Below are 57671 nucleotides of genomic sequence, written 5' to 3'. Positions count from 1 at the left end.
CGAGGACGGCCCCACGCACCAGCCCATCGAGCACGTCAGCTCCCTGCGGCTCATTCCGGACCTCATCGACCTGCGTCCCGCCGACGCCAATGAGACCCGGACCTGCCTGGACATCGCGCTCAAGCAGGAGAAGATGCCCTCCACCCTGTTCCTGACCCGCCAGGGCCTGCCCATCCTCGACCCGGCCGAATACCCGGCGCTGACCGACGGCCCGCGCAAGGGCGGCTATGTGCTCAAGGACTGCGAAGGCACCCCGGATCTGATTCTCATCGCCTCCGGCTCGGAGGTGTCCCTCTGCCTCGAAACGGCCAAGCTCCTCAAGCGCAAGGTCCGCGTGGTATCCATGCCGTCGACCAAACTGTTTGACGACCAGCCTGAATCGTATAAAAATGAAGTTTTGCCGCCGGAAGTCACCGCGCGCGCCGCGGCCGAAGCAGGCCGGACCACCCTGTGGCACAAATATGTCGGCCTGAACGGCGTCGTTCTGGGCGTCGACCACTTCGGCGCCAGCGCCCCCGGCAAGATCCTGTCCGACAAGTACGGGTTCACCCCGGAGAACTTCGCCCAGATGATCCGGGAGAAATACTAGGAGACGAACATGGAAGCCCCACAGAAAAACCTCGCACTGGACTTGGTCCGTGTCACTGAAGCCGCCGCCCTGGCCTGCGCCCGCTGGCTCGGCAAAGGCGACAAGAACGCCGCCGACCAAGCGGCCGTCGACGCCATGCGCCTGTGCTTCAACACTCTTGAAATCCAAGGCGAAATCAAAATCGGCGAAGGCGAGAAGGACGAAGCGCCCATGCTCTACGCCGGTGAAAAGCTCGGCCTGGGCACCGGTCCCAAGGTGGACATTGCCGTGGACCCGCTGGAGGGCACCAACCTGCTTGCCAACGGCCGCCCCAACGCCATCTCCGTCGTAGGCGTCTGCCCGGCGGGCGCCATGTTCGATCCGGGCCCGAGCTTCTACATGCAGAAGCTGGTCGTCCCGGCCCACGCCAAGGACGTGGTGGACATCGAAGCCCCCACCGGCCACAACCTCAAGCTCATCGCCCGCGCCCTGGACAAGGACGTTGACGACCTGGTCGTCTTCGTGCTGGACAAGCCGCGCCACAAGAAGCTCATCTCCGAAATCCGCGAGGCGGGCGCGCGCATCCAACTGCATACCGACGGCGACATCACCGGCTCTCTCATGGCCATCGACCCGCGCAGCGAAGTCGACGTCATGATGGGCACCGGCGGAACTCCCGAAGGCGTGCTCTCGGCCATCGCCATCCGCATCATGGGCGGCGAGATGTTCGCCAAGCTCGACCCGCAGAAGCAGAATGAAAAGAACGCCCTGTCGGAATTCGGCATGGACATCCGCCGGGTGCTCACCGTGTCCGACCTGGTCAAGTCCGAGGACCTCTTCTTCGCCGCCACCGGCATTTCCGGCGGCACCTTCCTCAAGGGCGTCACCTACCACGGCCACGGAGCCGAGACCTCGTCCCTGGTCATGCGCGGCAAGACCGGCACCATCCGCTACGTGGAAGCCATCCACAACTGGGATGCGCTGATGCGCTTCTCCGCCGTGGAATACGACTAGACCGCATTCGACAAGACATCAAAAGGCCGGGCCCTCTACGGGGACCCGGCCTTTTTTTCGCAAAAGCCGAAGAACGCCGACGGATCGGAGATCCGCACGAAGGAGTCCGGTACGAGGACTGGCTATTCCGATTTTACGGCCGTGGGGTTCCTGCTCTCGCACGGCACCCTGACCTGGCACAGGCCGCAACTGTTCACGCGGAAACCGAGCTGATGCTCTTCCACGTGCGCGGCCGTGATGGTGCGGATGTAGGCCTTGCACTTGACCTTGTCATGGCCCTTTTCGGAGATGGCTCCGGCCGGACACCGCTTGATGCACGCCCGGCATTTCCCCTTGGCGTGAAAAAGACACCATTCGTTGTGGTGGGTGTAGGTCCGGGGCGTGGGGGCCAGCTGCGCCTGCACGACGACCGACCCGACGCGGATCGCCTTGCCCCTGGCCGTGATGAGGCCGTCGGACAGGCCGAAGGTTCCCAACCCGCACACATGGGCCGTGTGCCGCTCCGACCAGGTGGAGGCAAACCCGTACTTGGAGGATTCCGCCCTTGTCCACATGGGCAGCAGCGCGGGCGCGCAGGCGAGCACCCCTTCCCCTTCGAAGGACCGGACCACGAACCGGCGCAACGCCTCGTTGACCATCTCGCCATAATGGCGGGCGCGGCTCCATTCGATGCTCGGCAACTCCTTGTTGAGGCCGTGCGCCTGACGGGTGTTCCGCGTCTGCGGCAGGACCCAGGACACCACGCTGAGATCGGAGCCGTCGGCTCCGGCCTCGGGGAAAGCCAGGGCGAAGGCTTCCTCCGGGGTCCAGTAGAACTCCGCCCCGATGTCCCGCTTGAGAAAATCGAAAAGGGGATCGTCACCGGCGGCGCATCCGACCAGCGGGGTGTCGAAAGCGGGCAGCGACAGGCCCGGCCCGAGGGAGTTGTTCCCGGGAACGGCCATCCAATCGTCAATGATGGAAGAAAGTTGGCTGAGATTCATGACTTCCATTAAAAACCATAACGGGAACAAGTCAATCATTCGCCGATTCGATTGAGCCACTGACGCCTGTTGTGGTATGCTTCGCGCAGACAGGAGAACCGCATGGACAGGAATAAACGGCACAACACCCGCATCGACGCCGGGTTCGAGGCGTACGTCACCGTCGGCGACGTGGTCACCCCCGTGTCCACCCGGAACCTGAGCCTCAAGGGCGCGCTTCTCGAAGGTTGCGGAGACTGCCTCGCGGGGACGGCCTGCGAACTGCATCTGCCGCTCTCGCCGGGCATCCGCATAGTGGTGTCGGGAGAAATCGTCCGCGCCATGGGGGAATTCGCGGCCATGTCGTTCAAGGAAATGGACGAATTGAGCTTCACCTTCCTACACAGGCTGGTGACGCTTAACGCCGAGCGCCCCGAGGAAGTGGACGAGGAGCTCTTGCGCGTATTCGAGAAGCTCTAGGCCGCCGAGCCTTTTCTCAGGATCGCGGCCCGCTCCCGCACGCCGCTGTGTCCGAGGGCCAGAACGCCGAAGATGATGAGCGACCCTCCGCCCACGGTCCACAGGTCGGGAATCTCTCCAAGGAACATCATTCCCCACATGGCCGCAAACACGATCTCCAGAGTGGACACTCCGCTGATCCGCGCCGCGGACTCGATGGCGTACCCCTTGGTCATGAAGAACTGGCCGATATTCATGAACACCCCCACCCCGATAAGCACGCCCCATTCGAAAACGGTCGGCATTATCCAGCCGTCGGCGAAAAGCGGCGCGAGCAGGCTGATGGCGATGGGCGGATAGAGCATGACCACGGCGGGCGGCTCGGTCTTGGCCAGCACCCGCACGGACAGGATGGCCCAGGAAGTAAGGAACACGCTGACCAGGGCGGCCACCAACCCCAGAGGATCAAGCTCCGGCGCGCCGCCGAACAGGAATCCCGGCCGACAGACCAGGGTGACGCCCGCCAGGGACATGACGATGGAGAACATGGCGCTCTTGGACAGCCGCTCGCCCATCAGCGCCCAGGCGAGCAGCGCCACGGTCACGGGATGGGAGAAAATCAGCACCAGGGCGTCGGCCAGGGGCAGATGCACGATGGCGTAGAAATCGGCGAACATGGCCCCGAATCCCAAGAGGCCGCGCGCGGCCAGCAGGACTTTGCGTTTGCCGAACATACCCGCCCCGGACTTGCGCAGCATGATAAGGCAGAGCACCACGCCGACCAGGCCGCGCACGAAGAGCACCTCCATGGTGGGCAAACGACTCCCGGCCATCTTCACGAACAATGAGCCGATGGAGAAAAAGAAGGTGCCGAGGAGCATGAGCCTCATGCCCGGAGTGAGGAAATTCATGAGCGCAGACTATGCCTTTCCAACCCCAAGTCAAGCGAAGACAAGGAGGCGTGGAAACGGGACTAGAGGCCGAAGAAACGACGGGCGTTCTCGCCCGCGATGCGCCACACGTCCTCCACGGGACGGCCCTTGATCTGGGCCACGCGGCGGGCGGTGAAAACGGACAGGGCCGGATGGTTGCGCTTGCCGCGCCACGGCTCGGGGGCGAGATACGGGCAGTCCGTCTCCACGAGCAGCCGCTCGAAGGGAATACGGGCCACGGCGGCCTGGACGTCATCGGAAAGCTTGCGGAAAGTGACGGTGCCGGGGATGGAAATGTGCCAGCCGTTGGCCACGATCCGTTCGGCCAGCTCCATGCCCGCGCCGAAGCAGTGCCACAGCAACGGGTAGTCCCGGAACCCTTCGGCCTCCAGGATGTCCACGGTGTCGCCGTTGGCGTCGCGCGAGTGGATGACCACAGGCTGCGACAGTTCGTGGGCCATGTGAAGCTGCCTGACGAAGGCCTCTTTCTGCACCTCGGGCGTCACGCGGTCCCAATAGTAGTCCAGACCTATCTCGCCCACGCCCTTGAGGCGCGGGTCCGCCGCGAAATGGCCGCGCATCCGCTCCTCGATCTCGTCGGTGAGCTGGTCCGCGTCGTTGGGATGCACGCCCATCAGGAAACTGATTTCCGGGTGGGCGTCGAAAAGGCCGCGCCCGCGTTCATAGGCGTCCGGGCCGAGAAAAACGTTGATGATCCGGCTCACGCCCGAATCAAGGGCGCGGCGGATGAGTTCTTCACGGTCTTCGTCAAAATCCTCTAGGTCCAGGTGGGCGTGAGAGTCCACCCCTACCCGGGGCAACTCCAACGATTCGGGTTCCGGACGATTGGTCTTTCCCATCAGTATCGACTCACAATTGTTCCCAAAGCTCGAGAACGGCCGTCCTCTGGGCTTCAAGCGAATAGGCGTTGGCGGTTTTCTGGCCTGCGGCCAGGGCGGCCATAAGGGCCGGGTCCTTTTCCTGGAACATGCGCACGGCGTCGTCCAGACAGAGCGCGGCGTCGAGCACGTCGCCGTCGGCGCACCACAATCCGTTGCCGCCCCAGGGGACCTCGCGCAGGGGAATCCACGGGGTATGGCGCGGCGCGGCCTGGACCTGGCGCATGTAGTCCCATCCGCCGAAGCCGGTGAAACCGACCGGCAGGCAGCCGCAGGCCATGGCTTCCAGCGGCGGCAGGGGGCACCCCTCGGGGAACCCCGTGGCCAAAAATATATGGGACGCGCGGAGGGTTTCGGCCACGCCCTGCGCGTCCATGCCGTCGATGGGCGCCCAGTCGACCCGGCTCCCGCCGCAGCGGTGCTGGTGAATGGCCTTGATCTGCTCCACCAACGCCTTGTTCTTGCGCGGCATGTAGGCCACCCGCACCCGGCCGCCCGGCTTGGCGTCTGGCATACGGAAGAGGGTCCGGTCTATGCCGGGCCGCAGAACCGGGGCGTCCTTGCAGGTGGTTTCCTTGACGAACCGCGAGACCGGATCGGACACGGCCAAAAACTCCACAGGCAGGCTGTGCCAGTCCACCCCCTCGGGCATGGAGGAAAAGAGATAGGCCCAATTCTGGACGTAGCTGAAGCATTGGGCGCTCGCGTACAGGCCGGGAGCCAAGGCGTTGATCCACCCCTCGGGGACCATCCAGACGTCCGACTCGGTCAGCTTCAAAGCTTCCCATTCCAACACCGGCGCGGCATTCGCCAGCCCGTCGGGACGCCAGCCGCCCTTCTCCCGGGCCACGAGATAAGCCTCGTGACCGGCCTCGTGCAGAATGTCGGCCAGCCGTCTGAGCACGGTGACGCCCCCGGTGGGTTTGGTTACCGGCGGCAAAAAAATGAATGTACGCATGGTCGCTTTCTGTGAACCACAAACCGACATGTTTGGCAAGGAGAGGCTGCGGGGCGGGCTGTGTGGGAGGCCCGCCCCGCAGAGGAGGGAAGGAGTTCTCTTCCGTGCTGGCTGAATGCTATCTACCCTACGCCAGCGTAACAAGCTTTTCAGCGCCATCACGAGTTGGCGACAATCGAGTCACGCCCGCGCGGGCTGCCCCACAGCGCGTTGTTGTGTGGCAGCCGTATTTTCTGGAATCGTAGCGCGTGGAGGTCTGCCGCGAAGCGCGAAAATACCCCTGCGCTACTTTTCCTCCATCCTCATCCTCCCCTTCCCCCCCAAAAAAAACATGGGGCCGCCTTCCCTCGACCGCATCCCTGAAAAACGCAAAGGAAGGGAGGACTTCCGCAACATGGCGGAGTCCCCTCTCCTTTGCGTTTCCTCCCTTCAAGTGCTAGGAGGACTCACGCCCGTCGCCGCTCGGCGGACGAAAATGGAAACATTTCCCGGAGAACCAATATGGAAAGCGACGAGACCAAGGAATTTCTGGACTCCCTTCCTGAACTGGAAGAGGGCAAGACATACTGTTTCAAGTGTTACCCGGGCATCGAGTGCTTCAACGCGTGCTGCTCGGACCTGGACATGGTTCTGACCCCCTATGACATCCTGCGTATGCGGGCCGCGCTGGGCATGTCCTCCCTCGACTTCCTGCGCGTCCACGCCGTGGGCCTCCATGCGCCGGACACCAACTTCCCCGTGTTCAAATTCAAGATGCTCGACAACGCCAGACGCTCCTGCGCCTTCGTCACCCCCGAGGGATGCCGCATCTACGAGGACCGGCCCGGCGCCTGCCGCATGTATCCGCTCGGAAGGGCCACCCGTCCCGACGGCAAGGGCGGCGTGTTGGAGCAGTTCTTCATCGTGCGCGAGGAGCATTGCAAAGGCTTTTTCGAAAAGGACGAATGGACCGGCGAGTCCTGGAAACAGGACCAGGGGTTCAAGGATTATACCGCGTTCAACGACAGGTACATGAACATCCTGTCCCGCACCCGCCAGCTCGGCCATCCCATTTCCGACAAGCTCAGCCAGATGGCCGTTCTCGCCTTCTACAGGATCGATGATTTCCAGGGCTTCATCCAGAAGATGCAGCTCTTCGAGCGAGTGGAGGTGGACGAGAAGCGGCAGAAGGCCATTCTCGAAAACGAGAACGTGGCCCTGTCCTTCGCCATGGACTGGTTCGAGCTCGTGCTCTTCCAGGATATGACCAAGCTCAAACCCAAAAACGTGCCCCTGCGCCGCAAGGGCGTTCGGCCCGGAGGAGAATAGCATGGCTCTGCCCGAAAATCCCAAGCTCATGAGCATCCGGACCTTCCTCAAGCGGAAGGCGGAGTTCGCGCCCGGCCACCGGCTGGTCTTCACCAACGGGTGCTTCGACGTGCTCCATCCCGGTCATGTGGACCTGCTTCGGCGGGCTCGCGCGCTGGGCGACTCTCTCATCCTCGGACTCAACTCCGACGAGTCCGTCAAGATGCTCGGCAAGGGCGACGACCGCCCGCTGAACACGGCCGAGGAGCGCGCGTTCGTGCTCGCCGGGCTGGAGTGCGTGGACTTCATCGTCATCTTTCACGAATCCACTCCGCTGGAGCTCATCAAGGCGTGCCGCCCGCAGGTGCTGGTCAAGGGCGGCGATTGGCCCGTCGACCAGATCGTCGGCGCGGACGCGGTCGCCAAGGCGGGCGGGCAGGTCCACAGCCTGCCGCTGCTTGAAGGATACTCCACCACCGCCTTCCTGGAGAAGGTGCGCGGATAGCGGCTCCGGCGTTCTTCGGGACGCCCGGGCTTGGTCTTTCGCGGGACGGTTCGCGCCGTTCCGCAGCGCGTTCATACGCATAAACGGGGGGCTCCGCTTGGGGTCCCCCGCTTCCGTTTCGGGCGGGCGGCCGATCGTCGTTTTTTGTCGAGGAGGCCGCATAAGAAAGCCCCCTGCCGCAGGCCATCGGGCGAAGCAGGGGGCTTCTTGTTTCTTAGGCAGACGAGTCGGGAGGCGGGATGCCTCTTATCGCGCCGCCCTAGGCGGCCACGTGGGAGCCGAATATTTCCCAGGTCTTCAGAAAGGTGGCGTCGAAGGTGCGCTTCTCCACGTGGGAGCGGGCCTTGCGCCGCATGTACTGGATGCGCTCGGGGCTGTCGACCATGTGGAGGATGGCCCGGAGCAGGGAATCGGGGTCCCCGGCCGGGACGATAAGCCCTGTTTCGTTAGGCAGGACGTTCTCCGCCGGACCGCCCTTGTCGGTGACGATGACGGGCAGGCCCGACGCCTGCGCTTCGAGGACCACGTTGCCGAAGGTGTCGGTGGCCGAGGGAAAGACGAAGAGGTCGGCGCTGGCGTATGCCTGGGCCAGGGCCTCGCCCTTGAGTACGCCGGTGAAGGTGGTGGGCGTGGAGCGCAGGGCGCGCTGCATTTCGGGCAGATACGGGCCGTCGCCGACCACGATCAGCTGGATGGCGTCGCGCATCCTGGACGCCTTGCGGAACGCCTCGGTGAGCACGTCGAGGCCCTTTTCCTTGGATATCCGGCCCACGTAGAGGAGCTTGGTGCCGCCGCCCACCGAGAACTGGTTGAAGAATCCGTTGCGTTTGGATGGGTGGAACCGCTCGGTGTCCACGCCGCGCGGATAGGTGACGATCTTGCCGGGATCGATACCCCGGTCGATAAGCTCGAATTTGGTGGCTTCGCTCGGCGCGTAGATGATCTGCATCTGGTTGTAGAACCAAGACATGTACCGCCAGCAGCCGTCTTCCAGGCCCGCGTCCTCGGTGAACGCCCCGACGTATTCCGGGAAGGCCGTGTGGTAGGTGCCGTGGAAGGGGAGTTTGAGAATCTTGGAGATGGCCAGGGCCGCCAGGCCGACCGGGCCGGGCGTGGCCGCCAGGATGCAGTCGTATTCCTGCTCGAAGCAGTGGGTGAGCATGTCGAGGAAGGGCGGATAGGCCAGGGAGAGTTCCGGGTATTCCGGGATGTCGAAGCGGCCCACGGGCTCGAAGGACACCGCGCCGGGCACGTCGGCCTTGGCTCCGCAGGTGATGACGGTCATGTCCTTGCCGTGGCGGGCGACCATTTTCAACTGCTGGCGGATGGTGCGGGCCACGCCGTTGATTTCGTCGAAGGTGTCGGTGAAGTGGGCGATTTTGAGGTCGTCGTTGGTCCGCGCGCTCTTTTTGCGGAACCGGTCGAGGCAGGAGTTGGAGAAGCCCCGCTCGGTGGAGAAAAGATCGTAGCCCACGAAATAGGGGGCCAGCAGGGTATAGAGGGAGCCTGCCGAACCGATGGAGTGGAACACGTCGAAGAGGTTCGCGCCGAGGACCGAGTTGAGGGTCCGGTCCGCGAACTGGGCGAGGACGCGGTTGGCGGCAAGGGAGACGAATCTGGCCCACTCGCGTTCCAGGGTGACGACGTCGTCGACCTTGCCCCGCGCGATGCGCAGGAGGGACGGGTCGTGGGCGATGATGTCGGCGGCCTCCTTGAGGAGCAGGCCCTGGACCGAATCGGTGGGGCCGTATTCCCGGTGCAGGGTTGCCTTGCTCCGCCCGATGATGCGGTGGAGCAGGGAGGAAAAGGACGCCGGCTTGGGCTCCGCGCCCGGGGCGAGGGCTGATTTGATGAACCGGAAGCAGAGGTGCTCCGAAACCTCGGGGGCGAGGGAGCCGGTGCGGGACCTGTAGAACTGGTAGGCGATGCCGTAGAGGTTGTGGGCCATGGTCCGGGGATTGGCCGGGGTCCCGGCGGGCCTGGACGTGCGGTCGCGCAATCCCGCCAGCACGTTGTTCAGGGTGGGGCGGCCGGGGAACACGGTGTGCATCCGCGCGATGTTCAGCGAACTGTGGTCGTCGGAACCGCCCGTGAGGCCCTTTTCCCAGGGCTCGTCGCCCCACGGCTCGATGCCGTGCAGGTTGGCCAGCCGGTCGATGTCGAGCGGGGTCAGCCTGGTGACGATGTCGCGCAGGGTCTTGTTCTGCCGGGCGTCGCGCGTGCCGTTTTCCTCCAGGGTGTTGAAGAGGAGCAGGGCCTGTTCGAAGTGCGCCGGGGTCAGGCGGTCGTTGACGGCGAAGAGGGGGTGGGCCAGGACATGGACGATGCCCTGCTCGCGGAGATAGGGGACCAGTTCGAAGACGTTTTCGCGGACACGCTGGATGTCCTCGTGCTGGGCCTCGGTGATGTCGTAGGCGAGCACATGGAGCTTGCAGCGGTCCTCGGGAAAGTAGGTGGTGATCTCTTCGCTGATGAAGGTGTTCGGCAGATGCGCTATTTCCAGCGCCCCGGCGATGGTGTTGTGGTCAGTTACGGTAACCATGTCCATGCCGCGGGCAAGGGCGATGTCGTAGAGTCGGCGCGGCTCGGTGAAGCTCTCGGGGCAGCCGATCTTTTGCAGGATCCACTGCGACGGGCGCGTGGAATAGCGGGAGTGGACATGCATGTCCACTTTGAACATGGGGTCAGCCATGGGTTTCTCCGTTGCGGCTCACCGCCGCAGGGTAATGCGTTCGGCGGCCTAGGCGCAGCGGCGGCTCAGGCCGTCCTCCTCCGCGGACTGGCAGGCCACGCAGAGGCGGGCCGATGGGTTTGCTTTGAGCCGGGCCACGCCGATGTCCTCGCCGCATTCTTCGCAGATGCCGTAATCGGAGTGGGAGAGGCGTTTGAGGGCCGCTTCAAATTCGCGGATGCGGGCCACGTGGCGTCGCTGCATGGCCACGTTGAGCCCGTGCTGGGCGAGTTGGGCGGCGAAGTCGGTGTCGTCCGGGCAGTTCTCGAGAACGGTGCTGCCGCTGTCCAATTGGCCGTTGATGCTGTGCAGTCCCTGAATGAGATGGGACCGTATTTCCCTGATCTGGTTCCGGGTCATGATATTCCTCCGGCTGTTGGAGTTCGAGTTGATCCTTCCTAGACCCTATGTCCGATCCATGGGTGGCGTTCCGGTGACGTCCTTTCGACATTTACGTGCAAACGATACGAGTGAAATCGTGGACTCCGCAGGCAAAGGCCGTTACAATTCCGGACGGATGCGTATATAGTCTTGATTTGTTCTTGATAAAATCCAGACAAAGGAACGGGTGATTCCATGAAAATCGTGTATATATTGTTTGCTTTGCTGGCGGGAGCCCTGATGCCGGTTCAGGCGGGCATCAACCTCAGGCTTCGCGGTTCCCTGGGCGACCCGGTATGGGCCGCGGCGGTCTCTTTCGGCGTCGGCACGCTGGTCCTGTGCGGCTATCTGCTGGCCATGCGCGCGCCCGTTCCTTCCCTGGCCATGGCCGGGTCGGCCCCCGCATGGGCCTGGACCGGCGGCGCGCTGGGAGCGTTTTTCGTTTTCGCGACCATCGTCCTGGCCGGGCAGATCGGCGCCACGTCGATGATGGCCTGGCTCCTGGCCGGTCAGCTCACGGCCGCCCTGATGCTGGACCATTACGGGCTGCTCAGTTATCAGGTGCATACCGTGTCCTGGCCCCGCATCCTGGGAGTCGTCCTGCTTCTGGCCGGGGCCATGCTGGTCAACAAGTATTAGAGAGGAAAGACGATGAGTTTCGCCAAGAATCTGGCTTTGGTCTGCCGGATGATAAAGATCGAGCATTCGGTCTTCGCCCTGCCTTTCGCCTACATGGGCGCGTTCCTGGCCGCCCGGGGGTGGCCCGGGCTGTACAACATGATCGTTCTGACCGTGGCCATGGTGGCCGTGCGCTCCTTCGCCATGGCCTTCAACCGCTACGCCGACCTGGACATCGATCGTGAAAACCCGCGCACGCAGAAGCGCGAGCTGGTCACGGGCGAGTTGTCCACCCGCTTCACCCTGGTCTTCATCGCGGCCACGGCTGTGGTTTTCGTGGTCGCCTGCGGACTGATGAACTCGCTGTGCCTCAAGCTGTCGCCCGTGGCCCTGGTCATGGCCGCGTCCTACAGCTTCTGCAAGCGGTTCACCTACTGGTGCCATTTCGTGCTAGGCACGGTTCTCGGCCTCGCGCCCGTGGCTGGCTGGATTTGCGTGGAGCCGGTCATTTCCCTGCCCTCGGTGCTGCTTTTCTGCGGCGTGACCCTGTGGGTGGCCGGGTTCGACCTGCTTTACGCCAGTCAGGACGCGGAGTTCGACCGCAAACGCGAACTTTATTCCATTCCGGCCAGGCTGGGCATTCCGGCGGCGTTGGGCATCTCGACACTGAGCCACGCGGCTGCGGCCGCCTTTTTCCTGCTCGCGGGCTGGGCTGCCGGTCTCGGCGGGGTTTATTTCACGGTCGCCGCCCTGGTGGGCGTGACCCTCATGGCCGAGCACCTGCTGGTCAAACCCGACGACATGAGCCGCGTGAATGTGGCCTTCTTCACCATGAACGGGGTCATCTCGGTGGTCCTGTTCGTCGCCACGGTGGTTGACCTGGCTGTCGGGAGTTGATGACGGGCGACGAGGAGGCGCGAATGAAGGAACAGCTTGAACCGGTACTGAGCAAGCTTTCGGAAGCTTATCGATTCCTGGATGGATGGCTGCGCGCCAATGTCCTGACCTGGCAGACCGCCGTTCAGTGGGGCGCCGCCCTGGCGGCCCTGCTCCTGGCCATGGCCGTTTGGCGGGCCGTCCGGCCGGGCCTCGTCCGATGGCGGGAAAGACTGAGCGGCAACCCGCTGGGCCGCGCTCTCCTTGTGGCCCTGGAGAGCACCGGCTGGATATTCCTGTTCATCGCGCTGGTCCAGGCGGGGGCCGGGGCGTTTCAATTGTTGGGACACACGCCCTGGGTGCTGGACGCGGTGAGCCAGCTCGCCGCGGCCGGGATAGCGCTTCGGCTGCTGTCATTCGCCATGCCCAACAGGGCTCTGGCCCGGTCCACGGCCACCGTGGTCTGGATTTTCGTCTCGCTGCAAATCCTCGGCCTGCTCACTCCCCTGACATCCTTTCTGGCAAAACTGTCCTTCTCCCTGGGCGGTACACAGTTCACCGCTTTGGGCGCGCTCAAGGGACTGGTCCTGGCCGTGGTCCTGCTTCAGGCCGCGTCCATGCTGTCGCGTTTCGCGGCAGGGCGGATAGGCAGCCTGAAAGGCGTTTCCCCTTCGGGCCAGGAGTTGCTCGGCAAAACGGTCAAGGTGGTCCTGTTCACCCTGGCCGTGCTTCTCGCCTTGTCCGGCATGGGCATCGACCTGACCAGCCTGGCCATCTTCTCCAGCGCGCTCGGCGTGGGCATCGGCTTCGGCCTGCAAACCATCATTTCCAACTACGTGGCGGGGGTCATCCTGCTCATGGACCGTTCCATCAAGCCGGGCGACACCATTGAGGTCGGCGGGGTGTATGGCGTGGTCAGCGGGGTGTATGGCCGCTTCTCATCGGTCAAGACCCGCGACGGCAAGGAATACCTCATCCCCAACGAGCACTTCGTTACCAACGAGGTCATCAACTGGACCTATTCGGACTCGGATGTGCGGCTGCGCATTCCGGTGGGCATCTCCTACGGTTCGGATGTGAACAAGGCCATGAGCCTCATGGAGGAGTCCACCAAGGGGCTCAAGCGCATCCTGGCTTCGCCGCAGCCGCGCGCCCTGCTCATGGAGTTCGGGGACAGCTCGGTCAATCTGGAACTGCGCTGCTGGATAGCGGATGCTGCCGACGGGGTGTCCAACATCAAGAGCGACGTCCTGCTGCGCATCTGGAATTCCTTCCACGAGAACGGCATCGAATTCCCTTTCCCGCAACGCGATGTGTTGCTCAAACCCGGCTCGGCCATCAACGTGACCGTGGGGCGGGACGGGGAGCGCGGCTTCGGGTCCGCGACACCCGGCGATTCGCCGGAGAGGTCTGGCGAGGGCGGGGAATAGCCCATGCGCATTCTGGCCGCCGTGCTCGTCGTTCTCGCTGTTTTGATTCTGTGGGAAGCGGGCTGGTGGCTGCTCCGCGGCGTGCGCCCCATGAGTCCCTGGGGATTGCGCCGGGCCTTGCGCGGGGATTCCGCCCCGACCGTTCTCGATGTGCGAACTCCGGCGGAGTATAAGCTCTTCCACATTCCCGGCGCGGTCAACCTGCCGTATCCGTTCACCTCCGAAGCCCTGGCCTCCGCCATCGGCGATCCTTCCCGGCCTGTGGTCGTGGTCTGCATGACCGGCCACCGCTCTCCGCCCTCCGCGCTTCATTTGCGCCGCGACGGCTACAGCGACGTCAAAAACCTCACCTGGGGCATGTCCGCCTGGAAGCTCTTCGGCGGCGTTACGGAGTCGGGGGAATGATCGAGGGACTGAGCCATATCACCTTCATCGTGCGCGACCTGGACCGCATGGAGGCGTTCCTGCGGGCGATCTTCGACGCCGAGCGGGTCTATGACAGCGGGGAGGACACGCATTCCCTTTCCCGCGAGCGGTTCTTCGTCATCGGCGGGGTCTGGGTGGCCGTCATGGAGGGCGATCCGCTGGAGTGCAAAACCTACAACCACGTTGCCTTCAAGATTCCGGACAGCGAGTTCGAAACCTATGAGCGGCGCGTGTGCGAATACGGCCTAGACGTCCGCGCGGGCCGCTCCCGCATCGCGGGGGAGGGCCGCTCTCTCTACTTCCACGATCACGACAATCATCTTTTCGAGCTGCACACCGGCACCCTGGGCGATCGGCTGACCGCCTATTCCCGCCCGGACTGAGCGGCGTTCCGTCCTCCTATTTTGCCTTGACATTCAAACTAAACCGTCGATAGAAAGTTTGAAAGTCAAACAATCACTCCCTCGGCAAACAGGACGGACAATGCAATTCGACTCCATATTCCAGGTGGCCCTGCAATCGAGCGTGTTTCTCGGGCTGGTGCACGGGATCAACCCGTGCGGCCATTCCTGGCTCGTTCTGGCTCCGTTCGTGTACGGCGAGAAGCGCGGGGGGCGGGTTCTTGCCCTGACCCTCTCCTTTATCGCCGGAACCTCTTTGGCCTGTCTTCTCATCGGCCTGACGCTCGGCTCGGTCTCCCTGGCCATCCCCGAGTCGTTCGCGCTGTACGTGGATGTGGCCACGTTCGCGGTCCTGCTCGTTCTGGGGCTGATCCTGATTGTCCGGCCGCATCTGCTGCACAGCCACGATCACGGCCATGACCACGATCACGCTCATGACCGGGACGATCACGGCGGCCACGGGCACGATCACGATCATCACCACCACGACCACGATGATCGCGGCCGCGTCTGCGGCGGCCGGGCCTGCGCGCCGTCGGCCAGGTCCATGACCGCCTGGGGGTTGTTCGCCATCGGGTTCGTGAACATGATCGTGCCGTGCCCGACCGTGGCGCTCATGTACACCTATGCGCTCGACTCGGGCAGCGTGCTCAAGGGCACGGCGGTCTTCGCGGTCTACGCCCTGAGCACCGGGCTGACGTTGGGCGCGGTCATCTACGCCATCTACAAGGCCGCCGGGCTGATGCGCGCCCTGACCCGGGACTGGGTGGAATCGGCGGTCATGCGTGCGGCCGGGTTCATGACCATCGCCTTTGGTGCCTACAGCCTGTACGCGTCCATCTAGGGGAGGAAACGGAATGGTCGAAAGAATCAATCACGCCATCGTGGAGTTTTTCGAGAAGCTCTCGTCCTGGGAGCACGATGTGGTCCGGGAAAAGGGCATGACCCTGCCGCAGATGCACACCCTGGAGGTGCTGGGCATCCACGGTTCTATGCGCATGAAGGAGCTGGCCGAGGCCATGGGCGTCACCACCGGCACCCTGACCGTGCTGGTGGACCGCCTCGAAGACAAGGAATGCGTTCGCCGGGTTCCTCACGACACGGACCGCCGGTCCATCAACGTGGAGCTCGCCGAACGGGGCCGCGTCCTGTTCGAGGAGCATGACCGCCTTCACCTCCGCCTCACCGAGGAGCTGCTGGCCGGTTGCCCATCCGAGGACCGCGAGGCTCTCCTGCGCTGCCTGGCCTCCATGAACGCGCAGTTCTAAGTCCTGCCCATCCCTCTCATAAGGCATCGCGATGGGTGCGCCATTGACCGCACCCGTTACCTGCCTTACTTTCTTCGCCATGAGTGAATATGTCGATCAGATTGAGACCGGCGAGAGCGTGGGGCTGGTGGAGAAGCGTTTCTTCACCTTCGGCGGGGACGAACCCCTTGAGCTTGAGTCCGGGCGCAGGCTCGGACCGGTGACGCTGGCCTACGAGACCTGCGGAACCCTCAATGCGGACAAGACCAACGCCATCCTGGTCTGCCACGCCCTGACCGGCGATTCCCATGTGGCCGGGGTCTACTCCGGGAACGATCCCAAGCCCGGCTGGTGGAGCCTCATGGTCGGGCCGGGCAAGCCCATAGACACCGACAAGTATTTCGTCATCTGTTCCAACGTCATCGGCGGGTGCATGGGTTCCACGGGGCCCACGTCCGCGGACCCCGCGACCGGACGGCCCTACGGCGCGTCCTTTCCCGTCGTCACCATCGGCGACATGGTCCGCGCGCAACGGCGTCTCGTCGACTCCTTCGGCATCGATACGCTGCTGGCCGTGGTCGGCGGCTCAGTGGGCGGTATGCAGGTCCTCGAATGGTCCGTGCGCTACCCGCATCGCGTTCACGCGGCCATTCCCCTGGCCACCACCACCAAGCATTCGGCGCAGGCCATCGCCTTCAACGAGGTAGCCCGTCAGGCCATCATGGCCGATCCGAAATGGAACAGGGGCGACTATTACGAAACCGGCAGGCCCGAGCACGGGCTGGCCGTGGCCCGCATGGTCGGACACATCACCTATCTGTCCGATGAATCCATGCGCCACAAGTTCGACCGCAGGCTCCAGGACCGCGTGGAACTCTCCTTCGACTTCGAAGCCGACTTCCAGGTGGAGTCCTATCTGCGCTACCAGGGCAACAAGTTCGTGGACAGGTTCGACGCCAATTCGTTCCTCTATCTCACCAAGGCAGCCGATTATTTCAATCTCGAAAATCACTACGGCGACGGTTCGCTGGTGGCCGCCTTTTCCCGCGCCTCCTGCCGTTATCTCGTGGTTTCCTTCACCTCGGACTGGCTTTACCCCACCTATCAGTCCAAGAACATGGTCAAGGCCATGAAGAAAAACGGCCTCGACGTCTCCTTCTGCGAGATCGAAGCCCCCTGGGGACACGACGCCTTCCTGTTGCCCAACAAACGTCTCAGCGACCTGCTCGCCGGGTTCCTCAACAAGATATGCCTGCATTGCCGGATCGGAGTCCACGATGAGATATGATCTTCAAGTCATCGCCTCATGGATCGAGCCGGGCAGCCGCGTTCTCGACCTCGGCTGCCGGACCGGATCGCTCCTCGCGCATCTTGCCGATGAAAAAGCCATCGTCGGCACCGGCATCGAGATCGACGAGGATGCGGCGGGCCGCGCCATCGCCAAGGGGCTTTCCGTCATCCACGGCGACATCTACGAGGAAATCGAGGACTATCCCGACAACGCCTTCGACTACGTCATCCTCTCCCAGGCCCTCATGCAGGTCCTCGATCCCGAGACCCTGATTCGCGAAATGCTCCGCGTCGGAAGACTCGGCATCGTCTCGTTCCCGAATTTCACCCACTACAAGAACCGCTTCCAGATGTTCTTCACCGGACGCGCGCCCATGTCCAAGGAACTTCCCTACGAGTGGTACAACACCCCCAACATCCGGGTCATTCCCATCATCGACTTCCGCCGCTTCTGCAAGCACCTCGGCGTTCCCATCGTCAAGGAACTCGCCCTCTCCACGCATCATCACGATGAACAAGGCAAGGTCATCACCTTCCTCCCCAACCTGTTCGCCACCTTCGGCGTCTTCATGCTCGGCCAGGCCCGATAGGGGGCGTACTCTTTTTGAGGGGCCTCGCCGGCCGGGCGTCTCCGACGGCTAAAGAACCTTTTGAAAAAGGTTCTTTAGAATCTCCAAAACTTTTTGGTGCCGCTTCGCGGGGAGGGGCTGTGTCAGAGCGGGGCGCTCTTTTTTTCGCCAATTCGCATACCGGCACGACCGGCGGATGGGTGGTCTCTCGGAAGGAGGCCGCCGGGCTGGCTATTGCCCGCAGGGCACGTCGTGGCTTTTGTAGATTTCGCCGAGTCGGCGGATGAGGATCTTGTTGTTGAAGAGTGCGTGGGCCTGTTCCACGGCGGCAGGGATGATGGTTCGCCGCAAGTCGTTGTCGGTGAGGGCGCGCTGGATGATGTCGGCCAACGCCTTGGGGTCGTTGGACGGGCAGAGAAGGCCGGTTTGTTCGTGCGTGACGAGTTCGGGCACGCCGGACACGTCGGTGGCGGCCACGGGCACGCCGGTGGCCATGGCTTCGGCGACCACGTTGGGGATGCCGTCGCGGTCTCCGTCCTTGGCCTTTCGGCAGCCGAGGGTGAAGCAGTCGGCGGAGCCGAGAAGTTTGATGACCTCGTCGTGGGTTATGGTGCCGGGGAGCGTGGTGACGTCGTCGAGGCCGAGCCTGTGGACCAGGTCCTTGATTTTGCGGTTGAACTTGGCCTTGCCCTCGCCGACCAGCGTGTAGCGGAACTCGATGCCTCTGGCGCGCAGTTCGGCCAGGGCCTTGAGCACGGTGTCGAGGCCCTTCTTTTCCACGAACCGGGCGACGGTGAGGATGTGATAGGGCGGCGCGATTTCGGGCGAGCGTCCGTTGGGAGAGAAAAGGTCGAGATTGATGCCGTGATAGACGCAGTGAATGGGGTTGCCGTTGGCCACGTGTTCGCGGAGGTACTGTTCATTGTACCGGGTGCAGGTGACGACGAACTTGGCGCGTTTGACCTTGTCCTGTATGCGGCGCGGGTCCTGGGTGTAGATGTCCTTGGCGTGAGCGGTGAAGGAAAAAGGGATTCCGGCGAGACAGGCGGCGTACATGGTCACGGTGGTCGGAGTGTGGGCGAAATGGCCGTGCAGGTGGGCCAGGTCCACGCCGTCGTCGATGACGGATTTCTGCATGATGTACCCGGCCTGGAGCATGTGCTTGACCCAGGTGTGCTTTTTGGGGGCGAGCCGGAACCGTTTGGCCATGAGCTTGAGGCATTCGCGGTATCTTTCGGGCATCCGCAGGAAGAGGCGGATATTGTGATAGAGCAGGGTCGGCAGTCCCCAGATCATGGACGAGGGGAGGTAGGTGACGCCCGCCTTGATCCGTTTGACGGACTCGTGGGAAAAATTCTCGCGCGGGGCGCGCATGGAGTAGATGTGAATTTTGAAGCCCATCTCTTCGAGCAGGCGAATCTCGTTGGAGATGAAGGTTTCGGAAATGCGGGGGTAGCCCTTGAGCACCATGCCCAAGGTCTTGTTGTTGGAATGTTCGGGCATGTCAGCAGTTCTCTCGGAAGAATTGGAGACGTTCGCGCATGACGTCCAGGCCGGTCATGGCAAAGGATTCTAGGGCGGTGGTGTAGGAAGACGGGTCGTCAAGCAGGGCGTTGATCTTTTCGCGCATGGTTTCGGGCGAAATCTTGTCCCACGGGAGAAATTCGCAAAGCCCCTGTTTTTTGAAGACCTGTGCGCGGATGAGTTGCTCCTGGCGCGGGGTGTCGCGCGGGATGATGAGGGAGGGCTTCTTCAGGGAGAGGATTTCGCACATGGTGTTGTAGCCGCCCATGGAGACCACGAGGTCGGACTTGGCCATGCGTTTTTCCATGTTGCGCACGAAGGGCTTGAGCTGAACTTTGAGGGAACGGGCCCGGTCGGCCAGTTCGTCGAGCCGTTCGGGGGAGAGGAACGGGCCGGTTATCATGAGGGTGTTGAAATCGACGGAGCCGTTCGTCTCAAGCATCTTGAGGTAGGTGTCGAGAACCCTGTAGCCGTCGCCGCCCCCGCCGATGGTGACGATGATCTGCTTGTGCCTGCGTTTGGCCTTGCGGGTGCTGGGCACGAAGCGCGGGATGTATCCGGTGAAGACCGTCTTGGCGGCGATGTCGTCGGGGAAGGCGTATTCGGTGATGGGGTCGTACATGGATTTGGTGCCGTAGACCCATATCTCCGAGTAGAGGTCGCGCAGGACCTCGGGAAATTTTTTTCGTTTCCAGTCGGCGCGGGTGGATTCGGCGTCGTCCAGGATGTCGCGCAGGCCGAGGACCACCCGGGAACAGGGCAGTTTCTTGCGCATCCACTTGAGGGTGGGCAGAACCTCGCGTTTGAGCCCGGTGGGGACCTTGTCGACGATGAGCAGGTCGGGCTTGAAGCTTTTGGCGGTGGCCGAGATGATCTGGGTGCGGATGGAAATGGCGATCTTGGGGTCGACCTTGATGGAGTGGGGTACGTAGACGACGTTGGTCTTTTTTATCATGCCGGGGATGCGCACGAAGTCGATGCCCTTCGGCATGGAGTACCGGCCGACTATTGGGGAGCCCGTGACGATGAGGATGTTCACCTCCGGTCCGACCAGGTTCCGGGCGATGGCCATCGTGCGGCGGATGTGTCCCAGACCATAGGTGTCGTGGGAGTACATGAGGATGTTGTAGGCTTTTGATTCCATGGGCCTTCGCTAGTCACAAAACGCCGAACGGGTCGTCATTTCTATCAACGCATACACCGTATAGGGTTGTTTGAATGATGTCCAGAATCGGTCCAGGCCAATGATATATTTTTGGAAACCTGTTACGACGCGGCGTTGATGTCCAGGCAGATGCCGGGATCGATGCCGGGGGCACCGGATCGGGCCGTGTCCAGGTTCTCGGCGTAGAGCCCGTTGTCGGGCCGGGCTTGCGCGGCGCGTTCGAAATGCCGAACGGCCTCTTCCCTGTCGCCGCGCCGCCAGGCCAGCACGCCGAGATTGTTCTCGCCGCACGGGTTGCCCGGGGCCGTTTTTTCGGCTTGCCGGAAAGCCTCTTCGGATGCCTTGTTTTCGGCCACCACGGCAAACTGGACGCCTTCGACCAGGGCGGCCTGGGCGGAGGTCAGCCGCACATGGTCCAGCCCCCGGCAGGGGCACCGTTTCTTGGTGCAGGGCGGGAATCCTTCGTAGAGGCGCACCTCGTCCATGACATTGCCGAGGACGGTCTTGTCGCCCGGGCAGCGGAAAATGGTCCCGTCGGATTCCATGCGCAACAGCGTGCGGCCCGCCGAGCAGGGCAGCCCCTCGAAATTGAAGGCCACCTTTTTGCCCTGTTCCGGGTGGTCGGCGAAGATGGCCTGCGCCCGGTCGCCGTAGGCTTCGGGGTAGCGTCTTCCCTCGAAGGTCCCGCGGAAGGGGCGCGGGGTGATCTTGATGCCGTGGCTTCCGTAAAACTCCACGTCCTTGTGGAACCGCTCTTCCAGGGTGGGGTGGACCACGTAATTGACGATGATTTCGAAGCCCTTGTCCATCAGCAGGCGGGCGTTGCGGATGAAGGCGTCCACGCCCTTGATCCTCTCGCGCTCCTCGATGTGCAGGGCGACGTAAAGATTGTGGACCCGCGCGGGGTCGATGCGCTCCGTGAACTCGCGCACTTTGGAGGACGCCGACAGGTTGGTGTCGATGCCGATGATGTGGCTTTCAGTGAGGATTTCGCAGATATCGACGATACCGGGATAGATGAAGGGTTCGCCGCCGGTCAGTCCGACTTTCCAAGTCTCCCCGGTGGCGTCGAGAAAAGCCTTGATTCGCCGGGCGTCGAGAGTCTCCGTCACCGGGGAATTGTCGTGGGGGAAGTAGCAATATTCGCAACGGAAATTGCATTTCCGCGTCATGTTCCAAATTATGGAATTGCTGGGAACGATCATGGCAAATGAATCCTCCGGGGAAGGTCCTGCCATAATGTCGATAAAAATGCCAGCGCGGGTAGTGGCTTTTATTGCCAAGCTCTGTTACAAACATCGTCCCATGACAGTTGACTCTATGAACATGCTGCTGCGCGAGCTGGACGCCTGGAAGGACGCGGGAAAGACCGCCGAATTCTGGTGGCGCGACGACGACGCGGCCGAACCGACCGTGGCCCTGGACCGTCTTATCGCCTTGAGCGACCGGTTCGGCGTACCTTGCGGCCTGGCCACAGTTCCGGCCAAGGCGGGCGAACCCCTGCGCAAAACCGTGTCCCATGCCCACAATGTATGGGTGCTGCAACACGGCTTCGCTCATGTGAACCACGCCCCGTCGGGCGCGGGCGCGTGGGAGCTGGGCAACCATCGGCCCAAGTCCGTGATTCTGGAAGAGCTCAAGCAGGGCATGGGCAAGCTTACCCAGCTGTTCAAGACCCGGTTCGTGCCCGTGCTGGTTCCGCCGTGGAACCGCATCGATCCCGAGCTGCTCCCCTATCTGCCGGTAATGGGCTACCGGGGCCTGTCCTCCAGCTACAAGAAGCAACGGCCCGCCCCGCCCGCCGAGCTTCGCGTGGCGGATGCCTGCTGCGACGTGCTGCATTGGAAGGACAAGCCGCATGTGCGTTTCGCCGGAACGGAAAAGTGCCTGAAGTCTTTGGTGGAGCACCTGAAGGACAAGCGTACGGGCGAAATTCCCCCGGAAGAGCCCACCTGTCTGCTCACCCATCATATGGTTATGGACGCCGACGCCTGGGGTTTCGTCGAGGCCCTGTTCGAGGCGACCTCGGCCCATCCGGCCGCGAAGTGGCTCTCTCCGGCCGTCATCTGGCCCGCCAAGGGCTGATCCCGCACCCGCCTCAATCCGGTTTTCGCATCGTGGCACCAGGACGGTAGGTTTTTTCCTTGCGCACAACGTGCGAACGATCTACCGTCCCTTCGAACCATTTTCCAGAGGACTGCCATGACCGCTACACTGCGCCGGATGATGCCTGAGGATATTGATGCCGTCTGCACCTTGCTGCACGACCACATGAACCCGAATTTCACCCCGAAGCGATGGAAGGCCCTTTTTGCTCCGTCCTGGTGCGGAGCGGATCACGACATGGGCATCGTCGCCGAGGACAACGGACGCATTGTGGGCGTGCACGGCCATGTCTGCTCCTACCGCGTCATCGACGGCCACCGCGAGCGGTTTCGGAATTTCTCTTCCTGGTACATTCTCAAGGAGTACCGCAAGCAAGGTCTCGGCTCGGCCATGGTGGAGATGGCCACCTCCGATCCCGAGGTGACCTGCACGGTCTTTTCCCTGTCTCCCAAACGAATCGATTTCTTCAAGACCCTGGGCATGAACGTGCTTGAGGAGGAGCGCCTTCTGTGGCGCAAGACCGGCAAGCCTTACGAGAATCTCGAACTGGTCAGCGATCCGGTCAAGATCCGGCAGTGCTGCGATTTGGGCGACATCCGCGTCTTCGACGACCACCGCGAGCTGCCGGTTATCCCGGTCCTGGTCATGACCCGTTGCACCCAATGCCTGCTGTTCCTGTCCCGCGCGATCAAGCACGACGGCGTGATCTATTACGATGTACTCTACCGCTCCAACCCCGTCATGTTCACCGAGCGTATCCAGGATATCGCCGAGGCCCTGCTGCCGGACGACGAATGCGTTTTGGCCGCGGACCGGAGATTTCTGAACAGTGACGCCGGGGGCGAGGTGGAAACCATCAAGTGCCCGAGATTCTACAAATCCAAGCGGGTGCAGCCCCGGGACGTCGATCTGGCCTACTCCGAGATATCCCTGCTGGGACTCAAGCTCGATTAGCCGCCGCTCTTGCCCTGACCGGCCCGGCAGGGTACGAACGGGCATGAGTGAAGAAAAAAGCCACCCCACGGCCCTGGAAGCGCCTTCGGGCGACGTTGTGCCCCTGACCCTCAGCATGGTGGGGAAGCTGCTTGCGCAGTCGCAACACAGCCCACGCAAGCGGCTGCTCCAGAAGCTGCACAAGTCCCATGACGCTTCGGTGCATCGCATGTTCAACGCCATGCAGCCCGGTACTTACGTCATGCCGCACAGACACCTCGAACCGGCCAAGAACGAGACCATTCTGGTCATGGCCGGGTCCATGCTTTTCATTGAGTTCACGGATGACGGCGAGATAGCCGATCAAATCCTGCTCCAGCCGGGCACCGAAACCTTCGGTGTGGATGTGGCTCCGCATGTCTATCACACCTACCTTCCGCTCAAGGCGGACACCCTGGTCTTCGAATGCAAGACCGGGCCTTATCGCGAGGAATCGGACAAGAACGTGCCCGGCTGGGCCCCGCGCGAGGGAACACCGGAAGCCTCGGACTATCTGCTGGATCTGCTCAAGAGGGTGGCGGCCAAGGCCAACGCCGAGGCCGAGGCTGTCAAGGCGGAGCGGGGCGGAGAGCCCGATCAATAGTGGTTTCCCGGTCTTGCCGCCCGGCACCGAATACAGTACACGAGGGAAGTTTTTCCCGTAAGGAGACCTTCCCGTGAATACCCGCGCATTTCGCGCCGACGTCCTGCTTTTCATTACCGCCGCTATCTGGGGCCTGGCCTTCGTGGCCCAGCGCGTCGGCATGGAGCACGTCGGCCCCCTGACCTTCAACGGCATCCGTTTCGCCCTGGGCGCGCTCGCCCTGGTTCCTTTGACCATGACCATGGAGCGCAGGCGCGCTCCCGGCGCGGCCGTGGCCGATCGCAAACGCATGGCTGTGGGCGGGATATCCCTGGGCCTGGCCCTGTTCGTCGGGGCTTCCCTGCAACAGATCGGGCTGGCCGGTCCGCAATTGGCCGAGTTCGGCCTGGAGGCGTCCACCGCTGGCAAGGCCGGGTTCATCACCGGTCTGTACGTCGTGCTGGTGCCCATTTTCGGCCTGCTCCTGGCCCAGCGGCCCGGCTGGGGCACCTGGGTGGGTGCGGGATTGGCCGTGATCGGCATGTATCTCCTTTCCGTCACCGCCGACCTGTCCATCTCCTTCGGGGACATGCTCGTCCTCGTGGGCGCGTTTTTCTGGGCGGGGCATGTGCTGCTCGTGGGCAAGCTTTCCCCTGGGCTGGACGGAGTGGACGCCATCAAACTGTCCACCATCCAGTTCGCCGCCTGCGCGATCCTGTCCCTCATCGGGGCCGTGGCCACCGAGGAGATCACCGTATCGGGCGTCATCGGCGCGGGCCCGGCCATTCTGTACGGCGGTCTCATGTCCGTGGGCGTGGCCTACACCCTCCAGGTGGTCGCCCAGCGAGACGCCCAGCCCGCCCACGCGGCCATCATCCTCAGCCTGGAATCGGTGTTCGCCGCCGTGGGCGGATGGTTGATGCTCGGCGAGGTGCTCACCACCCGCGGGATGGTCGGTTGCGCCCTCATGTTGGGGGGCATGGTGTTGAGTCAGTTGAAGCCGTAGGCGCTGTCTTTACCGTCTTTTGGAAAGCGGAAGGCCGCCCCTTGGGGCGGCTTTTTTGTTTTTGATTAAGATGGGTGCTTCCTCGCGCACCTCCCCGCGAAGAAGCACCCCCTTCCCCTTCCCTCCACCATCTGATAAACAACGTCTCCAAGGAGAAACCATGGAAAAGTTGAAACTGGTCCAGATGGTCAAAGCCGCGGGCTGAGCGGCCAAGATCACTCCAGGGGACCTGGAGACAGCACTTTCGGGCCTCAAGGTCCGACCTGACGACCGCGTGCTCGCCGGAGGTCCCGGCGACAACGAGGACGCTGCCATATTGTCTTTTCCTCCGGGCAAGGCCCTGGTACAGACCGTGGATTTCTTCACCCCGGTGGTCAACGATCCCTACAAGTTCGGCCGCATAGCGGCGGCCAATGCCCTGTCCGACGTCTACGCCATGGGCGGCGAACCGTGGGCGACCATGAACATCGTCTGTTTCCCCGCGGACAAGCTGCCCATGTCGGTGCTGGCCGAAGTCCTGCGCGGGGGCAATGACGCCGTTGAGGAAGCGGGCGCGGTGCCCAGCGGCGGGCACAGCGTTGACGACCCAGAAATCAAGTACGGCCTGGCCGTGTCCGGAGCCGTGGACCCGGACCGGTTCGCCTCCAACCGGGGCGTCACGCCCGGCGACGTGCTGATCCTGACCAAACCCATCGGAACGGGCGTGCTGGCCACGGCGGTCAAGGGCGAGATGCCAGGCTGCGATGAAATGGAAGACCTGCTCTTCGAGACCTGCGGACGGCTGAACAAGACCGGCGGCATGATTATCCGCGAGCTCGGCCTGACCGGAGCCACGGACATCACCGGGTTCGGCCTGGGCGGCCACATGATCGAGCTGGCCGAGGCGAGCCGGGTGACGATGGAGCTGCGCATGAAGGACGTGCCGCTGCTGCCCGGCGCTCTGGACATGGCTTCCATGGGGCTTCTGCCCGCCGGGTCCATTTGCAACCGCAGGCATTACCTGCCGAAGGTCGATGTCGCCGACGGCCTCGACCCCATCCACTTCGATCTCATGTTCGACGCCCAGACATCGGGCGGACTCCTGCTGGCCGTGCCGCCGAAACTCGTGGATCGGGCGCTGTCCATGCTCGAAGCCGCCGGAGAGACCGGAGCCGTTGTGGGCCGCGCGCTGGCCTCGCTTCCGAAGGCCCGTCCCTTGTCCGTGGTCTAGGATTCGGCCAGGCCCAGAACCCGCTCGATTTCCCGTTTCAGGCCGTCGATCTCGAACGGTTTGGCCACATAGCCGTTCATGCCCGCCTCGATGAAGCGGTCGCGGTCTCCGTGCATGGCGTGGGCGGTCAGAGCGATGACCGGAATATCCAGCTCCAGGTCGTTGCGGATGACCTTCGTGGTGGCCACCCCGTCCAGCCCGGGCATCTGGATATCCGTCAGGAAAAGGTCGAACGTCCTCGCCCTCAGGATGTTGATGGCCTCCTCGCCGCTTCCCACACACTCGACCTGGTGGCCGAGTTTCTCCAGGATACGCTGAATGACCACGCGATTGACCCGCTCGTCTTCGGCCACCAGGATGGACAGGCCGTCCTCGGCCGATGTCTGGGAGGAGGAGTCCGCCGCACCGAAGAGCGGCTCCACGCTTCGGCTGTCGATCGTGAAATAGATGCTCGTTCCCACACCCTCTTCGGTGTCCACGCCGATAAATCCGCCCATAAGATGAACCAATCGACGGACAATGCCGAGTCCCAGGCCTGTCCCCTGATACTTTCGAGTCAACGAGCCGTCCACCTGGGTAAACGGGTCGAATACGGTATTCACCTTGTCGGCCGGAATGCCGATGCCCGTATCGGAAACCTCGAAGAGCAACCGGACGGGTTCACCGCTCTCGATCGGTTGAAGCGGCCAGGCGCGGACCTTGATGGACCCGGCCTCGGTAAACTTGACCGCATTGCCCACAAGGTTGAAGAGAATCTGACGCAACCGCCCCTTGTCGGCCATGAAATGCCGGGGCAGCGTCTCGTCGATTTCCCATATCATGGATACACCGCGCTCCTCCGCCGCGTGGCGGAAGGTGGAGACCACCTGGTCCAGGACCTCGCCCAGTTCGAAGGGGACCGGTTCCAGTTCCAGCTTGCCCGACTCCACCTTGGAGAGATCGAGAATGTCGTTGAGCACCTGGAGCAGGCTGCGCCCTGAATTGAGGGCCGTTTCCAGATAATCGCGTTGCAGGGGTTCGAGGCTGCTGAGCTGCATGAGCTGCAACATGCCGAGGAGGCCGTTGAGGGGCGTTCGGATTTCGTGGCTCATGTTGGCCAGGAATTCGTTTTTCGCCAGGCTGGCCGCCTCGGCCTTGGCCATGGCCTTTTCCAGCTCGGCGGCCATGGTCTTGAGCTCGGTGATGTCGGCGGCCATGTGCATGTGCACGAGCCTGCCCTCAAGCCAGCGGATGGCCCGGTCATGGTTGAGGTTCCAGTATTTCTGCCGCTCATAGTATCGTTCCGTGACCACGGTGCCCACCGGCTCGCCGTTTTCGTCCACCAGCTTCGGCTTGGGGCAATGGGGACACAGGCTGTCCAGGCCCCGGACGAGCTTGTGGCAGAGCATCCCTTCCTTGATGGGCCCGTAGCGGCTGGCCATCCTCGCGTTCATGAACAGAATCTCGTTGGTCGCGAAATCGGTCACGTAGATGTCCGCGCTGATCCCGTCCAAAATGGTCAGCAGCCGCTTATGAGCCCGCTTGACCTCGGTGATGTCCGCGATCATGGCGAACACCCCGAGCAGCCTGCCGTCCTCGGCCATGAGCGGCGTGGACGAGACCATGCCCCAGACCTCGGCCCCGTCCTGCCGCAGAAAACGCCGCTCGTACCGCTCGCGCTTGCCCGACAGGCGGAGCTTGGAACGCTTTTCGTTATCGTCCAGATCGGCGGTGGACAGGAAGTCGAGCAGGCTCCGGCCGATGAGATCCTCGACCTTGCAGCCGAAGAAGTCGGCCACGATCCTGTTGGCGTAGGTGACCATCTGACTTGCATCCAGGCCGAGTATGCCCTCGTTGGCCGTCTCCACGATGAGCCGGTACTGCTCCTGGGTCTTCTTGCGCGCCTCCTCGGCGAATCGCGCCTCGGTCACATCCCTTCCGTACACGGCGATGGCCGTGATCTCGCCGCCGTCCATCACGGGATAGATGACTCCGTCGAGGATTCTGCCGGACCAGACCACCTGCTCATTCAATGGCTTGCGCGACTCCACGACCCGTTGGAAGAATCCGTGGATCAGAGGCAGGAGGGGGTTGGGAATGAAATCGAAGACGCTCTGCCCGGCGGCCTTGCCGGCCAGGCCAAAAAACCTGGCCATGTTCCTGTTCATGGCCAGGACCGTGCCGTCCACCTTGAACAGGCCCACCGAATCCTCGGTGGCGTTTATCATGGCCTGAAGAAAATGCTCGCTGGTGCGAAGCCGCTCTTCGATCCGCTTGCGCTCGGTGATGTCCCGTGTGATGCCTATGTAGCCTTCCGGGACGCCGTCCGGCCTCAAGAGCCTCCGGGACATGGACTCGCCCCATATCCTGGCACCGTCCTTCTTCAGGAAACGCAATTCGAGCCGGATGGTCGGCGACGCGGCGGGCTGAAGCTTCATGGCTTCGTCGGCCTCTTCCCAGAGGGCCCAGCTCTTCTCCAGCGAATCGGAGCAGACGGCCTCTTCGGCCGGCATACCGATCATCTCCTCGGGCGTATATCCCCGGATGCGCTCCACGGACGGGCTGACGTAGGTGTACCGGCCCTCGTTGTCCATGGTCCAGATGATGTCGGCGGCGTTCTCCGCCAGAAAGCGATACCTCTCCAGGCTCTCGTCGCCCACGCTCGCGGCCTGGCGGAGGTTGGTGATGTCGCGAAAAAGCCCCCACAGGGCCACGGGCTTTCCCTCCCTGTCGCGCTGCGGACGGCAACTGACCCGAACCAGCAGTTTCCTGCCGTCGCTGGAGACCAGCCCTTTTTCGAAATCCCGGGACTCGCCGTCGGATGCGAGCATACCGAGGATCATCTCCTCCTCGCCCGCACGTTCGTTTTCGGGGGTGAAATCGAGAACGGTGCGGCCTATCACCTCGCTCCGCTCGTAGCCGATCAGGGAGCAGAAAGCGGCGTTGGCCTCGCGGATGACGCCGCAGAGATCGGTGCCGACCACCCCGTCGCCCAGGGCTCCGCAAAGCCCCACAAAACAGGCGGGATCGACGAACGGCTCGTCCCGGCAGCCGGAATAAGACGATTTCTCGGAGGGCCTGGAAACCCGTTCGCTCGGTTCAGGATCGATCATAGACTCGTTCCGTTTAGCTTTGTTTATTTTTTACTTTAACTCGTCATTTTTTTCCACTTGAAACAACATATTTATTCCAAGCCCGGGTTGAACACGCGGAAAATGAACGGTACGTTCCAAGAACCCTTCTCTCCGGAGCTGGGCTCACGAGAACCCCCAACCGCGAGGAACGCCATGCAATCAGACCGCTACATCCTGCTCGAAGACGAATTCGGCGCCCATAACTACAAGCCGCTCGACGTGGTCATCGAACGCGGCCGGGGCATCTGGGTGTGGGACGTGGACGGCAACAGGTACATGGACTGCCTGTCCGCCTACTCCGCCGTGAACCAGGGACACTGCCACCCGAAGATCAAACAGGCCCTCGTGGATCAGGCGGAAAAACTCACCCTGACCTCGCGCGCCTTCCGCAACGACCAGCTCGGCCCGCTCTACAAGGAGCTTTGCGACCTGACCCGTTCCCACAAGGTTCTGCCCATGAACTCCGGGGCCGAGGCCGTTGAGACCGCCATCAAGGCCGTCCGCAAATGGGGCTACCAGGTCAAGGGCGTGCCCGAGGACCGGGCCGAGATCATCGTCTGCCGCAACAACTTCCACGGCCGGACCATCTCCATCATCTCCTTTTCCACCGATCCCGTGTCCACCACCGGCTTCGGACCGTTCACCCCCGGCTTCAAGATCATCGACTTCGGCGACGCCGACGCCCTCGAAAAGGCGATCACCCCGAACACAGTGGCCTTCCTCGTCGAGCCCATACAAGGGGAAGCCGGGGTCATCATCCCGCCCGAGGGATACCTCAAGGACGTCCGGCGCATTTGCAGCGAAACGGGAATCGTGCTCATCCTGGACGAAATCCAGACCGGCCTCGGCCGCACCGGCAAGCTTCTGGCAGAGGAGCACGAAGGCGTCGAGGCCGACCTGACGCTTATCGGCAAGGCTCTGTCCGGCGGCTTCTACCCGGTCTCGGCCGTGCTTTCCAACACCGAGGTCCTCGGCGTGCTCAAGCCCGGCGAGCACGGTTCCACCTTTGGCGGCAACCCGCTGGCCTGCGCCGTGGCGCGCGCGGCCCTCAACGTCCTCACGGAAGAAGGTCTCATCGACAACGCCCGCGACATGGGTGAATACTTCATGGAAGGACTGAAACGGATCGACAACTCCAAGATCAGGGAAGTCCGGGGCAAGGGGCTGCTCATCGGCGTGGAGTTCCACCCCGACGCGGGCGGCGCGCGCCGGTATTGCGAACGGCTCAAGGAAGCCGGACTCCTGTGCAAGGAGACCCACGAGACCATCATCCGCTTCGCCCCGCCCCTGGTCATCGGCAGGGAGGACGTGGACTGGGCGCTTGAGCGCATAACGCCCGTGCTGTCCGAATAACGCGGGACACCCCGCTCCTGAAAAAGCATCCGGGCCGGAGACCGGGCGGCCATCGGCCGCCGGTCCCCGGCCCGGCAATTTGCAAGGCTCCGTCGCGCGGACGGTCGGGACCGCCCTAATCCAGTCCCATGCCCGGATGGTGAACCGGGTCCTCCATGCTCTCCACATGGCAGACGGTGCAGGTCCCGTTCGCGCCGAGCGCCTGGGCCTCGCCCATGTACTGCATGGGCTGCATGTTGTCGCGCGGCGAGGCCGGGTAGACGGCATGGGGCGAACCGTGGCACGCGCCGCAGCTCATGGCGTCCATGTCGTCGCGCCGGGCCGAGAAGAGTCCGTCCGCATCCTCGGTCCAGACATTGAAGGCCGAATCGATTTCGGGCGGGGCGAAGTCCACATGGCAGGTCAGGCAGTCGGGCTGATTGACCCAGGGCGCGCGAGGCTTGATGGCTTCGGCGTTGGTCATGGTCCTCGGGGTGATCCGGGCCAGGAGCATGTCTGCGGCGGGAACGCCCCGCTCCCGCTCGGCCTTGAGCAGGGAGACGGCCATATCCTCGATCTCGCCGTGGCAGTCGGTGCAGGTAAAACCGAGCAGCTCATGCTGCCCCCGCAGGGTAGACTGGGGGTGGCACTTGAGGCAGGAGCCGTCGGCTTCTCGCCCGGCCATGTACACGGCGTGCACGCCGTGGATGGCGGCGGACAGGTTGGGCCTGTCGGCGTTCCCCTCCACGCCCTGGATGGAGTCGTCGTGGCAGGACACGCATTGCACCACGCCCTTGGTCTGAGCCAGCTTGGTGGAATTCATGCGGTCATGGGTGGCCAGGATGTTCTCCACCGTGGCCGAGGCCATGCCGGACCCGTCCTGCATCATTTCGCCGCTGTGGCAGTTGTAGCACCCCATCTGGTCGGAGGTTGGCGCGACGAGCATGGTCGTGGCCAAGACCGCGCCGGAGTCGTCCTTCGCGGTCAGGGTGACGACCGGAAGCGGATTGTATTCGCCCTTGGCGTAGGGCGGAATGGACACGTCGGCTTCGAAACGGCCCGCGTCCGTGTCGGCTTCGAGGGTGCCGGTCAACGCCGGGGAATCCTGGTCCGCCTGAATGGAATAGGTAATGGTCACGCCGTCCATGACCCGCTCGGGCGAGGGGTCGCGCAGCACCAACTGGGCACGGATGACGTTGGACGGCGGCAGCAGGGTCCACTTGTCGTTCTGCGCGAAGAAGCCCGTGCCGCGCGCGCACCAGCCCACCAGGACGTATTCCGAGGTGTCGGGATCAAAGGGCGCGGCCGGAGGCTCGGCCATTTCGGGCATCTCGGCGGATTCAGCCGGAGCGTGGCCGTTCAGGTCCTCCGCGATATACCGGGCAAGCAGCATCCGCTCCTCGGAAGTGCCGATGAACGGCGGCATGTACTTGTTGAGCTTGCCCATGCCGGTCAGGAAGGCGTCCATGCCGTCCACATCGTATTGGGCGGTACGCGAGGTAATTTCGTTCATGGGGCCGTGGATCGAATGGCAGGCCGAACATTCGAGCTGGAAGAGAAACGCGCCCGCGATCTTGGCGTTTTCCTCGGTGACGCCGTCGGCCAGCTCGGGCGGTGCCCATTTGGCCGAGGCGATGGCCCCGTTCTGGTTGATGACGGGCACGCGGGCCTTGAGGATGGAGGAGGAATAGACCGTATCCCAGATGAGATACGGCTTGCGTCCCGCCTCGCGAATGAACTCGAAGGAGCCGAACAGCCCCTGTCCCACCACCAGGACCACCAGGGCCAGGGCGAAGGACATGCGCCGGGGCGTCTTCACGGCCAGGAGCAGCCCGCCGACCAGGGTGGCCGCGCCGAATATCCAGAAGTACCGCATGAAGTCGGACACGCGGTTCGACTTGGAAACGATCATCTCGTACTGCTCGGGCGGCATGGCGGCCACGTACCACCAGCCGGACAGGAATACGGCCAGCACGCCGAGCACGGTCCAGGCCGAACAGACGCGGACGGCGCGCAGCCGGGTGGCCTCGTCCTTGATGCGGGTGGCCGTGACAAAGCCGAACAGCCCGGCGCACACGGCGGAGAAGAAGGAGCGGAACACCAGAGAAGGCCAGAAGGACGGGTTGAAGAAACCGTCCCAGAAGCTCTTGGTCTCGATCCACTGGCCCGGGGTGAGCATGAAGCCGATGATCCCGTTGATGAGAAAGAGGGACAGCCAACCGAAAAGGAAATAGAGCCAGCCCACGATCATGTGATCGCGGCGGTCCATGGAATCCCAGGCGTAATAGTAGATGATGAGGGCGACGATCTCGCCCAGGAAACAGACCCACTCGGCCGCCCATCCGAACACGAACTGGTGGATGAGCGTGATGGTCGCCTCCGGCGCGAGCAGGGCCACGGTCAGCCAGATGGCCACGCCGGACACGCCGCCGAAGGCCATGGTCAGGAGCAGGAAGAAGCGGGTGTGCTTCTTGGCGTACTCAAGCAGGTGGATGTTGTTGGACTTGTAGGCCGCCCGCTCGGTCAGGACCAGGAACAGGCCGCCGCCCACGGCGAAGTGGGCCACGTAGACGTGCAGGGTCGCGATGACGGCGATCCAGAAGCCGCCGCCCAGAGTGGTCAGTTGCCAGATGGGATATTCCATGACTTACGCCCTCCCCTGCCGCGATTTGAAATAGAGTTTGAGCATGTAGGCGACCAGCCCCCCGCCCACGGCGACGAATCCGAGAAAGAGATAAAAGGAGCCGTACTGGTTGGTCACGGGCACGGTCTCGATCTTGAACCAGGGTTCCAGGTACAGGGTCCGCAACCAATGGCGGGTACAGGCCATGAAGAACACGGTGATGGCGGCCCAGACGGCTGTGCGCCGGGGATCGCCCTTGAAACCCGCGTAGAGCATGACGCCCGCCGAGAGCAGCCCCGCGACCAGGGTCAGAGTCGCCGGGAGCGAGCCGCCCATGAAGGCGAGGAGCAGCCGGTTCGGCAGGGCCATCAGGAACCAGACGCCCACGGCCAGATTGACGATGGTCGCCCGGATGAACCACCACAGGCCGATTGCCACGAACTCCTCGTTGTTCTTGTGCCGACCGAGCAGGGCCACGAACAGGCCGCCCACGGCCACGGTCCCGACCATCATGTGCAGGAAGCGGGGATAGATGGCCGGATCGCGCCAGTTCAGGAAGCCGCCGTACCCGTCGAAATAGGGCTGCCACCCTTCGGGCCGGAGCATCAGGGTCATGTTGTTGGAGAACATGAAGGCCACGTAGAGCAGCCCGAGCACGGAAGAGCCGAACAGGGCCAGGCGCGTGGCCTTGCCCATGGTCTCGTATTTGAACTTGTACACGTAGAAGCCATAGTAGGAGAAGAGGAGCACGAAGACCACCGCCAGCCACCAGCCTCCCATGAGCACGGAGCTTACATAGTCGAAGTTGCCGTAATTGACCTGGAGGAAAAGAAGCGGAGCCACGCCCAGGTTGATGGTCAGGGCGAGCAGCGGAGGCAGCTTCATGCCCACCGCGCGGATGAGGCCGTCCCTGCCGCGCGTCGCCTGCGCCAGGCCGATGACGGCCGAACCGAGCATGGCGTTCATGAACAGCACATGGGCCGTGAAGGTCACGATGAGCAGGACGTCGAACCACGCCCAATGCACGGGTATGGGTTCGGCCAACGGTATGAGGGAAGCGGGATTCACGACGGCACTCCTTGTGAAGGGCTTATACTCCTCCGCCGTTATAGGTGATTTCCGAAACGGACACAACTCGCCCGGCCCGTTCCCAGGCCCGCCCGGTACATCCGACACATTATAATTGACCGCCGCATCGCCCTTGCTACCTTTTTCCCATCATTCTTTATCCTCGCAAACAAAGGAATACAAAGGAATACCAATGAAAATAGGTCCAAAGCTGACCTTGCTCGGAACCGCCCTCGTGGGCACGACGGCGGCGTGCATTCTCGGCATCCTCCTGTGGCAGAGCTCGAAGGTCTCCGAGACCCTCGCCACGCATTTCGACCTTCAGGCCCAAGCGCAGATGACCCTGGCCGTGGACGACGCCCGCAACCTGCTGGACACGCAGCACGCCACCTTGGTCAAACAGCTTGAAAACGACATGCGCGTGGTCCTGGACATGGAGCAACGCGGCGGCGGGCTCAACCTTCTTCCCGAGACAGTGGAATGGAAGGCGGTGAACCAGATCAGCAAGACGGCCTCCGTCGTCTCCCTTCCCAGGCTCGCCCTCGGCTCCACATGGCTGGGACAGAACAGCGCGCCTGGAATCCCCACCCCGCTCGTGGACGGCATCATGAAGCTGACCGGAACCACCTGCACCATTTTCCAGACAATGAACGACAACGGCGACCTCCTGCGCGTGGCCACCAACATTCTCAAGGCCGACGGCACGCGGGCCGTGGGGACCTATATCCCGGGCTCCTCGCCGGTGGCCAAGGCCGTCAAGTCCGGCGAGACGTTCCGGGGCACGGCCTTCGTGGTCAACGCATGGTACCTGACGCAGTACCGGCCCCTCCGCGACGCCTCCGGCAAGGTCATCGGCTGCCTGTACGTCGGCATCCTCCAGGAGGGTGTGGAACAGCTGCGCCGCGCCTTCAAGGAAGTCCGCCTCGGCGACACAGGATTCCTGACCGTGTTCGCCGGGTCCGGAGCGGCCGAAGGCATCATCAAGATGCACAAGGACGACAAGGCCGAGGGAACCGACATCCTGTCGCGGAGCAATGCCTCGGGCGAGGCCGTGTACAGGGACCTGGCCAATGGGGCCAAGCAGGCCGACGGCAAGGTCGTCACCATCGAGACCGAACTGGCCTCGGACGGCGGACCGCGCACGGCAATCCTCAGCGCCGTGTACTTCAAGCCTTGGGACTGGGTCATCCTCGGCACCGGCTATCTCGACGAATTCATGGAAGGGCAAAGGGCCACTGAAAGCGCGCTCGCATCCACCAACTGGTGGACCGTGGGCATCGGCGTGGTCATGCTTATCCTGGGCGTCCTCGCCTTCATTTTCTTCGCCCGGCGGATGAGCTCGGCCATCGGGAGCACCGTGACGGTCATGGCCGACATCAACGAAGGGAACCTCGACGTGCCCAGGCTCGACGTGCGCAAGGGACGTATGCGCGACGAAATGGACGAGCTGGGCGAAGCGGTCAACGCCATGGGCGAGCGGCTGCGCGAAGTGGTTTCCCAGGTCCAGGCCGCCGCGGAATCCGTGACCATGGGCAGCGCGGAGCTGACCAACACCTCCCAGGCCCTGGCCGAAGGCGCGTCCAGCCAGGCCAGCTCGGTGGAGGAGGTCTCCGCCTCCATGGAAGAGATGACCTCCAACATCGAGCAGAACTCGGCCAACGCCCAGCAGACCGAACGCATCGCGCGCCAGGCCGCGGACGACGCCAAGGAGGGCGGCCGGTCCGTGACCCATACCGTGGAGGCCATGCGCCAGATCGCGGACAAGATCGCCATCATCGAGGATATAGCGCGCCAGACAAACCTCCTGGCGCTCAACGCGGCCATCGAAGCCGCACGCGCGGGAGACCATGGCAGGGGATTCGCCGTGGTCGCCGCCGAAGTGCGCAAGCTGGCCGAACGGAGCGGCGTGGCCGCGGCCGAAATCAGCGAACTGTCGGCCAACTCCGTGGCCATCGCCGAACAGGCCGGGGCCATGCTCGACAAGATGGTCCCGGACATCACCCGCACCGCCGAGCTCATCCTGGAAATCTCGGCCAGCTCCGACGAACAGAACGCGGGCGCGACCCAGATCAAGGACGCCGTCCTGGAGCTGGACCGCGTGGTCCAGCAGAACGCGGCCGAATCCGAACATGTGGCCGCGGCCTCGCAGACCCTGTCGGGACACGCCATGCAGTTGCAACGCATCATCGGCTACTTCCGCCTGAGCGGCGCTGCCGACGGGCCACAGGCCAGAGTCACGGTCAAAGCCGTCCGGCCCGAGGCCAAACCCCTGCCCCGCCGCCCCGCTCCCGTCGCCCGGCCAACCGCCCCGGCCAGCGGAAGCGGCGTGGCCCTGGACATGGGCGACGACAACGACTTCGAACGGTTCTGACGGCCCCCAAGGCCGTGGGCCCGCGCCCTCCCTCCCGGGCGCGGGCCTTGTTTTTTGCCTCAAAAAGTATAGAACAACCCGCAGAGGAGACACCTACATGGGCAAAACGCTGCTGTTCGACGCGGGCAACACCAACACCAAGCTCTGCCTGGCCGATGACCAGGGACTGAACGAGAGCTACACCCTCCCCACCCGTCCGGCCAACACCGACGACGACTGGGGCCTCAAGATCGAATCCATTCTCCTGCGAGAGGGGGTGGCCCCCACGGACATCGAGGCGTGCGTAATCTCCTCGGTGGTCCCGCCCTTGGACCCGCTCTTCCGCAGCATGGCCGCACGTTTCCTGGAATGCGAATGCCTGTTCGCAGGCCGCGACCTCCCGCTCGACATCGACAACGAATACGCCCATCCCGAACAAGTGGGCGCGGACGTCCTGGTGGGCTGCTACTCGGCGCGCATGACCTACGACAACAGGAACCTCATCGTCGTGGACTTCGGCACGGCCACTACCTGCGCCTGCGTCCGGGACAACGCCTTCAAGGGCGGTCTCATCTGCCCGGGCCTGCTCTCCTCGGCGTCGGCCCTGGCCTCGGGCACGGCCAAGCTCCCCAAAGTGGACCTCACGGTCAAGAGCGATACCCTCACCTGGGGCCAAAGCACGGCGGAGTGCCTCAATCAGGGCTTCGTCTTCGGCTTCGCGTCCATGGTGGACGGCCTGGTTGAAAAGCTCTCCGCCAAACTCGAAGACCCCTTCGTGGTCGCCACCGGCGGCCTGGCCCCGACCATCGCCCAGGTTTCCGAAACCATCGACGAACTCCGGCCCGACCTCGTCATGGAAGGCCTGTGGATGGCCTACTACAACCGATAGGACCCGCTATCGTCAGGGACGTACCGCCCCGCGCCCGGAATCCTCTCCCGAGGCAATGCCGGATCAATTCGTGACGGGTTTCCTCTTTCGAGCATAGGCGTCTTTCCGCAAAACCGCCCCTTCCATTCAGTACCGCCTGCCGTATACACTGCAATTTGAGGTATATTTCACGCAATAATTGCATAAATTAACGATTTTCCCATTCAACTACCTAATTTCACCTATACAGTGTGACATTTTATCGATTAAATTGCGATTTCTTGTTTCGTAATTTTATAGATTTTATTATTATTTTCTATCAAATTGTGGTGGTAATTTACCAATAAATAATTTCATCTCTTTATATTTTTGTATAAAGACTACTGAACTAAAATATACCTAATAGGTATGAATTAATTATCAACATAACTCATATCGTTTGAATATGACTTCTTTGGCTAAAATCCGCTCATTTTTTCCATTGATGTTATTTACTCTCATTTGAGACATTTTTGAGACAATAAACTCGTTGCAAAAAATAATGGACATATAAGTCCGTAATGTTGTTTTATTCGCACATAATCGATTGATACTCACTCTATGATGCGAAAATATGCGCTTAAATGACGCTAATATCCTCAGCACCAAACATTCATTTTTTTTCACCGCTGACATAAAGTCTTTTATTTTGAGTCCGAAAAGACATGAAGGAAAATTGTTTCTTTTTTCAAACCCTCAACCTTTTTTCAGGAGAAAGATGAGATGAAAGTCAGAATGTTCGCCTTGACCGTCATGGCTGCGCTGCTGCTGGCCAGCTCCGCCTTTGCCGAAGAGACCTCCTTCGACGCCTCGATCACCCTCGCCCAGCCCTTCACCATCGACTCGACCACCGCTGCCGCGTTCGATACGATCTACTCGACCGGTGTGGCCATGACCATCACCATGGACGCCTCCCCCATCGCCGCGGCCACGGGCGATGACGCCGCCGGCGCCGCCCCGACCGTCACCACCGCAACTATCGACACCGGCACCGGCGCTCCCACGGCCCTCTCCGGCACCCAGACCCCCGGCATCATCTACATCATCGCCACCCAGGCGGGCGTGGACATCGACGTGACCCTGGTGGGCACCCCGACGCTGACCAAGAGCTACAGCGCCGCGCCGACTCCCATCGAGGTTTCCGGCATCACCACCAACAAGGCGAACTTCAACGCCCAGTCTGCAACCGCCCTGGCTGCCGGCAAGTTCTCCGCCCTGTGCGTCGGCCCCATTCTGAACATCCCGGCCAATGCCGAAACCGGCGCCTACAGCGGAAGCGTCACCGTCGACGTGACCGCCATCTAGCCTTAGGCCCCACCAATGAAACAACTGGCCACGCTTATCCGTCTAACGGCTTCGATATGCGTGGCCAGTTCTCTTTTCTTTCTTCACGGCACCGCCTGCGCCGAACCGCGCATCCTCGTCTCTCCGGGGATGAACTTCGGCTACGTCATCCCCCGCGCCAACAGGTTGACCATCGTCCTGGACGGAAACGGGACGAGGCTCCCCGTCTGCTCGCCCGCATCCGACTGTGACGTCTCGGGCGGACATACGGCGACCCTCTACTTTTACGACTTCGGGGACGTGACCATAAGCCTGGAATTTCCCATTGTGGTCCGCCTGTACGACGAGGATGGAGGTGAACAGGGAGCCACCATCAGCGGCATGAACAGGAACAGCTCCGTGCAGGCGTTTACCGAGGGCAATCGGCAAAAAGCCTACGTGGGCGGCGTCCTGCTGACCGGAGCCTCGGCCTATGGGAAGAAGTTGAAAGGCACCGTAACCATCGAAGTGACAACCAAATAAGGACACGCTAGGAGCCACCTGATGCACCTACTCAACCGGATATGTCTCCCCCTCCTGCTCGCGCTCGCCCTGTGCGCCCCGGCCCTGGCCAACGGAATCATGCTCGACCCCCTGCGCATCGTGGTTCCGGACGGCCAGCGATACGCGGCCCTGACCATCCTCAACCAGTCATCCGCAGAACCCATCATATACAATATCTCCACCGTGCCTTTGAGGATGCAGGAGGACGGCTCCCTTTACGAACCGACCACCCTGACGAAACGGGAGGCGCTCACCCGCTCCATGCTGCGTTTTTCGCCCCGCACCGCGAGGCTCCAGCCCGGCGGCAAACAGGCCGTGCGCATCGCCGTCCGCAAGCCGCCGAACCTTCCGGAAGGGGAATACATGAGCTACATCAGCGTCAGCCCCCTGGACACGCCGGAATCCGTCGCCCCGAAACTCGATCACGCGGCCTCCCTGGCCCCCAAGGGCTCCAGCATGGTCGTCGACGTGAAGGTGGGAATGCGCATACCCGTAATCATCTATCAGGGCTCCCCCTCCGTACAGACTGCGGTGTCGGCCGTCCGCGCGGTCCGGCGGAAGGACGGCAAGGCATACCTGGACCTCCGGCTCAACCGAACCGGCAACAGGTCCAGCTTCGTGGAAACGTCGGTCTTCCGGGTCGCCAACGGCCGCAAGGAGCTGATCGCGCACAAGGATCGCACGGTCACCTATTTCCCGCTGGCCGCCCGGACCCTCACCCTGCCCATCTCCGACCCGGAGTTCAGGGGCGGACGGATTCTCGTGGAGCTCCGGAATTACAAGGATGCGACGCAAACCGTCATCGACAGCAAAGAATTTTCCGTCCAACTTCCCTGACCGGCGGCAGGACAACCGTCGGAATACAACGGAGAATGAGGTTCAGGCCTTCGCGCACAGGGGGTGGGCGAGGGCCTTTTTCCTGACTTGCGCATATCCTCGCCATTCCCGCCTGAATCCGATGGACGGATCAATGGCTCGTATTTTGCTTTGAACAAGCGCTCATACTCCACTTCCTGTTCATGTTGCGTTTTCTACGTTCGATCGACTGTGGTGCCTGAATTTGATGAAGACAAGCAAGATACTGCCCTTATTGGCAAAAGGCGGCGCTACGCTGCTCTTTGCCGTTGCTGTCGGCATACTGGCAAACCACCTCATACGGCAGGAAGACCAGAGTCAAAAAAATGTGGCGGCGGTTCAGGACGTTGAAGACCGTTCCAACACGGGGAAAATGGCCGTTTCCCCTCCCCCTGGAAAAGCAATCCCGGCGCAGGTCGGGGACGCCCAGGTGCCTGAACAAACGGTTTCCGCCGAAGTTTCCCCCGTCTCCACGGCAATCCCCGTCCCCCAAACGAAACAGCCTGCCGCCAATCGCGTAACCGCGCCGGTCCGGCGCGCGCCTCCGGCGTCGTCCACCCGCGCATCGTCGGCCCCGGCCCGCACGGCGGCCATCGCCCCAGCCTTGCCCGAAGCCGTCCCGCCCGTTCCGGATGCTCCACCGGCCCGCCCCCCTGCGGAACCCGCGGCGGAACCGCAGACGCGCCCTTCGGCCGTGCCGGACGACTCGGCGCTTCCCGAACCGTTCGTGCTCACCGGCGAGGACATCATCCTCGACGTCTATCTCCGCCGCCAGCTCCTTTATCAGGGCCTTTTCTGTCAGGGACGCGGTTCGGAAGTGTATGTCCCCCTGGGGGAACTGTGCGGCGTGCTCGGTTTCCCCATCACGGTGGACGGCGAGGGAGCCCGGGGCTGGTACATCAGCGAGGACCGCGAGTTCAGCTTGTCGTCGGCCACCGGCGAGGTGCGCAACCGCGGGGCGGCGCGGACCCTGCCCCAGAATTCCTATTTCACGAGCGCGGACGAAATATTCATAAGCGCCGAGACGTTCTCTTCGCTCTTCCCCGTCAAACTGAACATCGACCTGCACACGATGATACTGTACGTCATCCCCGGCGAATACCTGCCCATGGAGCTCATGAAGCTGCGCCGGGACAAGCTGCGGATGAACAGGGCGAAGCAGGGATTGCGTTATCCCTTGCAGGACCTGGATTACGCGGCCGTAGCCCTGCCCAGGCTGGACGCCAAGATCAGCAGCGGCTACTCCAACCGGGACGGCAAGGAGGATTCCTCGCTCTCCATGGCCGGGCTCTTCCGGGGGGACCTGCTGTACATGTCCACGGCGTTGTACGGCTCCGTATCCCAGGATCTGGGCGGCAAGGACGACGGACTCCAATTCAAGGACTTCTCGCTGACCGCCGAACGGCTGCTGCGGCAAAACCCCTATCTTACCAAGGTGACGGCCGGCGACATCGTGCCCTCCTCCACTCCCCTGGGCTCCGGCGGCACGCTGGAGCGCGGCCTGCGCGTTTCCAACACCGAAATAGGAAGCTCCTCGTCGTCCTACGACACGCGCACCGTCACGGGCAAGGCGCTGCCCGGATGGGATGTGGAGCTATACCGCAACAATCAGCTCATCGGGTTTCAGACCATCGGTTCCGACGGCACCTATCTGTTCCGGGATGTCCCGCTGTTCCACGGGGTCAACAGATTCAAGCTGAAACTGTACGGCACCGAAGGCCAGCAGGAGGAACGCGAGGACGTGGTCACGGTGGGCGCGTCGGTCAAACCCGGCCAGGTGGTCTACGACGCCTCCATTTCCCAGCAGGGCAAGGGAGTCTTCGCCGAGGAGAACAGCAGGGTCATTCCCGTGGAGCAGGACCTGGAAGGCACCGTCCGGGGCAAGGCCGGCGTCCGCGTGGGCCTGGGCAAGGGAATGGAGCTGCGAAGCGGCCTGACCCGCGACACGTATCGAAGGCGGGACCGGACTGTGGGCTCCCTGGGATTGAGCGGCGGCTATGACGCCGTGCTGGGACAAATGGACGTGGGCTACTCCACCTACGGCTCCGTGGTGGGCAAGGGCAGCCTGCGGGGCAGCATGGAGAGCGGGACGAACTACACCGTCGCGGGCCTGGTCCAGTCCTCCGCCAACTGGGAGGAAAACGCCACCAAGAACGATTTCACGGCTCAGATCAGCGACAGCGCCACGCCCTTCGAGACCCTGTCCATCTCCTATGGCGGCAATATGGGCCGGACCACCACGGTCGGTGAGGGAGAGCGGGAATCCTCCTACTATACCCTGGGCGGCAACATGTCCTTCTTCGGCGATTACGGCCAGTTCAGCACCAACCTTTCAGGCCGCGCCTACGAAAAGAAGCTCAGCGACGAGGACCCCTTTCTTTACGGCTCCTCCACTTTTTACACCGGCACGGACACCGCGACGCTGCGGGCCAGCGCGGACTACGGCCTGAACAAGGAAGAGGGGGCGTATGTCCGCAACTTCACCGCATCGGGCACCCTCCGGCTGTCCAAAAAATTGACGACCTCGCTGACCTTGAGCAAATACCTGGTCGACTCGCACCGTTTTTCGGTCAGCAACACCTGGAGCTACATCGTGGGCAATCTCACCCCGTACATCCAGAACACCTGGTCGGACGACGACTCCTTCTCCGTCTTCGCGGGCGTGTCCATGAGCATCGACTTCGATCCCGACACGTTCCTGCCCAAGCTTTCCCGCGGCGGCGCGAACTACAGCGGCGCTTCCTGCCTGGTCTACAACGACAGGAACTACAACGAGACGTTCGACGAGGGGGACGAGCCCGTGAAGGACGTCGTCCTGAGCGCGGACCAATCCCACCGCAAGGCGGTCACGAACGAGAACGGGCGTGCCCTGTTCACCTACCTCCCGCCCTTGCAGAGCACGGACGTTTCGGTGGAGCAGGACTCGATCCGCGACATCAGCCTCTCCTCCCGGTCCGGAACGGCCATCTTCCCGCGCAAGGGGAAAATCTACGACCTGGAATTTCCGCTGCACGCGACGGGCGACGCGGACGGTTACGTCTATCTACTCCAGGATGACGAGGCCCGGGGCAAGCCCATGACGCCCGTCGAGCTTCTGGACAAGGACGGCACGGTGGTCGGCTCCACGTGGACGGAACAGGACGGCTTCTTCATCATCGACGACATCATGCCCGGCACCTACACCCTTCGCGTAAAGGACGACTTCCTGTCCGACCGGAAGTTCGTGGGAACGACAACGACCCTGACCGTATCCGAAGCGGGAGAGAGCCTGCGGGGCAACTACCTCTTTTACGGCGAGGACAAGACCGTGGCCGTGCTCCGGGAGAAATTCGAGAACTCACTCCGCCTGGGGGACGACATCCAGATGTTCACCTCTTTTGCTGATCTCGATTCCCCCATGCACGATGGAATTGCCCAAGGCGGAGCCGAACGGGGCGTTCTCAAGCTGGACGAACCGGAACCGGAGCACGCCGCCCGGAAAGCCGAAATCGACAGCCCGGCCCATGCGCCCGAAGACGGCGGAGAAAGACCTTCCGCCCCCCTGTCCGCGTCAAAAACAGCTTCCCCTGGGAAGGAAACGGCATCGGCCCCGGCCAAACCGGCGCAGAAAATGCTGCCCCCCGGCACGGCGCTGGTCGCGGACACCTTTGTATCCGAGGAGAACGCCAGACGGGCCGTTCGCCACTACAACGCCAAGTATGCAACCCTGCTCAAGGGCTGCGAAGTGACCTACCAGCCCGAGGGCGACGCCTATGTGGTCGTGGTTTCGGGCATCCGATCCAACCGGCAGTTGAAAGACCTGAGCACGCGGTTCCTGTGCACGCCCCGTCTTGTCCGGCTGGCCCCCGGGAGCGCAGCGAAATAGACGGCCGGACGCGGGACGGCTCCTCCGGCCCCTGCGGAGGAAGGCCCGAACGGCGCGCTAAATGACGCTTCCCGAATGCCGTCCCGTGCCGTTTCCGTGTCGTTCTCTTCCCCTTCGAAAAATAACTGCCCATCGCCGCGCATCCGTAGTAAGGAATTGAGCATCGGGGGAAAATCCTCTAGACTCCGCCCGTTTTTCACTGTTTGCAACGTGTACAACCCTGATTTCAAGGAGTTTGATATGAGCATCATCACCGGCGTCTGGGCGCGAGAGATTCTGGACTCGCGCGGCAACCCCACCGTGGAGTGCGAAGTGATTCTGGAATCCGGCGACATCGGCCGGGCAGCCGTTCCTTCGGGCGCGTCCACCGGGTCCCGCGAGGCCCTGGAACTGCGCGACAAGGAAGAGCGTTACAACGGCAAGGGCGTGCTCCAGGCCGTTGAAAACGTGCGCGGCGAAATCGCCGGCGCCGTCATCGGCATGGACGCCGTGCGCCAGGTCACCCTGGACAACGCGCTCATCGACCTCGACGGCACCGAGAACAAGGACCGCCTGGGTGCCAACGCCATCCTCGGCGTGTCCATGGCCGCGGCCCGCGCCGCCGCCAACTACATGGGAATGCCGCTCTACCAGTACCTCGGCGGAACCAACGCCAAAGTGCTGCCCACGCCGCTCATGAACATCATCAACGGCGGCGAGCACGCTCCCAACAACCTGGACATCCAGGAGTTCATGATCATGCCCGTGGGCGCGGAGACCTTCGCCGAAGCCCTGCGCATGGGTGCGGAAATCTTCCACAACCTGAAGTCCATCCTGGCCAAGGACAAGCACGTCACCTCCGTGGGCGACGAGGGCGGCTTCGCCCCGAACCTGACCTCCCATGCCGAGGCCTTCCAGTACATCATGCGCGCCTGCGAGGCTGCCGGGTACGAACCCGGCCGCGATGTGGGCCTGGCCATCGACGCGGCCGCGTCCGAGTTCTACAAGGACGGCAAATACGTCCTGGCCGGTGAGAACAAGATTCTGACCGCCGCCGAGCTCATCGACTTCTACGACGACCTCGCCTCCCGCTTCCCGCTCATCTCCATCGAAGACGGCCTGGCCGAAAGCGACTGGGACGGCTGGGAGGCCCTGACCGACAAGCTCGGCGACCGCATCCAGCTCGTTGGCGACGACATCTTCGTCACCAACCCGGACATCCTCGCCGAAGGCATCGACCGGGGCATCTGCAACTCGATCCTCATCAAGCTCAACCAGATCGGCACGGTTTCCGAGACCCTGGACACCATCGAGCTGGCCAAGACCGCCGGGTACACCAACGTGGTCTCCCACCGCTCCGGCGAAACCGGCGACCACTTCATCGCCGACCTGGCCGTGGCCGTGAACGCGGGCCAGATCAAGACCGGCTCCCTGTGCCGTTCCGACAGGCTCGAAAAGTACAACCAGCTCCTGCGCATCGAGGAAGAGCTCGACGAGGACGGCATCTACTACGGTCCCGTCCTGGCGAGCAGCTTCTTCGAAGACTAGACGTCCGACAGATACACGAGGGGAAGAGGGAAGTCCTTTTCAACAAGGCTTTCCCTCTTCCCTTTCCTGCGCCCTCATCCGCCCGCCTTTCCTGTTTTTTCGCCGACGCTTCAATGCGAAGCCGGCCCGCACCCCGGCCCGGCTGCTTGGGAATATCATGCCCGCGGCTTGCCTTCCGCGCCCTTTTTCTCTACGTAGCGACCAGCGCTAGTACGGCATTCCAATATTTCAAACGCGGAGAGAGACATGATTCTGCTTGACGGAAAGGAAACGGCCGCGACCATTCGCGCCGAAATCAGGGAAGAGGTTGACAAGCTTGAGGCCAAGTACGGCCGCAAACCCGGACTGGCCGTGGTGCTGGTGGGCGAAGACCCGGCCAGCCAGGTCTACGTCCGCAACAAGGAACGCGCCTGCGCGGACTGCGGCATCCGGTCCATTCCCCATCGGCTCGAAACGGCCAGCCAGCATGAGCTGGAAGGCCTTATCCAGGAACTCAACCGCGACGTCACCGTGGACGGCATCCTGGTCCAGCTGCCCCTACCCAAGGGACTGGATTCCCAGAAAATTCTCGACCTCATCGACCCGGACAAAGACGTGGACGGCTTCCACCCTGTCAACGTGGGCAAGATGTCCCTGGGCCTGCCCGGCTTCAAGCCCTGCACCCCGGCCGGCGTCATCAACCTGCTCAAACGCTACGGCCTCGATCCCGCCTGCAAGAAGGCCGTGGTCATCGGCCGCTCCAACATCGTGGGCAAGCCCCTGGCGATGATGCTCTCCCAGAGCGGCCCCTGCGCCAACGCCACCGTGACCCTGTGCCACTCCCGCACCGCCAACCTCAAGGCCGAATGCCTCGAAGCCGACTACGTCTTCGCCGCCATCGGCCAACCCAACTTCGTCACCGCCGACATGGTCAAGGAAGGCGCGGTCGTCGTCGACGTGGGCATCAACCGCACCGACGAGGGACTCGCGGGCGACTGCGACTTCGAGGGCCTCAAGGACAAGGTCCACGCCATCACCCCGGTCCCGGGCGGCGTCGGCCCCATGACCATCGCCCAGCTCATGGTCAACACCCTCGAAGCCTTCAAAATGCACGTGGGCGCGGAATAACCGCACCCCGCTTCATATTCGATCGCAGGAGGCCGGAGAAATCCGGCCTCTTTTTTGTTTCCGCGCCTACTGAAAAAACTGGCGTAACCCGCGCGGCGGCTAGCCCCATGAAAAATGAATTAAAAACAATAAATCCAAAGTGTTTTCTTATTCCAGACCTCACAAGTCCACTTTTTTGACTTTCCGGGCGGGAGAATATAGAAAGCAGTAATGCGAATCGTTCTGAAAACGGCGTTATGCATTCTCCTCGTTGCGGGCCTGTTCATTCATCCCGCCGCGTTTGCGAAGACCGTCCCGTTCGGGGACGCGGCTTGCTCCGGGCAGGCCGGATGCGCCCACTGCGCCCAAAAAGATTCGCCTCACCCCATGCCGATGCATGGGAAAACCTCGGTTCCGAGCGGGTCCTGTTGCCCCGCGCCTTCTCCGGCCCAGGCCGCCGTCGATGCGGACTGCATCTGCTCGCATGTCCCCGGAACGCCGCTTGCCGATGCGGCGCGGCACGCTCCCGCCCCCACGGCAAAACAGCTCGTCGCCCTCCACCGGGCCGATGACGCCTGGACCGGCCGCAGGGCGGCCCCTCTGCCCAGCCTGATTGGCATAAGGCTTGCGCGAAGCGGTCCCTCGCCGCGGCACGGCCTTTTCCTTCGCACCATGTCCTTTAGAATTTAGACTCCCCGCGTCCCGACGCCCGTACTTCCCTTTCCGATCCATTTGCCCGTTTCCCGTCCGAACAAGCCGGGAAACTCGATATTCCCCATTGGGATAGACCGCTTTGCGCAGGCATTGCGCCGCGCAGTCACGCGAGGAGATACAATGCAACTTTACCGATTCACTCGAAATATCGCTTTTTGTCTGGCCGTCGTCACGGCCGCAGTCCTTTGGACTTCCACCAACTCCATGGCCTTCAACCTGTTCGGCGACGGCTACGAAACCGTCACCCCCAAAGAAGGAGCCGTCGTCATCCCCGTCGACAAGGTAGATGACGGCGACATCCACTATTACAAGCTCGCCGACAACGGCAAGGACATCCGGTTCTTCCTGCTGCAAAGCAACGACGGGGAGATCAGGGCGGCCTTCGACGCCTGCGACGTCTGCTACGAGTCCCGCAAGGGCTACAGCCTCGTCGGCGAATTCGTGCGGTGCAACAACTGCGGTATGCGCTTTCACTCAAGCCGCATAAACGTGGTCGAAGGCGGCTGCAACCCGGCTCCGCTGAAACGGACCCGGGATGACGCCTTCGTGCGCATCCAAACGGCGGACATCCTGTCCGGCGCGCGGTTCTTCTAGGAGCGGCCATGAACATACTGACCATTCCCCTGCGGAATTCACGGCGCAAACCATGGCGGACCGGGCTGCTGACGCTCGTGTTCACCCTGGGCGTGATGAGCGTGGTCTCCCTGGACGACGTTTCGCGCGTCATCGGCGACAGCCTGGAAAAGAAACTGACGGCCTATGGCGCGAACATCCTCGTGGCCCCCAAGGAGGAAACGCTGGCCGTTTCCTACGGCGGCTTCACCTTGGGCGCCATGAACATGGGAGAACATTCCCTGTCGGGCGCGGAAACGGTTGAAGCCGTCCGGTCCATCGGCCTCAAGGACCGCATAGCGGCGGTCGCCCCCAAGTTCATCACCTCAACGGCAATCCGCGGCCACCGCGTCGGCGTCGTGGGCGTTCATTGGCGGGACGAACTCGGCATAAAGAGCTATTGGGCGCTCGACGGAACGTATCCCAAGGCGGAAAGGGACCTGATCGCGGGTTCGGTGGCGGCTTCCCGGCTGGGACTCGGCATCGGCGACGCGGTGCAACTCGGCGGCGACGCCTATACGGTCACCGGCATACTGCACCAGACCGGCGACGACGACGACAAGATGCTCATCACGGACCTCGCCTCGTTGCAGCGAACCATGGACGCGCCAAACCGCATCCATTTCGTGGAGGTGTCCGCTCTCTGCTCCGGCTGCCCCATCGAAGACATCGTCGCCCAGATACGGGAAGCCCTGCCGGAGATGCGCGTCACAGCCCTTCAGAGCGTGGTCAAGCAGCGCATGTATTCCGTCACCTTCGTCAAGGACCTCGCCATGATCGTCAGCCTCGTCATCCTCCTGACGGCTTCGGCCATGGTCGGCATTTCCATGCTGTCCGCCGTAAACGAGCGGAAAAAGGAAATCGGCATCCTGCGCTCCCTCGGCTATTCCCGGGGGCAGGTGTTCGCCATCTTCTGCGTGGAGGCGTTTTTCATAGGCGTGCTGGCCGGAGCCGTGGGCTATGCGGCAGGCTATGCCGTCTCCTTCCGCATATTGGATGTCCTGGACGTGGCCGCCGGCGCGGACGTCGCCTTCAACTGGCTGCGATACGGCGGCGTCTGCGGCGTCATCGCCTGCCTGTCCGTGACCGCGGCCCTCATCCCCGCATGGAAGGCTTCCAAGGTGGAGCCCTCCGAAGCCCTGCTCAGCCTGTAGGAGACGACATGATTAAAGCTGAAAACATATCCAAGACGTTTAACGGCCAAGGAGCTCCGACCAAGGCTCTCGTGAATGTCTCCCTGACCGTGGAGGAAGGAGAGTTCGTTTCCGTTGTCGGGAGGTCCGGATCGGGAAAGACGACCTTGCTGCACATCCTTTCCACCTTGCAGAAACCGGACTCGGGCAGCCTGGTCTACAACAACGCCGACATCGTGCGGGTCGAGGAAGGGAAGTTGAACACCATCCGGCACAAGGACTTCGCCGTGATCTTCCAATTCCACCATCTGCTGCCGTACCTCACGGTGTTGGAAAACGCCTTGCTGCCCTTCATGAACGGATTGCGGCCGGTCCCCCGCCAGCGCGTCGAGGAAGCCCGGCAATGCCTTGAGCGCGTCGGCCTGGGCGGAAAATGGAACCGCCTGCCCTCCATGCTTTCGGGCGGCGAGCAGCAACGGGCCGCCATCGCGCGGGCGCTGGTCAAAAAAGCGCGTTGCCTTTTCGCGGACGAACCCACGGGCAGCCTGGACAAGGCCACTGGCGAGGAAATCCTGCGCCTGCTGAAGGACCTCAACAAGGACGGACTCGCAGTGGTGATGGTAACCCACGATCCGCAGTACGCGGCCTATGCCGACACCGTCGTCGAGATGGAAGACGGCGCGATCAAAAGCATCGCCAGACAATAGGCGTCGTCGGAACGAAAGGTTTCCCTGCCGCCCGAATCCGCCGTCCTGAGGCGCAACACGTTCGAAAACGGGTCCCTGTCCGCAAGCTCGGGCAGGGACCTGTTCCCCGAAAACCAAATATTCGTTTTTCGGGGGCCGGGGGTATAAAGAATTGCCGGGGCCTTCCGATAAAGCAGGCATGATTATCTCCGGCGCACATATGAACTACGGGTTCATGCACACGCTCAAGACGCGGGCCGACCAGGGCGAGGACCTGGGGAACGCGTCCAAGCTGCTGGACGACAGCCATGGGCTGCGCCTGGGGCAGATCGCCGTGTCCAACCCGGCCAAGGACGGGCTGACCCCGGCGGCCAGGGCCCTGGCCCAGGCTCCGGGCCAGGCGGGCAAGCTGTCCGAGGATTTCCCCCGCACGCTGGGTGAGACCTTCGCCAACGAGATCATTCGCCGCATGGGCGACGTCACCGACGAAAACGGCGAGCCCAAGGACACCGACGGACTGCGCGACCAGCTCGCTTCCACCATGGACTGGCTGCGTGAGCGGTTCGGCGACGATACGGCCGCCGCTGCCGCCGGGATGATCGTCCAGGCCACCGCCTCCGGCGTGAACGAGGACACCTTGGGCAACGGCCTGCTCAACGTCCTCAAGTTCATCGACCGCAATTTCGGCGTCGCTGCGGGCGACTCGGCCATCGCCCAATTCAATTCCGGCATCAACACGGCCCTGAACGAGTTTTTCGACAACGGGCAAAACGAAATTTTCCATGTTGCCGAGGCTTCCGGCGGCGATTCAGCCACCCAGGACGTCAATGCCCGCTTCTTCCTCAAGGCGGCCCAAGCCTCGAACTCGGCCGACACCGATCCCCTGGACGAACTCAACGATCTTCTGGAGCAACTCAAGGGCGAACTCGACAACGTAGCCCAGCTTCAGGACCTGACCACCCGGCTTGAAGCGCGGTTCAATCCAGCCAAGGCGAGCATGAGCCAAGCCCTGGAAGCCTATCAGGCAGTGCCCGGCGACGCCGCCCCGCAGCTGGCCAGCGTAACGGTCTAGACCCCATTTCCGCGCTTTCTGCAAGCCGGCTCGAAAGAGTCGGCTTTTTTTTGTGCTCCGCCGCTCCCCAAGGGGACTTCCTCCTCCCGCCCCCCTGCCGCCTATCCCGCGCCCCACAGGGCGGCAATGGGGGTACAAGAGGGCGCTCCCCTTGCCCGCCGAAGGCGAAGTCACCCGGCCTCCCCGCCGCAGGCGGTTTCAACTTCCTTCCTCACCCACAAAAAAACACCGCCCCTGCCGACATGGGCAGAGGCGGTGCGTATTGAGCTTGATACGGGCCGGACTAGTACAGGCGGTGTTCGTCCACGTAATCGAGAACAAACCGCTCGGCCTCCTCAAGGGTGGCCACATCGTCGCGGACCTGGGCTTCAAGAAGCTGGTCGCGAATCTTGCCGATGGCCGGACCGGGCTTGAGCTTGGCCAGCTCCATGATCCGGTTGCCGTCGAGCAGCGGTTCGAGTTCGAGGTCCGGGATGTCGGCACGTTCGGCCATCTTGAGGTTGTGGTTGAATTCACGCCAGGAGCCGTTGCGCGCCTTGATGTCGGCGCGGACCATCTCCATGATGCGCGGGTATTCGTCCAGCGAGCGCAACCGGCGGATGCCCTTGTCGGTGAGCATGAAGTGGGGGCGCATATGGTTCTGGACGAGATCGCAGATGAGATCGATGTCATGCTCCTCGAAACGGAGGCGCTTGAGGACCTTGCGGGCGACCTTGGCGCCCACGCGGTGATGCTGGAGGAAATTCCAGCGGTCGTCGTAGAATTCGGCGGTGTAGAGCTTGCCGATGTCGTGGAACAGACAGGCCACGGTGCCGAACCAGTCGAAGGGAAGCTCCTCGGGGTAGACCTTCATGACGTCCAGGGTGTGCTCCAGGACGGTCTCCTCGGTGCCCTCTTCGGGATTCTTGATCTGCCACACGCGGGACAGGGCCGCGATCTCCGGGATGAGCCCGTGCAGGAGCATGGAATCGAAGAGCAGGCCGAAGAACTTGTGCATGGACTCGGCCTCGACCTTGCGCCACTCGTCCAGGAAGTCGGACATGGGCACGTAGTCGAGCACGCGGCGGGAGTTGCGCACGATGGCTATCCAGGTGTTGGCCTCGATTTCCTTGTCGAAGTTGGCCGCAAAGCGCATGGCGCGGTAGGCCAGGGAGTAATCCTTTTTCAACGCCTGATCGGGCATTCCCTTGAAGCGGATCTGCCCCTCGGTGAAGTCCGCGAAATCGGCGTAGGTCTCCTTGGCCCGGGGGATGAACGGACAGACGGCGGACAGGGGAATGTCGCCGCGCCGCTCAAGCCGCTTCATCAGCCGGGGGGTCATGGTGGAGACCACCTCGTCGGTGTAGGCGGCCACTTCGGTGGACGCGGGGTAGAAATAGTAGGTCACGCCCCCTTCCACGAGAGTGCCGAGGATTCCCTTGTCGCCGGATTCCTCCATGGTGGGGAAGTATTTCTTCAACTCGTCGAACGTGGCCTCGGTGCAAATGTCCAGTTCCTGCTCGTTGCCCGTTTCGTCCAGGGTAAGCGCCTGGAGCCGGGCATTGATGATATATGCGTCAAACCCGTTGCGCATGATGGTTTTGCAAAAGCCGACAGCATCTTTGAAAGGCTGGCTCATATCATTCCTCTCTCGGCCGTCCTGGAAGGTTCGAAAAGGACGGCCTCACTTTGAATCGTTAGCTGGCCGCGCCGCGAAAAAAAGGCATCGCTCCGGCGCGGTTCCCGGCCCTGTTAGGTCGCCGGGAAATCCTGCTATACAACCTTTTTGCCCGCAATGAAATGGGTTTTTACCCGCCCCTTCAGAACGGAGCCGAGCAGGGGCGTGTTCTTTCCCTTGGAATGCAGGGTGCCGGGAGCGACGGTCCATTCCTCGTCCTCGTCGAACAGGAAGAAGTCCGCCGGGTCGCCGGGATTGAACGTGTTCACGGGCAGCTTGAAGATGGAGCACGGAGCCGTGGTCCAGGCGCGGACAAAGGCCTCGCGCGTGAGCACGCCGTCACGGACCAATCCCCAGGTCACGGAAAGAGCCGTGTCCAGACCAGTGATGCCGCAAGGGGCCACGTCGAACTCGGTCTCCTTCTCGTAGCCCGCATGGGGCGCGTGGTCCGTGGCCAGGCAATCGATGGTCCCGTCGTTCAGGGCCTCGATCATGGCCTGCCGGTCATCCTCGGTGCGCAGGGGCGGGTTGACCTTGGCCAGCGCGTCGAATTCCGTGGCCTCGGCTTCGAGAATATCCTCGGTCATGGTCAGGTAATGGGGCGTGGTCTCGGCCGAAATCTTCACCCCGCGCGACTTGGCGAAGCGGATGAGGTCGGCCGACCGGCGGCAGGAAATGTGCGCCAGATGAATAGGCAAATCCAGGTATTCCGCGAGCAGGATGTCCCGCGCCACCTGCATGGCCTCGGCCACGTCGGGCTGTCCGGGCAGACCCAGGCGGCTGGACACCTCGCCCTCGTTGACGCCCGCGCCCACACCCAGATACGGGTCCTCGCAGTGGTCGATGACCACGCGGTCCCAATCGGAGGCGTATTCCACGGCCAGGCGGAATATCTTGGTGGACTCCACAGGCACGCCGTCGTTGGAGAAGGCGGCGCATCCGGCCCCGGCCAGTTCGGCCATGGGCGCGAGCTCCTTGCCCTGAAGCCCCTTGGTCAGCGCGCCGATGGGGAACAGCCGCGGGCCGTCGGGCCAGTGCTTGCGCGCCTTGTCGAGCATGAACTCGGTGACCGCGCCGTTGTCGTTCACCGGCTTGGTGTTGGCCATGCACATGATGTTGGAAAACCCGCCCCAGGCGGCTGCCCGCAGGCCGGATTCCACGTCTTCCTTGTATTCGAAGCCCGGCTCGCGCAGATGCACATGCACGTCGGTCATTGATGGCAAAAGGGTCAGCCCGAAGGCCTCCTCCACCACGGCGTCACCCGCGTCGAGGGTCTCGGCCGAGGGCTTCACTTCCGTTATTTTGCCGCCGGAAACAAAGACGTCCACATCCTGTCCGTCCAATTTGGCTCGTCTGACAATCAAATCCATCTTGGCCATGTCTGCCTCCTGTGTATGCCTCCGGCGGCCCTGCCGGGGGCCCCTCCGGGGGCCTAAGAACCTTTTGGAAAAGGTTCTTAGGAATCTCCAAAACTTTTTGCGCCGCTTCGCGGGGTCTTTCGTCCGCTAAGGTTCGGCCTTTCAAACGGTCAATTTCGCCGAAGGCGGCTTAGGGATTCCAAAGGGGGCACGCCCCTTTGGCCGCCGGAGGCGAAGTCATCCGACTACGCCGCCACGGGCGGCATCCCCGCTCCCTATTCTTCTGTATGCCTCCGGCGGCCCTGCCGGGGGCCCCTCCGGGGGCCTAAGAACCTTTTGAAAAAGGTTCTTAGGAATCTCCAAAACTTTTTGTGCCGCTTCGCGGGATTTTTCGTCCGCGAAGGTTCGGCCTTTCAAACGGTCAATTTCGCCGAAGGCGGCATAGGGATTCCAAAGGGGGCACGCCCCTTTGGCCGCCGGAGGCGAAGTCATCCGACTACGCCGCCACGGGCGGCATCCCCGCTCCTTATTCTTCGCCTTTCCTGGTCATATAGAGGAACAGCAGGGCCATGCGCACGACCACGCCGCTGGCCACCTGATCGAGAATCAGGGAATTGGCGGTGTCGGCCAGCTCGGAGCTGATTTCCACGCCCCGGTTCAGGGGGCCGGGATGCATGATGCGCACGTCCGGATTCGCCAGCTCCACATGCTTCATGCCCAGCCCGTAGGTCCTGGCGTACTCGCGCAGATCGGGCAGCAGGCCGTCCTTCTGGCGTTCAAGCTGCAACCGCAGGCACATGACGGCGTCCACGCCCCTGACCGCCTCGTCCAGATCGGAGTAGACCTCGACCGGCCACGTTTTCAACGCCGGGGGCAGGAGGGTGCGCGGACCGCAGAGCCTGACCTTCGCGCCGAGCATGTTCAGCAGGATGACGTTGGAGCGTGCCACGCGGCTGTGGGCGATATCGCCGAGAATAAGAATGGTCTTGCCGTTCAGGTCGCCCCACTCCTGGTGCAGGGTGAAGGAGTCCAGAAGGGCCTGGGTGGGATGCGCGTGCCTGCCGTCGCCGGCGTTGATGACCGAGCATTCCAGCCGATCGGCCATGAATCGGGCCGCGCCCGAGCACCAGTGCCGGATGACGATAGCGTCCGGGGCCATGGCCTGGAGGGTCAGGGCGGTGTCCTTGAGGGACTCGCCCTTGGTCAGGCTGGACGAGCTTTTTGCCAACGAGAAGGTATCGGCGGACAGCCGCTTTCCGGCCACGTCGAAGCTCGTCTTGGTGCGCGTGCTCGGTTCGGCGAAGAAGAGCACCACGCTGCGGCCCTTGAGGGTGGGCACCTTTTTGACCGGCCGTTCCTGCAATTCCTGGAAACGTCCCGCCGTCTCGAAGATCGCCATGACCTCCGCCTTGGAAAGCTGGGACACGTCCAGCAGGTCCTTGTGTAACCATTTCATGTCGTTTCTGCCTCCGACAATCCTAGAATAACGCTTGTAGGGTATCCGGCACCAGGGCGAAGGAAGCGACCTTGCCCGGTTCCAGCGTGCCGAGGGTGTTGCCCGCGCCCAGGATGCGCGCCGGGTTGCGGGTCACCATGGCGAGCACGTCCTCCAGGGACAGCCCGCCGTCGAAATTTTCCTTGAGATACAGAGCCTCGTTCCACAAATCGAGATCGGTGTTGGAGGCCAGGGAGTCCGTTCCCAAACAAAGCGGTGCGCCCGAGGCGAACCATTTTTCCCACGGGGCGCGGCCCACGCCGATGAACTCGTTGGAGCGCGGGCACAGGCAGACCGTGGCCCCGGATTCGCGCACGGCGGCGATGTCCTCGTCCGTGACCTTGACGCAATGCACGGCCAGGGTGGTCTCGTCGAGCAGCCCGAGATCCAGGGCCTGCCGGACCGGGCGTTTTTTCGGCGGTTCGAAGTCGAGCAGACGGCCGCGAGCCTGGAGCAGATCCAGGAAGGCGCTCGGTTCCCCGGCCATGATGGCGACCTCGTCGTCATGCTCGGCCAGGTGAAGTGAAAAGGGCAGCCCCCTCTCCCGGCTCTCCTTCTTGGCGGCGCGGAGCACGTCCCGATGGGTGGTGTACAGGGAATGCCCTGCCACGGACAGAAATCCGGCTTCGAACTCGCCCGAGGGAATGAAGGTCTTCTTCGGCACGGTCTCGCCGATGGCCTCGCAGAAAACCGCGAAAAAAAGGCCGGATGCGGCAAGCATTCCGGCCATCTCCTTGGCGAAACGGGTGGCGATATCCCCTACCATGACGGTCCCGGTCCGCTTCAATTCCTTCACGGCCTCGTCCAGGGCGTCCGGTTCGAGATCAAATATGGGCTGCTTGAGCAGATTTTCCACCCAGACGACGAATCCGCGGCCAGACGGGCACTTGCCCCGCAGGTGGGCCAGTTCGAGATGGGAGTGGGCGTTGACCAGGCCCGGACAAAGAAAAACGTCCCCGAGATCGAGAACGTCGCCGGTATGAGTTCGGCCCAGGGAAGCGAAGGCGCCGACCTCCCTGATGATTCCTTCCTCGACGAGAATGGCCGCGTCCTCAATGACGGGCGCGCCGGGTATCATGGTCGCGGCTTTGGCCGCGCGAATGAGTTCAACCATCCGGTTTAACGTGCTCCCCTGCTTCGGTTTCATGTCTTCGGTAATGTGTCCGCGCACGGACTGAAGATATTTCGTAGTATGTTTTCAGGTGAAGGTCCACACATATCGGACGGGTTCCGGCGGAGCCGAAAACGCCTTGAAAAAAAGGACGCGCCGAGAGGGGGTTGCGGCCCGGATTCACCGAAAAAATGTGTTTTGCTCTCGAAATCCATGGGTTATAGAGACAGGATATGCACAGCGCAACGGGGCATCGATGAGGATACTGTCCGTCACCAACGACATAGACAGCGGCGGCGCGGCCAAGAGCCTGTTTTTCCTGGCTCGGGGGCTGGCCCGGCTGGGCCACGAGGTCCGCGTAATCAGCATCTCGGCGCCGTCGCGCACGGGCAGGCGCGTGGCGGAGCTGGCCGAAGCGGGCGTGGCCGTGGATTTCGTGCGCATCCCCTACTATCCCATGTCCCTGGCGGCCTGCCCCATCCCCTTTTGGAAAAACGTGGGCCGCGCCGTGTCCCGGCCCGGCGAGTTCCGCCGCATCCGACGGCTGGCCGACGACTTCTCTCCGGATGTAATCCACTACAACAGCTACACCACCCTGCTGGCCGCCCTGCCCCTCGGAGCACGGCCCGCCGTGCTGCACTGCCGGGAGATGCTCCTGGAGGACGCGCCCCTGCTCCCCCTGACCCGGCCGCTGGTCCGCGCCAGGGTTCGGGAGCTGGTGGCCATCAGCCCGGCCGAGGCTGAGCAGGCCCGCCGCGTCTTCGGCCTGGATGCCAGCGTGATTTTCAACCCGGCCCCCGTGCCCGGCGAACCCGCGCCCATGCCGGACGGAGACGGGCTGGTCTACGGCATGTTCTCCCACGTCTCGCCCACCAAGGGCCACAGACTGTGCATCGAGGCTTGCGGGCTGGCCGCGCCGGAACTGCGCCGGGCCGGAGTGCGTGTGCGCCTGTTCGGCGGACGCATCGGCATCCACGACGCGCTCTACCGCTCGCTGGAACAGTACATCGAAGACGCGGGCATCGACGACGTGGTCAGTTTTCAGGGATTCGCCGTGGACCCGGAGGCGGAGATGCGCGCCGCACACCTGGTGCTCAGGCCCGACCTGACCGGGCATCCGTGGGGGCGCGACGTCATTGAGGCCATGAGCCAGGGACGGCC

49 protein-coding genes (2 of these 49 cut by a window edge) are annotated in these 57671 nt (G+C 62.8%); 33 read left to right on the top strand and 16 right to left on the bottom strand.

The window, feature by feature from the left end; all coding sequences use genetic code 11:
• Both tkt and glpX read left to right on the top strand, forming a co-directional pair.
• Positions 1-589 carry the final stretch of a transketolase gene (gene tkt, locus PSN43_RS01630; RefSeq protein WP_272698970.1) on the top strand. The gene continues 1373 nt to the left of window position 1, outside the view, so only the last 589 of its 1962 coding nucleotides appear in the window; its start codon lies off the left edge, out of view; it ends in the stop codon at positions 587-589.
• 9 nt (positions 590-598) lie between these two features.
• The gene (gene glpX / locus PSN43_RS01625; protein WP_272698969.1) at positions 599-1582 is read left to right on the top strand and encodes a class II fructose-bisphosphatase; all 984 of its coding nucleotides are present in this window, start codon (positions 599-601) and stop codon (positions 1580-1582) included.
• Between the two features lie 122 nt (positions 1583-1704).
• On the opposite strand, the gene PSN43_RS01620 is transcribed toward glpX, so the two are convergent.
• The gene (locus PSN43_RS01620) at positions 1705-2565 is read right to left on the bottom strand and encodes a 4Fe-4S ferredoxin (protein ID WP_272698968.1); all 861 of its coding nucleotides are present in this window, start codon (positions 2563-2565) and stop codon (positions 1705-1707) included.
• A 102-nt stretch (positions 2566-2667) separates the two neighbouring features.
• Between PSN43_RS01620 and PSN43_RS01615 the strand changes: the two genes are divergently transcribed.
• Positions 2668-3024: a PilZ domain-containing protein gene (locus tag PSN43_RS01615; RefSeq protein WP_272698967.1), complete on the top strand. Its 357-nt coding sequence runs from the start codon at positions 2668-2670 to the stop codon at positions 3022-3024.
• Here the strand turns inward: PSN43_RS01615 and PSN43_RS01610 are convergent.
• From PSN43_RS01610 to PSN43_RS01600, 3 genes are all read right to left on the bottom strand, one after another.
• On the bottom strand, positions 3021-3914 hold the full coding sequence (locus PSN43_RS01610) for a DMT family transporter (RefSeq protein WP_272698966.1): 894 nt from the start codon (positions 3912-3914) through the stop codon (positions 3021-3023). The genes PSN43_RS01615 and PSN43_RS01610 overlap by 4 nt on opposite strands.
• A 62-nt stretch (positions 3915-3976) precedes the next feature.
• Positions 3977-4795: a TatD family hydrolase gene (locus PSN43_RS01605; protein ID WP_272698965.1), complete on the bottom strand. Its 819-nt coding sequence runs from the start codon at positions 4793-4795 to the stop codon at positions 3977-3979.
• Between the two features lie 10 nt (positions 4796-4805).
• On the bottom strand, positions 4806-5792 hold the full coding sequence (locus tag PSN43_RS01600; protein WP_272698964.1) for a glycosyltransferase family 1 protein: 987 nt from the start codon (positions 5790-5792) through the stop codon (positions 4806-4808).
• Positions 5793-6293: 501 nt separating this feature from the next.
• Between PSN43_RS01600 and PSN43_RS01595 the strand changes: the two genes are divergently transcribed.
• Both PSN43_RS01595 and rfaE2 read left to right on the top strand, forming a co-directional pair.
• Positions 6294-7100: a YkgJ family cysteine cluster protein gene (locus PSN43_RS01595; RefSeq protein ID WP_272698963.1), complete on the top strand. Its 807-nt coding sequence runs from the start codon at positions 6294-6296 to the stop codon at positions 7098-7100.
• Position 7101: 1 nt separating this feature from the next.
• The gene (gene rfaE2, locus PSN43_RS01590) at positions 7102-7584 is read left to right on the top strand and encodes a D-glycero-beta-D-manno-heptose 1-phosphate adenylyltransferase (RefSeq protein ID WP_272698962.1); all 483 of its coding nucleotides are present in this window, start codon (positions 7102-7104) and stop codon (positions 7582-7584) included.
• A 259-nt stretch (positions 7585-7843) separates the two neighbouring features.
• Here the strand turns inward: rfaE2 and PSN43_RS01585 are convergent, their stop codons facing one another.
• Positions 7844-10276, bottom strand: a complete 2433-nt coding sequence (locus PSN43_RS01585; RefSeq protein ID WP_272698961.1) for a glycosyltransferase — start codon at positions 10274-10276, stop codon at positions 7844-7846.
• Between the two features lie 48 nt (positions 10277-10324).
• A complete protein-coding gene (locus tag PSN43_RS01580; protein WP_272698960.1) occupies positions 10325-10675 on the bottom strand; it encodes a TraR/DksA family transcriptional regulator in 351 nt (116 codons plus the stop codon).
• A 216-nt stretch (positions 10676-10891) separates the two neighbouring features.
• Between PSN43_RS01580 and PSN43_RS01575 the strand changes: the two genes are divergently transcribed.
• From PSN43_RS01575 to metW, 9 genes are all read left to right on the top strand, one after another.
• On the top strand, positions 10892-11335 hold the full coding sequence (locus tag PSN43_RS01575; RefSeq protein ID WP_272698959.1) for a DMT family transporter: 444 nt from the start codon (positions 10892-10894) through the stop codon (positions 11333-11335).
• Between the two features lie 12 nt (positions 11336-11347).
• Entirely contained in the window at positions 11348-12211 is an 864-nt protein-coding gene (locus PSN43_RS01570) for a UbiA-like polyprenyltransferase (RefSeq protein WP_272698958.1), read from the top strand.
• A 23-nt stretch (positions 12212-12234) separates the two neighbouring features.
• Positions 12235-13620, top strand: a complete 1386-nt coding sequence (locus PSN43_RS01565; RefSeq protein ID WP_272698957.1) for a mechanosensitive ion channel family protein — start codon at positions 12235-12237, stop codon at positions 13618-13620.
• Positions 13621-13623: 3 nt separating this feature from the next.
• Positions 13624-14025, top strand: a complete 402-nt coding sequence (locus tag PSN43_RS01560) for a rhodanese-like domain-containing protein (RefSeq protein WP_272698956.1) — start codon at positions 13624-13626, stop codon at positions 14023-14025.
• Entirely contained in the window at positions 14022-14429 is a 408-nt protein-coding gene (gene fosX, locus PSN43_RS01555; RefSeq protein WP_442874856.1) for a FosX/FosE/FosI family fosfomycin resistance hydrolase, read from the top strand. The genes PSN43_RS01560 and fosX overlap by 4 nt, the downstream gene beginning before the upstream one ends.
• A gap of 100 nt (positions 14430-14529) precedes the next feature.
• On the top strand, positions 14530-15291 hold the full coding sequence (locus PSN43_RS01550) for an urease accessory protein UreH domain-containing protein (RefSeq protein WP_272698955.1): 762 nt from the start codon (positions 14530-14532) through the stop codon (positions 15289-15291).
• Between the two features lie 13 nt (positions 15292-15304).
• Positions 15305-15715, top strand: a complete 411-nt coding sequence (locus PSN43_RS01545) for a MarR family winged helix-turn-helix transcriptional regulator (protein WP_272698954.1) — start codon at positions 15305-15307, stop codon at positions 15713-15715.
• A gap of 79 nt (positions 15716-15794) precedes the next feature.
• On the top strand, positions 15795-16982 hold the full coding sequence (gene metX, locus PSN43_RS01540) for a homoserine O-acetyltransferase MetX (RefSeq protein WP_272698953.1): 1188 nt from the start codon (positions 15795-15797) through the stop codon (positions 16980-16982).
• Positions 16972-17574 carry a methionine biosynthesis protein MetW gene (metW, locus tag PSN43_RS01535; protein ID WP_272698952.1) on the top strand — a complete coding sequence of 201 codons (603 nt, stop codon included), beginning with the start codon at positions 16972-16974 and terminating at the stop codon, positions 17572-17574. Before metX ends, metW begins: the two co-directional genes overlap by 11 nt.
• Before the next feature lie 210 nt (positions 17575-17784).
• On the opposite strand, the gene PSN43_RS01530 is transcribed toward metW, so the two are convergent.
• The 3 genes from PSN43_RS01530 to PSN43_RS01520 form a co-directional block, all read right to left on the bottom strand.
• A complete protein-coding gene (locus PSN43_RS01530) occupies positions 17785-19056 on the bottom strand; it encodes a glycosyltransferase (protein ID WP_272698951.1) in 1272 nt (423 codons plus the stop codon).
• Position 19057: 1 nt separating this feature from the next.
• Positions 19058-20221 (bottom strand): glycosyltransferase family protein, encoded by a 1164-nt coding sequence (locus tag PSN43_RS01525; protein WP_272698950.1) that lies wholly within the window; start codon positions 20219-20221, stop codon positions 19058-19060.
• Positions 20222-20343: 122 nt separating this feature from the next.
• Positions 20344-21414 (bottom strand): radical SAM protein, encoded by a 1071-nt coding sequence (locus PSN43_RS01520; RefSeq protein ID WP_272698949.1) that lies wholly within the window; start codon positions 21412-21414, stop codon positions 20344-20346.
• A 133-nt stretch (positions 21415-21547) separates the two neighbouring features.
• On the opposite strand from PSN43_RS01520, the gene PSN43_RS01515 reads away from it, so the two are divergent.
• From PSN43_RS01515 to selD, 5 genes are all read left to right on the top strand, one after another.
• Positions 21548-22327 carry a polysaccharide deacetylase family protein gene (locus tag PSN43_RS01515; RefSeq protein WP_272698948.1) on the top strand — a complete coding sequence of 260 codons (780 nt, stop codon included), beginning with the start codon at positions 21548-21550 and terminating at the stop codon, positions 22325-22327.
• 117 nt (positions 22328-22444) lie between these two features.
• A complete protein-coding gene (locus PSN43_RS01510; protein WP_272698947.1) occupies positions 22445-23302 on the top strand; it encodes a GNAT family N-acetyltransferase in 858 nt (285 codons plus the stop codon).
• Between the two features lie 43 nt (positions 23303-23345).
• Positions 23346-23924, top strand: coding sequence for a WbuC family cupin fold metalloprotein (locus PSN43_RS01505; RefSeq protein WP_272698946.1), 579 nt, complete (start codon positions 23346-23348; stop codon positions 23922-23924).
• A 73-nt stretch (positions 23925-23997) separates the two neighbouring features.
• On the top strand, positions 23998-24909 hold the full coding sequence (locus tag PSN43_RS01500; RefSeq protein ID WP_272698945.1) for a DMT family transporter: 912 nt from the start codon (positions 23998-24000) through the stop codon (positions 24907-24909).
• 160 nt (positions 24910-25069) lie between these two features.
• Entirely contained in the window at positions 25070-26119 is a 1050-nt protein-coding gene (gene selD, locus PSN43_RS01495) for a selenide, water dikinase SelD (RefSeq protein WP_272698944.1), read from the top strand.
• On the opposite strand, the gene PSN43_RS01490 is transcribed toward selD, so the two are convergent.
• Positions 26116-29211 (bottom strand): PAS domain-containing hybrid sensor histidine kinase/response regulator, encoded by a 3096-nt coding sequence (locus tag PSN43_RS01490; protein ID WP_272698943.1) that lies wholly within the window; start codon positions 29209-29211, stop codon positions 26116-26118. The genes selD and PSN43_RS01490 overlap by 4 nt on opposite strands.
• Positions 29212-29385: 174 nt before the next feature.
• On the opposite strand from PSN43_RS01490, the gene rocD reads away from it, so the two are divergent.
• A complete protein-coding gene (gene rocD / locus PSN43_RS01485) occupies positions 29386-30585 on the top strand; it encodes an ornithine--oxo-acid transaminase (protein WP_272698942.1) in 1200 nt (399 codons plus the stop codon).
• Between the two features lie 115 nt (positions 30586-30700).
• Here rocD and PSN43_RS01480 read toward each other — a convergent pair whose 3' ends face one another.
• Together PSN43_RS01480 and PSN43_RS01475 are read right to left on the bottom strand one after the other, a co-directional pair.
• Entirely contained in the window at positions 30701-33208 is a 2508-nt protein-coding gene (locus PSN43_RS01480; RefSeq protein ID WP_272698941.1) for a multiheme c-type cytochrome, read from the bottom strand.
• Positions 33209-33211: 3 nt separating this feature from the next.
• Positions 33212-34255 (bottom strand): hypothetical protein, encoded by a 1044-nt coding sequence (locus tag PSN43_RS01475; protein WP_272698940.1) that lies wholly within the window; start codon positions 34253-34255, stop codon positions 33212-33214.
• A 193-nt stretch (positions 34256-34448) separates the two neighbouring features.
• Between PSN43_RS01475 and PSN43_RS01470 the strand changes: the two genes are divergently transcribed.
• From PSN43_RS01470 to PSN43_RS01415, 12 genes are all read left to right on the top strand, one after another.
• Positions 34449-36626: a methyl-accepting chemotaxis protein gene (locus PSN43_RS01470; protein WP_272698939.1), complete on the top strand. Its 2178-nt coding sequence runs from the start codon at positions 34449-34451 to the stop codon at positions 36624-36626.
• Between the two features lie 97 nt (positions 36627-36723).
• The gene (locus PSN43_RS01465; RefSeq protein ID WP_272698938.1) at positions 36724-37494 is read left to right on the top strand and encodes a type III pantothenate kinase; all 771 of its coding nucleotides are present in this window, start codon (positions 36724-36726) and stop codon (positions 37492-37494) included.
• Between the two features lie 741 nt (positions 37495-38235).
• Positions 38236-38817 (top strand): hypothetical protein, encoded by a 582-nt coding sequence (locus PSN43_RS01460; RefSeq protein ID WP_272698937.1) that lies wholly within the window; start codon positions 38236-38238, stop codon positions 38815-38817.
• Positions 38818-38877: 60 nt separating this feature from the next.
• Positions 38878-39318, top strand: a complete 441-nt coding sequence (locus tag PSN43_RS01455) for a hypothetical protein (RefSeq protein WP_272698936.1) — start codon at positions 38878-38880, stop codon at positions 39316-39318.
• A 21-nt stretch (positions 39319-39339) separates the two neighbouring features.
• A complete protein-coding gene (locus PSN43_RS01450; protein ID WP_272698935.1) occupies positions 39340-40176 on the top strand; it encodes a hypothetical protein in 837 nt (278 codons plus the stop codon).
• Between the two features lie 712 nt (positions 40177-40888).
• Positions 40889-44059, top strand: a complete 3171-nt coding sequence (locus PSN43_RS01445) for a carboxypeptidase-like regulatory domain-containing protein (RefSeq protein ID WP_272698934.1) — start codon at positions 40889-40891, stop codon at positions 44057-44059.
• Positions 44060-44299: 240 nt separating this feature from the next.
• On the top strand, positions 44300-45586 hold the full coding sequence (gene eno, locus PSN43_RS01440) for a phosphopyruvate hydratase (RefSeq protein WP_272698933.1): 1287 nt from the start codon (positions 44300-44302) through the stop codon (positions 45584-45586).
• A 246-nt stretch (positions 45587-45832) separates the two neighbouring features.
• A complete protein-coding gene (folD, locus tag PSN43_RS01435; protein ID WP_272698932.1) occupies positions 45833-46693 on the top strand; it encodes a bifunctional methylenetetrahydrofolate dehydrogenase/methenyltetrahydrofolate cyclohydrolase FolD in 861 nt (286 codons plus the stop codon).
• Between the two features lie 813 nt (positions 46694-47506).
• A complete protein-coding gene (locus PSN43_RS01430; protein WP_272698931.1) occupies positions 47507-47980 on the top strand; it encodes a DUF2318 domain-containing protein in 474 nt (157 codons plus the stop codon).
• An 8-nt stretch (positions 47981-47988) separates the two neighbouring features.
• On the top strand, positions 47989-49152 hold the full coding sequence (locus PSN43_RS01425; protein WP_272698930.1) for an ABC transporter permease: 1164 nt from the start codon (positions 47989-47991) through the stop codon (positions 49150-49152).
• Positions 49153-49160: 8 nt separating this feature from the next.
• Entirely contained in the window at positions 49161-49838 is a 678-nt protein-coding gene (locus PSN43_RS01420) for an ABC transporter ATP-binding protein (RefSeq protein WP_272698929.1), read from the top strand.
• Positions 49839-50037: 199 nt separating this feature from the next.
• Positions 50038-50889: a hypothetical protein gene (locus PSN43_RS01415; RefSeq protein WP_272698928.1), complete on the top strand. Its 852-nt coding sequence runs from the start codon at positions 50038-50040 to the stop codon at positions 50887-50889.
• A gap of 283 nt (positions 50890-51172) precedes the next feature.
• On the opposite strand, the gene PSN43_RS01410 is transcribed toward PSN43_RS01415, so the two are convergent.
• From PSN43_RS01410 to PSN43_RS01395, 4 genes are all read right to left on the bottom strand, one after another.
• Entirely contained in the window at positions 51173-52507 is a 1335-nt protein-coding gene (locus PSN43_RS01410) for an HD domain-containing protein (protein ID WP_272698927.1), read from the bottom strand.
• 134 nt (positions 52508-52641) lie between these two features.
• Entirely contained in the window at positions 52642-53925 is a 1284-nt protein-coding gene (locus PSN43_RS01405; RefSeq protein WP_272698926.1) for a dihydroorotase, read from the bottom strand.
• Positions 53926-54430: 505 nt separating this feature from the next.
• The gene (locus PSN43_RS01400) at positions 54431-55360 is read right to left on the bottom strand and encodes an aspartate carbamoyltransferase catalytic subunit (RefSeq protein ID WP_272698925.1); all 930 of its coding nucleotides are present in this window, start codon (positions 55358-55360) and stop codon (positions 54431-54433) included.
• 22 nt (positions 55361-55382) lie between these two features.
• On the bottom strand, positions 55383-56513 hold the full coding sequence (locus tag PSN43_RS01395) for an amidohydrolase family protein (protein WP_272698924.1): 1131 nt from the start codon (positions 56511-56513) through the stop codon (positions 55383-55385).
• A 253-nt stretch (positions 56514-56766) separates the two neighbouring features.
• Between PSN43_RS01395 and PSN43_RS01390 the strand changes: the two genes are divergently transcribed.
• A protein-coding gene (locus PSN43_RS01390; protein WP_272698923.1) for a glycosyltransferase family 4 protein crosses the window boundary here: on the top strand, positions 56767-57671 show its 5' portion. It continues 226 nt past the right edge of the window; only the first 905 of its 1131 coding nucleotides appear in the window; it begins with the start codon at positions 56767-56769; the stop codon falls past the right edge of the window.

This window comes from Desulfovibrio sp. Fe33, assembly GCF_028532725.1.
In the GTDB taxonomy this organism is placed as follows: Bacteria; Desulfobacterota; Desulfovibrionia; order Desulfovibrionales; family Desulfovibrionaceae; genus Pseudodesulfovibrio.
The sequence above is the reverse complement of the archived record's forward strand: the minus strand, read 5'-3'. Positions and strand labels throughout refer to the sequence as shown.

Bases quoted from the DNA above. Each gene is read 5' to 3' on its own strand.
- PSN43_RS01615 (WP_272698967.1), top strand. From the start codon at position 2,668: ATGGACAGGAATAAACGGCACAACACCCGCATCGACGCCGGGTTCGAG.
- fosX (WP_442874856.1), top strand. From the start codon at position 14,022: ATGATCGAGGGACTGAGCCATATCACCTTCATCGTGCGCGACCTGGAC.
- PSN43_RS01620 (WP_272698968.1), bottom strand. From the start codon at position 2,565: ATGAATCTCAGCCAACTTTCTTCCATCATTGACGATTGGATGGCCGTT.
- PSN43_RS01575 (WP_272698959.1), top strand. From the start codon at position 10,892: ATGAAAATCGTGTATATATTGTTTGCTTTGCTGGCGGGAGCCCTGATG.
- PSN43_RS01605 (WP_272698965.1), bottom strand. From the start codon at position 4,795: ATGGGAAAGACCAATCGTCCGGAACCCGAATCGTTGGAGTTGCCCCGG.
- PSN43_RS01570 (WP_272698958.1), top strand. From the start codon at position 11,348: ATGAGTTTCGCCAAGAATCTGGCTTTGGTCTGCCGGATGATAAAGATC.
- PSN43_RS01395 (WP_272698924.1), bottom strand. From the start codon at position 56,513: ATGGTTGAACTCATTCGCGCGGCCAAAGCCGCGACCATGATACCCGGC.
- rfaE2 (WP_272698962.1), top strand. From the start codon at position 7,102: ATGGCTCTGCCCGAAAATCCCAAGCTCATGAGCATCCGGACCTTCCTC.
- PSN43_RS01460 (WP_272698937.1), top strand. From the start codon at position 38,236: ATGAAAGTCAGAATGTTCGCCTTGACCGTCATGGCTGCGCTGCTGCTG.
- eno (WP_272698933.1), top strand. From the start codon at position 44,300: ATGAGCATCATCACCGGCGTCTGGGCGCGAGAGATTCTGGACTCGCGC.
- PSN43_RS01400 (WP_272698925.1), bottom strand. From the start codon at position 55,360: ATGAAATGGTTACACAAGGACCTGCTGGACGTGTCCCAGCTTTCCAAG.
- PSN43_RS01405 (WP_272698926.1), bottom strand. From the start codon at position 53,925: ATGGCCAAGATGGATTTGATTGTCAGACGAGCCAAATTGGACGGACAG.
- PSN43_RS01550 (WP_272698955.1), top strand. From the start codon at position 14,530: ATGCAATTCGACTCCATATTCCAGGTGGCCCTGCAATCGAGCGTGTTT.
- PSN43_RS01510 (WP_272698947.1), top strand. From the start codon at position 22,445: ATGACCGCTACACTGCGCCGGATGATGCCTGAGGATATTGATGCCGTC.
- metX (WP_272698953.1), top strand. From the start codon at position 15,795: ATGAGTGAATATGTCGATCAGATTGAGACCGGCGAGAGCGTGGGGCTG.
- PSN43_RS01410 (WP_272698927.1), bottom strand. From the start codon at position 52,507: ATGAGCCAGCCTTTCAAAGATGCTGTCGGCTTTTGCAAAACCATCATG.
- PSN43_RS01465 (WP_272698938.1), top strand. From the start codon at position 36,724: ATGGGCAAAACGCTGCTGTTCGACGCGGGCAACACCAACACCAAGCTC.
- PSN43_RS01530 (WP_272698951.1), bottom strand. From the start codon at position 19,056: ATGCCCGAACATTCCAACAACAAGACCTTGGGCATGGTGCTCAAGGGC.
- PSN43_RS01565 (WP_272698957.1), top strand. From the start codon at position 12,235: ATGAAGGAACAGCTTGAACCGGTACTGAGCAAGCTTTCGGAAGCTTAT.
- PSN43_RS01610 (WP_272698966.1), bottom strand. From the start codon at position 3,914: ATGAATTTCCTCACTCCGGGCATGAGGCTCATGCTCCTCGGCACCTTC.
- PSN43_RS01595 (WP_272698963.1), top strand. From the start codon at position 6,294: ATGGAAAGCGACGAGACCAAGGAATTTCTGGACTCCCTTCCTGAACTG.
- PSN43_RS01520 (WP_272698949.1), bottom strand. From the start codon at position 21,414: ATGACGCGGAAATGCAATTTCCGTTGCGAATATTGCTACTTCCCCCAC.
- PSN43_RS01560 (WP_272698956.1), top strand. From the start codon at position 13,624: ATGCGCATTCTGGCCGCCGTGCTCGTCGTTCTCGCTGTTTTGATTCTG.
- PSN43_RS01525 (WP_272698950.1), bottom strand. From the start codon at position 20,221: ATGGAATCAAAAGCCTACAACATCCTCATGTACTCCCACGACACCTAT.
- PSN43_RS01490 (WP_272698943.1), bottom strand. From the start codon at position 29,211: ATGATCGATCCTGAACCGAGCGAACGGGTTTCCAGGCCCTCCGAGAAA.
- PSN43_RS01580 (WP_272698960.1), bottom strand. From the start codon at position 10,675: ATGACCCGGAACCAGATCAGGGAAATACGGTCCCATCTCATTCAGGGA.
- folD (WP_272698932.1), top strand. From the start codon at position 45,833: ATGATTCTGCTTGACGGAAAGGAAACGGCCGCGACCATTCGCGCCGAA.
- PSN43_RS01600 (WP_272698964.1), bottom strand. From the start codon at position 5,792: ATGCGTACATTCATTTTTTTGCCGCCGGTAACCAAACCCACCGGGGGC.
- PSN43_RS01545 (WP_272698954.1), top strand. From the start codon at position 15,305: ATGGTCGAAAGAATCAATCACGCCATCGTGGAGTTTTTCGAGAAGCTC.
- PSN43_RS01505 (WP_272698946.1), top strand. From the start codon at position 23,346: ATGAGTGAAGAAAAAAGCCACCCCACGGCCCTGGAAGCGCCTTCGGGC.
- PSN43_RS01420 (WP_272698929.1), top strand. From the start codon at position 49,161: ATGATTAAAGCTGAAAACATATCCAAGACGTTTAACGGCCAAGGAGCT.
- rocD (WP_272698942.1), top strand. From the start codon at position 29,386: ATGCAATCAGACCGCTACATCCTGCTCGAAGACGAATTCGGCGCCCAT.
- PSN43_RS01470 (WP_272698939.1), top strand. From the start codon at position 34,449: ATGAAAATAGGTCCAAAGCTGACCTTGCTCGGAACCGCCCTCGTGGGC.
- PSN43_RS01415 (WP_272698928.1), top strand. From the start codon at position 50,038: ATGAACTACGGGTTCATGCACACGCTCAAGACGCGGGCCGACCAGGGC.
- PSN43_RS01430 (WP_272698931.1), top strand. From the start codon at position 47,507: ATGCAACTTTACCGATTCACTCGAAATATCGCTTTTTGTCTGGCCGTC.
- metW (WP_272698952.1), top strand. From the start codon at position 16,972: ATGAGATATGATCTTCAAGTCATCGCCTCATGGATCGAGCCGGGCAGC.
- PSN43_RS01480 (WP_272698941.1), bottom strand. From the start codon at position 33,208: ATGGAATATCCCATCTGGCAACTGACCACTCTGGGCGGCGGCTTCTGG.
- PSN43_RS01515 (WP_272698948.1), top strand. From the start codon at position 21,548: ATGACAGTTGACTCTATGAACATGCTGCTGCGCGAGCTGGACGCCTGG.
- PSN43_RS01425 (WP_272698930.1), top strand. From the start codon at position 47,989: ATGAACATACTGACCATTCCCCTGCGGAATTCACGGCGCAAACCATGG.
- PSN43_RS01585 (WP_272698961.1), bottom strand. From the start codon at position 10,276: ATGGCTGACCCCATGTTCAAAGTGGACATGCATGTCCACTCCCGCTAT.
- PSN43_RS01450 (WP_272698935.1), top strand. From the start codon at position 39,340: ATGCACCTACTCAACCGGATATGTCTCCCCCTCCTGCTCGCGCTCGCC.
- glpX (WP_272698969.1), top strand. From the start codon at position 599: ATGGAAGCCCCACAGAAAAACCTCGCACTGGACTTGGTCCGTGTCACT.